At 66.3% G+C, this 57,511-nt stretch carries 49 protein-coding genes and 1 tRNA gene (2 of these 50 only partly in view); 30 read left to right on the top strand and 20 right to left on the bottom strand.

Translation table 11 applies throughout. The features are described from left to right. A protein-coding gene (locus E5A73_RS19005) for a DUF6445 family protein (RefSeq protein ID WP_135965430.1) crosses the window boundary here: on the bottom strand, window positions 1–238 show its start. Its footprint begins 437 nt before the window's first position; 238 of the gene's 675 nt are visible here — the first part of the coding sequence; its start codon is at window positions 236–238; its stop codon lies beyond the left edge, outside the window. Beyond that, the gene (locus tag E5A73_RS19010; protein ID WP_135965521.1) at window positions 235–1,764 is read right to left on the bottom strand and encodes a tryptophan halogenase family protein; all 1,530 of its coding nucleotides are present in this window, start codon (window positions 1,762–1,764) and stop codon (window positions 235–237) included. Before E5A73_RS19010 ends, E5A73_RS19005 begins: the two co-directional genes overlap by 4 nt. Before the next feature lie 1,325 nt (window positions 1,765–3,089). Here E5A73_RS19010 and E5A73_RS19020 point away from each other — a divergent pair. Continuing rightward, complete coding sequence (locus E5A73_RS19020) at window positions 3,090–4,379, top strand: S41 family peptidase (protein ID WP_135965431.1); 1,290 nt, start codon at window positions 3,090–3,092, stop codon at window positions 4,377–4,379. A gap of 225 nt (window positions 4,380–4,604) precedes the next feature. Further along, entirely contained in the window at window positions 4,605–5,150 is a 546-nt protein-coding gene (locus E5A73_RS19025) for a hypothetical protein (protein WP_135965432.1), read from the top strand. Between the two features lie 204 nt (window positions 5,151–5,354). Here the strand turns inward: E5A73_RS19025 and E5A73_RS19030 are convergent, their stop codons facing one another. Next, a complete protein-coding gene (locus E5A73_RS19030; protein WP_168356003.1) occupies window positions 5,355–8,465 on the bottom strand; it encodes a caspase family protein in 3,111 nt (1,036 codons plus the stop codon). 427 nt (window positions 8,466–8,892) lie between these two features. On the opposite strand from E5A73_RS19030, the gene E5A73_RS19035 reads away from it, so the two are divergent. Next, on the top strand, window positions 8,893–10,545 hold the full coding sequence (locus E5A73_RS19035) for an HTTM domain-containing protein (RefSeq protein ID WP_135965434.1): 1,653 nt from the start codon (window positions 8,893–8,895) through the stop codon (window positions 10,543–10,545). A 232-nt stretch (window positions 10,546–10,777) separates the two neighbouring features. Further along, window positions 10,778–11,281, top strand: a complete 504-nt coding sequence (locus E5A73_RS19040; RefSeq protein ID WP_135965435.1) for a Ros/MucR family transcriptional regulator — start codon at window positions 10,778–10,780, stop codon at window positions 11,279–11,281. A 376-nt stretch (window positions 11,282–11,657) separates the two neighbouring features. On the opposite strand, the gene tpiA is transcribed toward E5A73_RS19040, so the two are convergent. After that, window positions 11,658–12,404, bottom strand: a complete 747-nt coding sequence (gene tpiA, locus E5A73_RS19050; protein WP_135965436.1) for a triose-phosphate isomerase — start codon at window positions 12,402–12,404, stop codon at window positions 11,658–11,660. Window positions 12,405–12,519: 115 nt separating this feature from the next. On the opposite strand from tpiA, the gene E5A73_RS19055 reads away from it, so the two are divergent. Then, a complete protein-coding gene (locus tag E5A73_RS19055; protein WP_135965437.1) occupies window positions 12,520–14,466 on the top strand; it encodes a peptidylprolyl isomerase in 1,947 nt (648 codons plus the stop codon). A 1-nt stretch (window position 14,467) separates the two neighbouring features. After that, window positions 14,468–15,973, top strand: coding sequence for an anthranilate synthase component I (gene trpE / locus E5A73_RS19060; protein WP_135965438.1), 1,506 nt, complete (start codon window positions 14,468–14,470; stop codon window positions 15,971–15,973). Between the two features lie 142 nt (window positions 15,974–16,115). Here trpE and E5A73_RS19065 read toward each other — a convergent pair whose 3' ends face one another. After that, window positions 16,116–16,529 (bottom strand): hypothetical protein, encoded by a 414-nt coding sequence (locus E5A73_RS19065; protein ID WP_135965439.1) that lies wholly within the window; start codon window positions 16,527–16,529, stop codon window positions 16,116–16,118. A gap of 124 nt (window positions 16,530–16,653) precedes the next feature. On the opposite strand from E5A73_RS19065, the gene E5A73_RS19070 reads away from it, so the two are divergent. Next, window positions 16,654–17,238: an anthranilate synthase component II gene (locus E5A73_RS19070; protein ID WP_135965440.1), complete on the top strand. Its 585-nt coding sequence runs from the start codon at window positions 16,654–16,656 to the stop codon at window positions 17,236–17,238. Window positions 17,239–17,641: 403 nt separating this feature from the next. On the opposite strand, the gene E5A73_RS19075 is transcribed toward E5A73_RS19070, so the two are convergent. Further along, window positions 17,642–18,106: a hypothetical protein gene (locus E5A73_RS19075; RefSeq protein ID WP_206366545.1), complete on the bottom strand. Its 465-nt coding sequence runs from the start codon at window positions 18,104–18,106 to the stop codon at window positions 17,642–17,644. A gap of 350 nt (window positions 18,107–18,456) precedes the next feature. Here E5A73_RS19075 and trpD point away from each other — a divergent pair, with 350 nt between their 5' ends. The 6 genes from trpD (at window position 18,457) to lexA (ending at window position 23,741) form a co-directional block, all read left to right on the top strand. Beyond that, window positions 18,457–19,452: an anthranilate phosphoribosyltransferase gene (gene trpD, locus E5A73_RS19080; protein WP_135965442.1), complete on the top strand. Its 996-nt coding sequence runs from the start codon at window positions 18,457–18,459 to the stop codon at window positions 19,450–19,452. Further along, window positions 19,449–20,228: an indole-3-glycerol phosphate synthase TrpC gene (gene trpC / locus E5A73_RS19085; protein WP_135965443.1), complete on the top strand. Its 780-nt coding sequence runs from the start codon at window positions 19,449–19,451 to the stop codon at window positions 20,226–20,228. Before trpD ends, trpC begins: the two co-directional genes overlap by 4 nt. After that, window positions 20,225–20,692 carry a cyclic pyranopterin monophosphate synthase MoaC gene (moaC, locus tag E5A73_RS19090; protein ID WP_135965444.1) on the top strand — a complete coding sequence of 156 codons (468 nt, stop codon included), beginning with the start codon at window positions 20,225–20,227 and terminating at the stop codon, window positions 20,690–20,692. The genes trpC and moaC overlap by 4 nt, the downstream gene beginning before the upstream one ends. Before the next feature lie 119 nt (window positions 20,693–20,811). Further along, window positions 20,812–21,780 carry a PilZ domain-containing protein gene (locus E5A73_RS19095; protein WP_135965445.1) on the top strand — a complete coding sequence of 323 codons (969 nt, stop codon included), beginning with the start codon at window positions 20,812–20,814 and terminating at the stop codon, window positions 21,778–21,780. Between the two features lie 41 nt (window positions 21,781–21,821). Then, complete coding sequence (locus tag E5A73_RS19100) at window positions 21,822–23,006, top strand: molybdopterin molybdotransferase MoeA (RefSeq protein WP_135965446.1); 1,185 nt, start codon at window positions 21,822–21,824, stop codon at window positions 23,004–23,006. A gap of 57 nt (window positions 23,007–23,063) precedes the next feature. After that, the gene (gene lexA, locus E5A73_RS19105) at window positions 23,064–23,741 is read left to right on the top strand and encodes a transcriptional repressor LexA (RefSeq protein ID WP_135965447.1); all 678 of its coding nucleotides are present in this window, start codon (window positions 23,064–23,066) and stop codon (window positions 23,739–23,741) included. On the opposite strand, the gene E5A73_RS19110 is transcribed toward lexA, so the two are convergent. Next, complete coding sequence (locus E5A73_RS19110; protein ID WP_135965522.1) at window positions 23,735–25,870, bottom strand: ComEC/Rec2 family competence protein; 2,136 nt, start codon at window positions 25,868–25,870, stop codon at window positions 23,735–23,737. The genes lexA and E5A73_RS19110 overlap by 7 nt on opposite strands. Before the next feature lie 79 nt (window positions 25,871–25,949). On the opposite strand from E5A73_RS19110, the gene gltX reads away from it, so the two are divergent. From gltX to E5A73_RS19125, 3 genes are all read left to right on the top strand, one after another. After that, window positions 25,950–27,380 (top strand): glutamate--tRNA ligase, encoded by a 1,431-nt coding sequence (gltX, locus tag E5A73_RS19115; protein WP_135965448.1) that lies wholly within the window; start codon window positions 25,950–25,952, stop codon window positions 27,378–27,380. Window positions 27,381–27,405: 25 nt separating this feature from the next. Next, entirely contained in the window at window positions 27,406–28,689 is a 1,284-nt protein-coding gene (locus E5A73_RS19120) for a citrate synthase (protein ID WP_135965449.1), read from the top strand. Window positions 28,690–28,761: 72 nt separating this feature from the next. Beyond that, window positions 28,762–29,805, top strand: coding sequence for an AI-2E family transporter (locus E5A73_RS19125; RefSeq protein ID WP_135965450.1), 1,044 nt, complete (start codon window positions 28,762–28,764; stop codon window positions 29,803–29,805). A gap of 3 nt (window positions 29,806–29,808) precedes the next feature. Here the strand turns inward: E5A73_RS19125 and E5A73_RS19130 are convergent, their stop codons facing one another. After that, window positions 29,809–30,669 carry a LysR family transcriptional regulator gene (locus E5A73_RS19130; protein WP_135965451.1) on the bottom strand — a complete coding sequence of 287 codons (861 nt, stop codon included), beginning with the start codon at window positions 30,667–30,669 and terminating at the stop codon, window positions 29,809–29,811. 145 nt (window positions 30,670–30,814) lie between these two features. On the opposite strand from E5A73_RS19130, the gene E5A73_RS19135 reads away from it, so the two are divergent. After that, window positions 30,815–31,126 carry a hypothetical protein gene (locus tag E5A73_RS19135; RefSeq protein ID WP_135965452.1) on the top strand — a complete coding sequence of 104 codons (312 nt, stop codon included), beginning with the start codon at window positions 30,815–30,817 and terminating at the stop codon, window positions 31,124–31,126. A gap of 39 nt (window positions 31,127–31,165) precedes the next feature. On the opposite strand, the gene E5A73_RS19140 is transcribed toward E5A73_RS19135, so the two are convergent. The 4 genes from E5A73_RS19140 to E5A73_RS19155 are packed head-to-tail and all read right to left on the bottom strand — an operon-like array spanning window position 31,166 to window position 36,122. After that, a complete protein-coding gene (locus E5A73_RS19140; RefSeq protein ID WP_135965453.1) occupies window positions 31,166–32,563 on the bottom strand; it encodes a sensor histidine kinase in 1,398 nt (465 codons plus the stop codon). After that, window positions 32,560–33,678, bottom strand: a complete 1,119-nt coding sequence (locus tag E5A73_RS19145) for a DUF2336 domain-containing protein (RefSeq protein ID WP_135965454.1) — start codon at window positions 33,676–33,678, stop codon at window positions 32,560–32,562. The genes E5A73_RS19140 and E5A73_RS19145 overlap by 4 nt, the downstream gene beginning before the upstream one ends. A 35-nt stretch (window positions 33,679–33,713) precedes the next feature. Further along, entirely contained in the window at window positions 33,714–34,889 is a 1,176-nt protein-coding gene (locus tag E5A73_RS19150; protein ID WP_135965455.1) for a hypothetical protein, read from the bottom strand. Window positions 34,890–34,925: 36 nt separating this feature from the next. After that, window positions 34,926–36,122: an exo-beta-N-acetylmuramidase NamZ family protein gene (locus tag E5A73_RS19155; protein WP_135965456.1), complete on the bottom strand. Its 1,197-nt coding sequence runs from the start codon at window positions 36,120–36,122 to the stop codon at window positions 34,926–34,928. A 98-nt stretch (window positions 36,123–36,220) separates the two neighbouring features. Here E5A73_RS19155 and E5A73_RS19160 point away from each other — a divergent pair, with 98 nt between their 5' ends. Next, window positions 36,221–36,673: a DUF4126 family protein gene (locus E5A73_RS19160; RefSeq protein WP_135965457.1), complete on the top strand. Its 453-nt coding sequence runs from the start codon at window positions 36,221–36,223 to the stop codon at window positions 36,671–36,673. A gap of 4 nt (window positions 36,674–36,677) precedes the next feature. Here E5A73_RS19160 and E5A73_RS19165 read toward each other — a convergent pair whose 3' ends face one another. Continuing rightward, entirely contained in the window at window positions 36,678–37,217 is a 540-nt protein-coding gene (locus tag E5A73_RS19165) for a DOMON-like domain-containing protein (RefSeq protein ID WP_168356005.1), read from the bottom strand. A gap of 32 nt (window positions 37,218–37,249) precedes the next feature. Between E5A73_RS19165 and tyrS the strand changes: the two genes are divergently transcribed. Both tyrS and E5A73_RS19175 read left to right on the top strand, forming a co-directional pair. Next, complete coding sequence (gene tyrS / locus E5A73_RS19170) at window positions 37,250–38,476, top strand: tyrosine--tRNA ligase (protein ID WP_135965459.1); 1,227 nt, start codon at window positions 37,250–37,252, stop codon at window positions 38,474–38,476. Window positions 38,477–38,575: 99 nt separating this feature from the next. Then, on the top strand, window positions 38,576–38,899 hold the full coding sequence (locus tag E5A73_RS19175) for a PilZ domain-containing protein (protein ID WP_240700278.1): 324 nt from the start codon (window positions 38,576–38,578) through the stop codon (window positions 38,897–38,899). A gap of 6 nt (window positions 38,900–38,905) precedes the next feature. Here the strand turns inward: E5A73_RS19175 and recG are convergent, their stop codons facing one another. Beyond that, complete coding sequence (gene recG / locus E5A73_RS19180) at window positions 38,906–40,966, bottom strand: ATP-dependent DNA helicase RecG (RefSeq protein WP_135965460.1); 2,061 nt, start codon at window positions 40,964–40,966, stop codon at window positions 38,906–38,908. 70 nt (window positions 40,967–41,036) lie between these two features. Here recG and E5A73_RS19185 point away from each other — a divergent pair, with 70 nt between their 5' ends. Next, complete coding sequence (locus E5A73_RS19185) at window positions 41,037–41,303, top strand: FAD assembly factor SdhE (RefSeq protein WP_135965461.1); 267 nt, start codon at window positions 41,037–41,039, stop codon at window positions 41,301–41,303. Between the two features lie 91 nt (window positions 41,304–41,394). Continuing rightward, a complete protein-coding gene (gene mfd / locus E5A73_RS19190) occupies window positions 41,395–44,853 on the top strand; it encodes a transcription-repair coupling factor (RefSeq protein WP_135965462.1) in 3,459 nt (1,152 codons plus the stop codon). 109 nt (window positions 44,854–44,962) lie between these two features. Here the strand turns inward: mfd and E5A73_RS19195 are convergent, their stop codons facing one another. Together E5A73_RS19195 and E5A73_RS19200 are read right to left on the bottom strand one after the other, a co-directional pair. Continuing rightward, window positions 44,963–45,364, bottom strand: coding sequence for a hypothetical protein (locus E5A73_RS19195; protein WP_135965463.1), 402 nt, complete (start codon window positions 45,362–45,364; stop codon window positions 44,963–44,965). Then, on the bottom strand, window positions 45,361–47,343 hold the full coding sequence (locus E5A73_RS19200) for a putative bifunctional diguanylate cyclase/phosphodiesterase (protein WP_135965464.1): 1,983 nt from the start codon (window positions 47,341–47,343) through the stop codon (window positions 45,361–45,363). The genes E5A73_RS19195 and E5A73_RS19200 overlap by 4 nt, the downstream gene beginning before the upstream one ends. 80 nt (window positions 47,344–47,423) lie before the next feature. Between E5A73_RS19200 and moaA the strand changes: the two genes are divergently transcribed. The 4 genes from moaA to E5A73_RS19220 all read left to right on the top strand — a co-directional run bounded on the left by moaA (window position 47,424) and on the right by E5A73_RS19220 (window position 49,807). Next, entirely contained in the window at window positions 47,424–48,437 is a 1,014-nt protein-coding gene (gene moaA, locus E5A73_RS19205) for a GTP 3',8-cyclase MoaA (RefSeq protein ID WP_135965465.1), read from the top strand. Beyond that, a complete protein-coding gene (locus E5A73_RS19210; RefSeq protein WP_135965466.1) occupies window positions 48,434–49,201 on the top strand; it encodes an NAD kinase in 768 nt (255 codons plus the stop codon). Before moaA ends, E5A73_RS19210 begins: the two co-directional genes overlap by 4 nt. Window positions 49,202–49,305: 104 nt before the next feature. Further along, window positions 49,306–49,380: transfer RNA gene (locus E5A73_RS19215), tRNA-Asn, on the top strand. Window positions 49,381–49,390: 10 nt separating this feature from the next. Then, the gene (locus tag E5A73_RS19220; RefSeq protein ID WP_135965467.1) at window positions 49,391–49,807 is read left to right on the top strand and encodes a secondary thiamine-phosphate synthase enzyme YjbQ; all 417 of its coding nucleotides are present in this window, start codon (window positions 49,391–49,393) and stop codon (window positions 49,805–49,807) included. A 344-nt stretch (window positions 49,808–50,151) separates the two neighbouring features. Here the strand turns inward: E5A73_RS19220 and E5A73_RS19225 are convergent, their stop codons facing one another. Then, complete coding sequence (locus E5A73_RS19225; RefSeq protein ID WP_240700279.1) at window positions 50,152–50,379, bottom strand: KTSC domain-containing protein; 228 nt, start codon at window positions 50,377–50,379, stop codon at window positions 50,152–50,154. A gap of 56 nt (window positions 50,380–50,435) precedes the next feature. Here E5A73_RS19225 and E5A73_RS19230 point away from each other — a divergent pair, with 56 nt between their 5' ends. From E5A73_RS19230 to E5A73_RS19240, 3 genes are all read left to right on the top strand, one after another. Next, window positions 50,436–51,452 (top strand): adenosine deaminase, encoded by a 1,017-nt coding sequence (locus tag E5A73_RS19230; protein WP_135965468.1) that lies wholly within the window; start codon window positions 50,436–50,438, stop codon window positions 51,450–51,452. Continuing rightward, window positions 51,449–51,970 (top strand): phosphoribosyltransferase, encoded by a 522-nt coding sequence (locus E5A73_RS19235; protein ID WP_206366547.1) that lies wholly within the window; start codon window positions 51,449–51,451, stop codon window positions 51,968–51,970. Before E5A73_RS19230 ends, E5A73_RS19235 begins: the two co-directional genes overlap by 4 nt. Window positions 51,971–52,101: 131 nt before the next feature. After that, window positions 52,102–52,704, top strand: a complete 603-nt coding sequence (locus E5A73_RS19240) for a CC0125/CC1285 family lipoprotein (protein ID WP_135965469.1) — start codon at window positions 52,102–52,104, stop codon at window positions 52,702–52,704. Window positions 52,705–52,748: 44 nt separating this feature from the next. Here the strand turns inward: E5A73_RS19240 and secA are convergent, their stop codons facing one another. The 3 genes from secA to E5A73_RS19255 all read right to left on the bottom strand — a co-directional run bounded on the left by secA (window position 52,749) and on the right by E5A73_RS19255 (window position 56,371). Next, the gene (secA, locus tag E5A73_RS19245) at window positions 52,749–55,493 is read right to left on the bottom strand and encodes a preprotein translocase subunit SecA (protein WP_135965470.1); all 2,745 of its coding nucleotides are present in this window, start codon (window positions 55,491–55,493) and stop codon (window positions 52,749–52,751) included. A 109-nt stretch (window positions 55,494–55,602) separates the two neighbouring features. After that, entirely contained in the window at window positions 55,603–55,863 is a 261-nt protein-coding gene (locus E5A73_RS19250) for a hypothetical protein (RefSeq protein WP_135965471.1), read from the bottom strand. A gap of 82 nt (window positions 55,864–55,945) precedes the next feature. After that, window positions 55,946–56,371, bottom strand: coding sequence for an energy transducer TonB (locus tag E5A73_RS19255; RefSeq protein ID WP_135965472.1), 426 nt, complete (start codon window positions 56,369–56,371; stop codon window positions 55,946–55,948). 54 nt (window positions 56,372–56,425) lie between these two features. Here E5A73_RS19255 and argJ point away from each other — a divergent pair, with 54 nt between their 5' ends. After that, window positions 56,426–57,511, top strand: the 5' portion of a protein-coding gene (gene argJ / locus E5A73_RS19260) for a bifunctional glutamate N-acetyltransferase/amino-acid acetyltransferase ArgJ (protein ID WP_135965473.1). It continues 141 nt past the right edge of the window; only the first 1,086 of its 1,227 coding nucleotides appear in the window; it begins with the start codon at window positions 56,426–56,428; the stop codon falls past the right edge of the window.

Genomic DNA, 57,511 nt, shown 5'->3' on the forward strand with positions numbered 1-57,511 from the left:
TCCCCGCGCCATGCCCGAACACGTCGCGCAGCACCCGCGCGAGCGCGGGCCGCACCCGCGCAAAATAGTCCGGGGGCAACGGCGCGCGGACGCCGGGATAATGATGCCGTCCCGTATCGTATTTCGCCGCTTTCGCCGCGGCCCGGAGCGTATCGGGATCTGGATGGAAACCATCGACGATCGCGATCGGCTGGCGCTCGGCGCCGATCCGCCGCGCGGCGATGTCGAGGCCGCTCATCCCTGCGCCATCGCCGCCGCCAGCGCGGCGTCGTGCAGCGGCAAGGTCGGCGAGGCGCGCGCGATGACTTCGGCGATCTGCCGAAGCTGCGCGATGTTGGACGCGCCGTCGAGCGTGTCGGCGAGGGGGTTGTAATCCTCCGCCACGATCCCCTGTCCGTTGAGCACCGCCAGCCAGCTCGCCTCGCGGAACAGCTCGTCGCCACCCAGCATGAGTCTGCCCGACCGGCGGTAGTGCGCCTCGCGGGCCTGCAGGCTCTCGGGCAGCGGCATCTCGCGCCGCTCCACCCAGAACGGCTCGGCCCGGCCAGGATTGGCGTGATAATGGAGGATCAGGAAGTCCCTGATGGTGTCCATGTCGGCATTCAGCAGCATATTGTACCGATCGGCCAGCATCGGATCCATGTCGCGGTCGGGAAACAGGGTCAGCAGCTTGGCGATGCCGCTCTGGATCAGGTGGATCGACGTCGATTCGAGCGGCTCGAGGAAGCCCGAGGAAAGCCCCAGCGCCACTACATTGCCGACCCACGCCTTGCGCCGCGTGCCCGCAGTGAAGCGCAGCGTCCGCGGCTCGGCGAGTACCGCGCCGTCCAGATTGGCGAGCAAGGTCGCGGTCGCCTCGTCCTCGCTCAGGAAACGGCTGGAGAAGACATGGCCGTTGCCGATCCGGTGCTGAAGCGGAATGCGCCATTGCCAGCCCGCTTGCCGGGCGGTCGAGCGCGTGAACGGCGTCGTCTCCGCGACCCGCTCGCAAGGCACCGCGACGGCGCGGTCGCAGGGCAGCCAGTGCGACCAGTCCTCGAATGCGCTTTGCATCACCCCGCCGATCAGCAGCGCGCGGAAACCCGAGCAGTCGATGAACAATTCGCCTGCCAGCCGCTCGTTCCGCTGGGTGGTGAGCGCGATGATCAGCCCGCTCTCGGGATCGCGCTCGACATCCTGCAGTCGCCCTTCGACCCGCGTCACCCCATTCGCCTGGGCGATGCCGCGAAGATGCCTGCCATAGAGGCTCGCGTCGAAATGATAGGCATAGCCAAGCGTGGAGAGGATCGAACGGGCATCCCCTTCCGGTTTGGCAAAGCGCCCCTGCGCCGCGAGCGTCTCGGCAAGCGAGAAGGCCGCAAGCGGCAGATCGAGCCCCTCGGCCCGTGCCTTGATCCAGCGGTGATGGAAGGCGACGCCGCCGAGGCGCGCCCCGAACGCGCCGAACGGATGGAAATAGCGATAGCCCGGCCGCGTCCAGTCGACGAACTCGATGCCCAGCTTGAAGGTTGCTTTGGTCTCGCGGAGGAAAGCGCTCTCATCGAGACCGATCAGCGCGTTGAACCAATGAATGGTGGGTATGGTGGCCTCGCCGACGCCGACCGCACCGATCTCCTCGGACTCGAGCAATTTGATGTCGAGCGCGGCGCCGAACTGGCGCGCCAATGCCGCGGCGGTCATCCATCCTGCGGTTCCCCCGCCGAGAATGACGACCGAGCGCACCCGCTTCGTATCGCTGGTCACCTGGTCGCGGAATACAGACATGCGTTCGGCCCTTGCTCTGGCTAGGCATGCCTTAACCAAGCCCCGCACTCCTGGCGATCTCAAAGGCATGCGCCCAAAGCCGGCCGCGCCTGTGTGCGGCTGCCCCGGCTCTGCGGGCCGCCGCCAGGACGGCGAAGGCCGATCCTGAAATGAGTCCAGGCAATCGAAGTGATCGATTGGCAGGTCAGCGACAGCGTCGAACGCTGTGACACGGATGTTCACGGCCATTCGCCGTCGACCGTCCGCTTCCACCCGCAGGCCGCGCCATGCCAACATGCCGGCACAGATCGAGCAGAAGAGGACCTCAAGTGCTGGATCGTCTTTGCCGGTACGGCGAAAGCTCGATATCGTGCCCACAACGGCAATCCGGTCGTCTTCAAAATCCTAGGCCCAGAGTGTCCCGTAGCGATGGCATAGCGTGCAGTTGCAGGCCGTGATTGAGCCTGGGTCGCCAGTCAGGGCCTAAGAGGCGCCGCCGCAGTGGCACGATCCATTTAACATGCAGGTCGCTCCGTTTGTCTCCGCGTATCCTGCCACAACGCGAGCGTGAGCTGCCGTTGCTCAGCACCTGAACCAACGGCAGCTACCGGGCTTCCGTAGGGACGAGCTGAACGCCCGGGATTGGGCGCATTTCGGACCAGCAGCTTCCTGCAAAGCCGCGCTTCGGCTTCTGGCCCGTTAGCTGACGGACATTCGGAAAGCCAAACCCGGAATGGCAACTGCCGGCCCAATGTCGTTTCTTCGCTCGCGATCTGCGCTCTCTCGAAAGCAGCCGCTCCAAGGCTATCCATAAACTTGAAGCCGATATCGCGCCGATGTGCTCGGCGTGTCGCCATAGAGATGAGAACTACCTCTTGATCGTATTGCATACGTATATCACTAATACAGATGACAGGCGAGCGGGCGCCGTCGACCACGCGACATTTCCTCCTGAGGCTCCACGCGATTACCGATCTTTGCTCTTTCGGTCAGCACACTCCTCGGAACGGCGGCAGCTGCGCAAACTCAGGCCGTCCCGTCCGCCTCTTCGCGCCCGCAAGAGGCGGCGATCACCGCGGCTCCGCTTCCCGATCGCGAGGAAGCCGTGACGTTCGACGCTGCGCCCGGCGTTCGCCTCTCCCCTCCCGTTTCCGGCCCGTCATTCCGCAACAGCCTGGCCCGGCGCGACGCGTCGTCCCCGTTCGCCTGAGCGCGTGGCGTGATCCATCGCCGCGTGCGACGAGGTTCGTCCGTGTAAACAAGGAACCAAGGGATTTCCGAGCATGACACGATCATATGTCCCTACGCGACGCGAGTTCTCCCTCCTTCTGTCAGGAACCTTGGCAATGCCGGCGACGGCAGCCATTTCCAAGCCCCGCCGCTCGGAAGCCGCGCGACTGCGCAGATACGCTGAGGCGACCCACCCGCGCGGCTGGATAGCCGCCGCTGACCCGGCTTGGCGATCCGGCTGGGAGCGCCTCGCCGCTGAGGCGGACGCCATGACCCCCGATGCCTATCTCATGGGCCTTATGGAACAGTTGGCCTGGTTCCATGACGGCCACACGACGATGTACGTGGATGGGCGTGTGGGACCAAGCGGCATGATCAGGGCGCCCGGCTTCGACCTCACCCTTCCGATTGCTGCCAGCCCCTTCTTCGACGGCCTCTACGTCACCGCGGCCAAGGAAGAAGGCGCGCCTCTGCTTGGTGCACGGATCACGCGTGTGGATGGGGTCGCCGTTGAGAAGGCCCTGAGGTCCTTCGCGGAAATGTGGCCTGGCAACAATCCCACCCGGGCCCACCATGACGCAGATTTGATCCTGCGACCCGCGGTCCTGCGCGGAGCACGATTGGCCGCGCCCGCCGGCGTCTCGGCGCCGGTCACCGTCGAGGCCGAAATAGGCGGCTCGCTCGTCAAGGCAGTGCTGATCCCGCGCCCGGACGCACGCGAGGCTCTAATCCCGCTTTCCCGAAAGCCCTTCCCGGTTGAAACTTGGCGGCCGGGGCCTGCGCCCAACTTCGTCCACGCAAACGACCACGCCCTGGTCATCGCGTTCGACCGCTTGTTCGCCAGCAAGGACTCGATCCTGGCCTTCGTGCGTGAAGCCTTTGCGGCCATGGAGGCCCCCGCGATCGAACGGGTCGTACTCGACCTGCGCCGCAACGACGGCGGCGACAACCGCATGGGCGAAGGCCTGAGGAAACATCTCGAACGGTCCCGCTTCAACCGCCCTGGCGGGCTCTATGTGCTGATCGGCCCCCACACCTTCTCGGCCGCCCAGAACCTGACCTCGAGGATCGAGCGGGAGACCTGGGCCGTGTTCGTGGGCGAACCCTCAGGGGGCGCTCCCAATCACGAGGGCGACGCCACGCCGTTCCAGGGCGACGGCTTCAAAGCCTATGTGTCGACCCTGCCCTGGTTCGACTCCCACCCCTACGACAAGCGAATCTGGACCATGCCCGACATAGCGGCCCCACTCCGGTTCGCCGATTGGACGGCGGGAAGGGATCAGGCGATGGAAGCCGCTTTCGCCCACGTCAACGATCAACCGCTCGACGACCTTAGCGAACAGCACACGAACTATTCCGAGCGGCCGAGCCAGAAGATGGAGTGGAAGCCGTTCTGGAGGTTATAGGGGCGCAATCAGCCGGCCCCAACCACCCAATAGCGTATAGCGCCACCTTTGGCTGAACGAAGGTCCGATTTCGGGAACTCGCGCGCCGCTCGGGAATGGCCGACTTTGGGCTCGAAGTCTACGATACGCGATGTCTCAGCGTGCAATCATCGTCCCGTTGCGCGATTCGATTTCCCCGCGGTCGTGTGATAGCGTTGATCGAAGAGTGACTTCTTGGAGTAGCGCATGTTTAAAAAGGCAGCGGCGCGCGCTTCTAATGAGGCGGAACTGGAAAGAGCCTTCCGATCAGCGGACAAGATAATTGTGGAGGGTGATTCCGCCCTCCGCGAACAGGCAGAACGTTGGGCGAAACACGGTCCACCAGTGTCACACGCCGATACGGCGGACGGCGTGTTAACGGGACCCGACGGAGTCGAACCCGCAGCGGCGCCTGTTGGCGGTCTGCGCAGGTCAGTTTTCTCGGTATATGTGTGGCTGCTGTTTGGCGTGCTAGTCTTCGTCTCCGGTGCTGGAGTCTTATACCTCAATCACAGCACGAATATTCGCGGGTCGCCTGCTGCGGCGGCGGAATCGCAGCGAGAATCGCTAGTGTCGATGATCACTTTGCTCGTCTGGCCCACGGTCGCCTTAATCGCTTTGTGCATGATGTTCTTCTTGGCCAGGCAGGCCCTTACGATCGGCTCAAATGTGCGCTTTGAATGGAGAGTGACCGAAAAGGTCTCGGGAAAGCTAGTGATTACGAAGGTGCGATCCGCAGGCGACGGGCAATAGATCGGAACGCTAGCCCCTGTTATCGCTTTAGTCAGCAGCCCACCGCTATGCCGCCAGCGGGCCGAGAAGCGGCCTGCGCGAAACTCGATCGCTGCGCCGCTAGTTGATGTGCGCAGATGGCGTGCGGCTAGATCCAGGTGCTTTGAGCGGCGTGGTAACCGCGAATAGGTGGCACGCCGTTCGCAAATAGACAGGATGGAGGCCTCATCGGCGCACCGTGAAAAGGTTTGACTGGGGATTTGCACCTTGGGGCCCCCATCCGAAATATTGCGGGACTTGCTGTTTGGAAGTCATCTGCGTGACCAACTCGCGCAGGTTTGGCCCGAGTTCGGAGAATGTCACGATACCGTCATTGTCGGCGATAGGCTCGCCGTGAAGCACCTGCAAAAGTGCGTATGTAAAAGCGCCGTGACCCCATGCGCGTCTCTCGAGCGACGCCTGGCCGTCGCGCGAACTCGAAAAGGTGAATATGTTCCTCTGGAGATTGTAGACCTCACTCAAAAATGAACGTTCCAACGCTCCCTGCGAGTTACAGGTATCCATGAACAGCATCGCCGGCACTCGGGCTTCTTGCAATGCGCGTGTAATACGCGCGCCAGTGAGCGCGACATGTTCAAGCCGACCCGAATCCGGATCGACGCCATATGGGATATAGTGATAACGACCACGGCTGTCGGAAACGCCGTGCCCGGCGAGGAAGATCAGGATGACGCTATTGCCGTTCACGCGCGATAGTTGCGAAAGATTGGCCTGCAGCGCGTTTAGCGTTGCTTCCTCATCCTTCAGTTCGATGACCTTAACGTCACTATAAAGCGCCCGTTCGTCATGCGTGTTCTGGCGTCGTAGGAACTGTGCGAAGGCCCTCGCATCCTCACTCGCACAGCACAGTTGGGCCAGCCGGCCCCGGTTGCGATAGGCATAGTTGGAGCCGATCACGAGCGCGTGAAGCACCGGTCGATCCGCGACCGGTGGCAATGGTTTTGTCGATTCGGGAATTGCGCTTGGGACAAGCGGCGGGGGGTTGAGAGACGCGTTCCGATAAGCGTCCAGCACGCGGACCGTGCTTACTTCACCGATGCCGTTGCGATTGATCGCACGAATGCCGACATATTCGTCGGAGGCTATGTCGATCGGGAGAGTCCATTGAATCCGCTCTCCTGCCCGCGCCTGTGGCGGTTCCACTGCGGCAGGGCGTCCATTGATATCGATATGTACTCCGGTCACCGGATCGCCGCTCGGCGAATTGACGATGTATGTGAGGAGCATCTGAGTCCCGTCCGACCGCATGCGAGCGTCAGCGATCTGAACGATCGGCGGCGCGTTGCGGCGAATCATCTCGTTGGCGAGCGCCGTAGAATTCGCTGCTGCGAGGCCGGGAGTCGCCAAGCCATCGCGAATATATTTGATTACATGGTTGATGACATCGGGCCGGCGGAAGGCATTCGCGTATCGGGTTACGGGCAACCAGCTCGGCGCTACGTCCCCGCCATTATTCAAGTGCCAGCCGAGGATCGCGTCTCCGCCGGTCGAGGAGTCATAATAGCCGGCCTGGGTCCACATCACCCAGTTTTCACCGCTGGCGTCGATGAATAGGCTAAGCAGCACGCTGCCGTCTTCGATATTGTGCCAGCGCAAGACACCGTCGCGGTACAGCACGGTCGCCGTACGCGCATTGGGCGCGATATTGACCCGGCGCGGAACGTCCGGCGTCCGATATTGCCACAGCCGACGGCCGCTACGGTCATAACGGGCAAGAAAAGTGGAAGTGCCAAGCACCGCAAAATCGCCGTTGGGTGCAACGTCGGTACTCCACGTCACGCCTCCTGAAGTTCCTCCCAAGGCTATCGGCACGCGATTGATCGCGGGAGCCGTGCCGCTGCAGCACCATTTGGACATCGTCGTGCCCCCGCTGGTCTCGCGATAGCCGTCCGTCACCCCCTTGCGCGATGGGTCCGCCGCTGCCGGGTTCACGGTTAGCCTCCGCTCCATCAGATCGAACGCCACGCCTCGTCCGGCCACTTCGTGCGCCAAATAGAAGCGGTCGCCACTCTCGGAAACCAGAAGCAGCCCCGGATCGGTCGGCCCAAGATTGTGGTTGTCGATCGGATACACCGATCGCGGCACATCGAAACGCGCGCCTGCATCGTCGATCGCCGAAACGCAGGGATCCGAGCTGGCAAAGATCGCGCCATGGCCCTGGTAAGGGAGCACCTGAATGATCGTTTGCGATGTGCACAGACCGAAATCCTTGGGTCGCGCATTTGCATCCGCTGCCGACCAACGGCGCAGGACCTTGTCGGCATCGTGCGATTGATGTTGTGCGATGCTTGCATACACATAGGCGCCGTCGCGTGAGAAGGAGACGCCATTGACGACGGTGGCCTGTACCGGTCCGCCATGATCCGCCGGAAGCCCGCCAATGTCGTAGTCCCGCACCGGCTCGAGATCGCTGGCGCTGTACTGGGTCAGCGCGGCGGGATCGTCCCGGTCTTGCTCGTTGAGATAGCCGACAAGGATGGTTTGTCCGTCTGGAGCGACCGCGAGATCGTAAGGGCGAATGTCCCGGTCGTAGTCACGCGCGAATGGCCTCGCCGGCGCGGGCGTCGGTGCGAAATCGGAATGCTTCCGCTGTTCGGCGCCATAGCGACGCAGCCTGCGGTCAAAGCTGGTAGTGAAAAGATCGCCGGCCCGGTTGAACGCGATCCCGTTGATCCGGCCCTGATACGCCTTGTCCCGATAGGGCGCCGCGTTCCATTTTGCCGTGTTCCAGACCCAGAGGCCGTTGTTGGCGTCGGGGCAGGTTTCCACGGGAGCCGAATCGCAGGCGTAAAGGCCGACGGCGAGCGATTGGCCGTCGGGTGAAAAGGCGAGGTCGGTTATAATGCCGCGCGCACTGAGCAAATCGTGCAGAATCTCGCCGGTAGCCGCGGCGAGCACGAGGAGGCGGAAGGTACCGTCAGCGCGCGTCTGGCCGGCGGCCGCAATCAGCATTCCATCCGGTGAAATGTCGACCGCGCGAAGCCCGGCCGCGGACGGATCCACCGCCGCCTCTTTGGAGATCGGCACGCGCAAAGTATTGACGACGCGTATCTGCTTGGGGTCGTCAACGCGCCATATTTTAACGACGTCGTCGCTGCCTGCCGTCACCATCAGACGGCCTTTGGCGTCGATGCCGGCGCGAAATATCGTGCCACTGTGCTGCTGCGGGTCGAGCCGCAGGATTGGTGTATCGCCGTAAGCCGGTTCGCTCTCCGGAGAACAGCGTGGAAGCAAAAGCAGGGCCATCGCCAAGGCTGCGATGGCTGCGGCCGCCATCAGGACCATGGGAAATCGAAAGGCCAACTCCACTCTCCCCCTTGAGCAGATGCAGCCCTGGCTTGCGCTGCCATGGATATCATGCGGTCCGCGCCTACGTTGCGCAAGGCCGCTCAAGTCAAGCACGACTATAGGTGTGGCATATTATTTGGAAGTCTGGGGATATTGCCAATACCAATATGCGTGGTTATTCAATTACAATGGTGAGTGGAACGACCTCACCGGGAGGTGAACAATGAACAGGAAGTTACTGATTTCATTAGCTCTCGCAGTTGCGGGAATAGTTACCGTAGGGACGACTTTCTATTTCTCGCCTCAGTCTACGGCCCAGTCACGTGGTGTTATCGTACAGAATAACGATGGCGGCGGGGGTGGCGGTTGCGGCGGGAGTCATGCCACCTGCAAGGACCGTTGATACCAGGCGAAAATGATCTCGATGGCGAGGGCCGCAGCGAGGACCAGGGTTTTCGCGGGGCGGACCTTTCGCTCATTTGCTCAAGTCTTCGCCATAGACCTGCGGTCGCTGGCGGCGTTTCGGGTGATCCTCGGCGCCGCGCTTCTGTTGCGCGTCTTAGAAATCCTTCCCAATGCCGCGGCTTTCCTGAGCGACGAAGGCGTTCTGCCGCGCGGCAGGTTCGGACAGTTCGATTATGCTGATCGAGCGTCGCTTTACCTTCTGAATGGAACGCCTTGTTTCGCCATCGCGCTGCTCTGGCTGGAGGGGGCTGGGGCGATCTGTCTGATCGCCGGCGTCCGTCCGCGAATCTCGGCAGCCTTGTGCTGGGTGCTGCATCAATCCTTGGTCCTGCGAAATCCGTTCATCGGCAGCGGAGGGGACGTGCTCGCCCCGTTGCTGCTGTTTTGGGCGATGTTCCTGCCGATCGGCGCGCGGTTTTCGACCGAGGCAGTGCTGGCAGAACCAAGCGCACCCACACGCGTGCTGAACGTCGCTACGGCCGGCCTTCTGTTGCAGGCATCCTATGTCTACTTCTTCGGCGCGATGATGAAAACCTCACCGGAATGGGCGGTCGATGGTTCTGCCGTCTATCTCGCCCTGCACAATGACGCCATCGCGACTCCGCTTGCCTACGTCCTTAGAGGCTATGTCTCAGTCACCCAGCCGCTCAGTTTTTTCGTGCTTTGGCTCGAGATACTTACGCCGATCCTGTTGTTCGCTCCGGTCCAAACCGACCGCCTGCGCCTCATGGTGCTTCCGTTGCTGATTGCCATGCACCTCGGCTTCAGGCTCTTCCTCGACATAGGACTCTTCTGGGTGGTCAGCATAGCTTCGCTGGTGGTGTTCGTCCCGGCGCGATTCTGGGATGCTCTTCACCGGCCGGGCCGCCGCGCGACGGTCGCGATCTATTATGAAGGCTCGTGCGGGTTCTACCGCAAGGTCGTGCTCCTCCTTGGCAATATACTCGCCGGACCGACCGTTTCGGTCTTGGCGGCGCACGATCATGGCAGGATGGGCGCTTTGCTCACGCGCGCCAGGAGTTGGAATCGGCGATTCTTCGCCCTGCTCACTGCCGCATGGACGCCGGCCCGGGCCTACCGCCTGACCCCGGTCGCGCAAGTCTGCCTCGCATGGGTGTTGGCCTTCTGTCTGATCTGGAATTTCACCGGCCTGCGCGGCGTCCGACGCCCGCAAAGCCTTATCGCTGTGGCCGATGTCGCCGGTGTCTTCGGGCTCACCCAAAGCTGGGGCATGTTCGCGCCACGCCCGCACGTCGACTATGTGCTGCCAGTCATCGAGGGCCGCCTGGCGGATGGCAGTGTCGTGGATGTCTATCACCATCATATGGCGCCGCCTTCCTACCAATGGCCAGCCTACCCGGCTGGTGCACTCGGCTCTTCAGACTGGACAGGATATTTCGACGCCTTGGCGTTGCGATTGACGCGTAACCGCGAGGCCGCGTTGTTGGATTATGCGCGCTACGCCTGTCGCGACTGGACTGCGCAGCACCCGAATTTTCCGCTTCGCGAGGTTCGCGTGACGTTCCTGATCGGGGAGACGCTTTCCGCCTACGCATCTGATCGCAACGCGCGGGAGGCCCATCGCTTTGCCTGTTTCGTTTGAACGGCGCTGGGTCAAATCAGCGTGGCGTGGGCGACAGGTCCTGCATCTCGCTCATGCGACTCGTTTGGGCGACTGGGGCGGACTGCGCGGAGGCCGGAGAGCTAGGCCACGTAAATCCAAGCTTAACCCGGCAACGATCTCCGACGATTCGACAAAATAGATTTCTTCATTATGCAGGAATAGCGGCGTCTCGAAGAGGGCGTTGCCAATCTCCAAACATCAAAGGGTCGTCATGTCGGAAGATAATAGCTTGAACGCGGTCGAATTCGCGACGGAACTTACGATCGCGTGGCTCGGCAATCAGAATAACCGTGTCTCGGCTGATGACGTGCCGGCGTTCTTGCGCGCGATGCACGCCACCGTGACCGAACTGGCCTCCGGATCTTCGCCGACGGATGTCTCATCGGGCGATGCAAGTTCCGGGCAGGAATTCACGCCCGCGGTTTCAGTGCGGAAGTCGCTGGCCTCGAAGGATCACATCATCTCGTTGGTCGACGGCAAGCCGTACCGAACGCTGCGCCGGCATCTCTCGACACATGGCATGACGCCGGAAGACTATCGCAGCCGTTACAACCTCAAAGCCGACTATCCGATGGTGGCGCAAAGCTATTCCGAGCAGCGCCGGGAAATGGCGAAGAAGATCGGCCTCGGCGCCAAGGGCCGGGCGGCGCGCTCGACTGCCGCTCCCGTGCCCGCCCCGAAACCTGCCCATCGCGGCCGCGCGAAATCTGAATGATTCCAGGAAGGGCGCGCCACCGAAACGGCGCGCCCAACTGCTTCACTTGGCGGGGTTCCGGATGCTCGCTTCGGAGACCTGACCGAGCTTCGCATACAGCCGGTGCGGTCGGAACCCGGGCGCCGCTAGCGAAGCGACGCACGGAGGTCAGCGGGCACAACGTCGAGTGTGGTGCCGACCGGACGTTGATGGCAAGTCGCGCCAGCGCGCGGCTCGCAGCCGGCTGACTCAGCCCCATGATCCCGGCCCGGGTGACACTCCGTTCCTCGATCAGTGCATGGAGCAGCTTGAGCAAGTTGAGGTCGGTGCGAGGCCGCGCCAGAACTTTGAACGCGCAGACGAGCGCGCCCACTCCCCAGCCCTCCTTTGGGAAAGCTCAGGAAAGCGAAGCCGCGGCCCGAATGATCGGTACGAATTTCTCGGCGGTCAGGCTGGCACCCCCGACCAGCGCGCCGTCGACATTGTCGACCGCGAGGATATCCGCCGCGTTCGCCCCCGTCACCGAACCGCCATAGAGGATGCGGATCCCCACCGCCGCGTCGCCTACCATCATCCGCAGCTTGGCGCGGGCGATCGCGTGGATCGCGGCGATGTCGTCGAGCGTCGGGGTCTTGCCGGTGCCGATCGCCCAGCGCGGCTCATAGGCGAGCGTCAACCATTCGGGCGAGGCGCCGTCGGGCAGCGACTTCTCGATCTGCGACTGGACGATCCGCTCGGCGCGACCTGCGTCGCGCTCGGCCTCGGTCTCGCCGCAGCACAGGATCACGTGGAGCCCGTGCCGCCGCGCCGCCGCCGCCTTGGCCCAGGCGTCGTGGCTGGTCTCGTGCTGGTCGGCGCGCCGCTCCGAATGCCCGACGATGGTCAGCGTCGCGCCGCATTCGCGCAGCATCGCACCCGAGATGCAGCCGGTGTGCGCGCCCTTGTCGGCCTCGTGCAAATCCTGCGCGCCGATCGGCAGGGCGCTGGACGCCGCGACGGCCGGCGCGATCAGCGTGAACGGCACGCACAAGGCGACATCGACTTGCGGGTTCGCCGCAGCGGCGGCGGCGATCGCCTCGACTTCGCCAAGCTGCGCCTTCAGCCCGTGCATCTTCCAGTTTCCGGCGACCAGCTTGCGGCGCATGTCCTACTCCCTCTGTCTGGCCGCAGGCGATACCAAGCCTCGCGCGCTGCACAAGCTTGAAGGCGCGGCGCGCCCGCCCTAAAGCACGCGGGATTCCTCTTTCGAACGGCCCTTCATGCTCAATTTCTTCCGCCGCTTCACCAAGTCGCGCTTCGGCCTGATCGTGGTGTTCGTGTTCCTCGCGGTGATCGCGCTCGCTTTCGCCGCGGGCGACATCACCGGGATTCAGGCGAATGGCGGCGGCGGGGGCGGTGGCGGCATCGTCGCGAAGGTGGGCAAGCACGAGATCACCGATCGCGAGGTTCGTGAGCGGATCGACCTGTTCCTGCGCAACCTGCAGCGCGACGGACAGAATGTGACGATGGAGCAGTTTCTCGCCCAGGGCGGGCTCGAGCTGGCGGTGGACGAGATGATCAACGGCGCGGCGATGGTCGAGTTCGCGCAGCAATCGGGGATGCAGGTCAGCAAGAAGCTGATCGACGGCGAGATCGCCAGCAACCCGGCATTCCTCGGGCTCGACGGCAAGTTCAGCCAGAAGCAGTTCGAGGAGCTGCTCTCGCAGAATCGCATCTCGCCGATAACCTTCCGCGAGCAGATGACCAACGAACGCTACGCCAATTGGCTGGTCAACCGCGCCACGCTCGGCAGCCAGATCCCCGAAGGCGTCGTCCTGCCTTACGCCTCGCTGCTGCTCGAGCGCCGCACCGGCATCGTCGGCCTCGTCTCGACGATCGCGATGGATCCGGGCCCGGATCCCGACGACAAGGTCCTGACCGCCTGGTACAACAGCAAGCGCGCGCGCTACATGGTCCCCGAGCGCCGAATCCTCCGCTACGCGATGGTCAAGCCGGATACACTCAAGACACGCACCGCCGCCACCGAGGCCGAGATCGCCGAGGCGTACAAAAAGGCCGGCAATCGCTTCGCCGCCACCCAGAAGCGGACGATCGAGCTGGTCACCGCGCTCGACCAGAATATTGCTGGACAAGTCGCCGCCAAGGCGAAGGCCGGCGGGCTGACCGCCGCTGCGACCGCTGCAGGTCTGGAAGCGCGCACGCTGACCGCGCTCGAAAAGCCGGCGGTGGTGACACAAGTCTCGCAGGCCTTCGCCGACGCAGCCTTCGCCGCGGCGCCGGATGCGCTGGTCGGCCCGGTCAAGGTCGGGCCGAGCTGGCTCGTCTACCGCGTCACCAAGGTCGAGGAGGTCGCGGCCAGGACGCTCGATCAGGCCCGCCCCGAACTCGCCACCGAGATCGCCGCGCGCAAGCTGGCCGAGGCGATCGCCGCTCTGCGCCAGTCGATCGACGACGGCGTCGGCGACGGCAAGACCTTCGACGAGGCGGTGGCCGACGCCAAGCTCGCCGCCGAGCGCAGCCCCGCGCTCACTGCCGCCGGCGCCAACCCCGACGATCCCGCCTTCAAGCCCGATCCGGCGATCACCGCAGTGATGCGCGCCGGCTTCGCGGTCGAACAGGCCGGCGACGAACCGCAGGTGGTTCCCGTCGCCGAGGATGGCAGCTTCGCATTGGTCGCGCTCGAGCGGATCGTCCCCGCCGCGCCGCGCCCGCTCGCGCAGGTCCGCGATCGCGTCGTGAAGGACTATCTCGTCGATCAGGCGCTGATCAAGGCCCGCGCCGTCGCCACCGCGATGATCGCCAAGCTCGAAAAGGGCGTGCCGATGCAGCAGGCGCTGGCCGAGGCCGGAGTGACCAAGGGCCCGCCGCCCAAGCCGTTCGACTTCAAGCGCCAGGATGTGCTCGGCCCGAACATGGCGCCCTATCTCCAGATGGCGTTCAGCATGGCGCCGAAAAAGGCCAAGCTGGTCGAAGGGCCCAATCGCGAAGGCTATTATGTGGTCTATGTCGATACGATCGAAGAGCACAGCGCCGCGAGCGATCCGGCCGCGATCCAGCGGGTGCGCGGCGGCATCGCCCCGCAGATCGGCCCCGAATTCGCGCGCCAGTTCATTGGGTCGATCCGCAACCACCTCAAGGTGACGCGCAACGAAAAGGCGATCGCCCAGTTGCGTGCCGAACTGACTCGCTCGGGCTCGGCCCGCTGAAGTGACCGAAGGCGTCGCAGCCGCACGGGCGGCGCTCGCCGCCGGCCGGCCCGCTCTGCTCTGGCGCCGCCAGGTCGCGGACACCGAGACTCCGGTGGCCGCGGCGCTCAAGCTGATCGAGCCCGGCCGCGGCGACTTCCTGCTCGAATCGGTCGAGGGCGGCTCGGTCCGCGGCCGCCACAGCCTGATCGGCCTCGCCCCCGACCTCGTCTTTAGCGCAACCGGCGCCGAGGCAGCGATCAACCCGCGCTGGCTGAGCGACCGGGAGGCTTTCACCCCCTGCCCCGAACCGGCGCTCGAAGCGCTGCGCGGTCTCGTCCAGAGCTGCCGGATGGATGTGCCGAGCGAACTTCCGCGCGCGCTCGCCTGCCTCGTCGGCTATTTCAGCTACGAGACCGTGGGCCTCGTCGAGAAGCTGCCGCGACCGCCGGCAAACCCGATCGGCGTGCCCGACATGATGTTCGTGCGGCCGACGGTGATCCTGATCTTCGACCGGCTCGCCGACACCCTGTTCCTCGTCGCCCCGGTCTGGCCCGATGCTGGCCGTGACCCCGCCGCGCTGATCCAGGCCGCCGCGGAACGCATCGACGCGACTGCCGCGCGTCTCGCGACCGCGCCGCTTCCGGCGCCGGTCCGCGCCGATCCGGCGGAAGTCGCGCTGACGCCGGTGCTCGAGCCGGGCCGCTATGGCGCGATGGTCGGGCGCGCCAAGGACTATATCGCGGCGGGCGACATCTTCCAGGTCGTGCTCGCCCAGCGCTTCACCACGCCCTTCGCGCTGCCGCCATTCGAACTCTATCGCGCGCTCCGCCGCGTGAACCCGTCGCCGTTCCTCTACCATCTCGACTTGCCGGGCTTCGCGCTCACTGGATCGAGTCCCGAAATCCTCGTCCGCGCCCGCGACGGCGAAATCACCATCCGCCCGATCGCCGGCACCCGCCCGCGCGGCAACACCGCCGCCGAGGACGAAGCCAACCGCGCCAGCCTGCTCGCCGATCCCAAGGAACGCGCCGAGCATCTGATGCTGCTCGATCTCGGCCGCAACGATGTCGGCCGCGCCGCCGCCGCAGGCAGCGTCCGCGTCACCGACAGCTATACCGTCGAATTCTACAGCCACGTGATGCACATCGTCTCGAACGTGGTCGGCACGCTGCGCCCCGGCAGCGACGCGCTCGACGCCTTGTTCGCCGGCTTCCCTGCCGGAACCGTCAGCGGCGCGCCGAAGGTCCGTGCCTGCCAGATCATCGCCGAGCTCGAACAGGAAACGCGCGGCCCCTATGCCGGCGGCGTCGGCTATTTCTCGCCCGACGGGTCGATGGACAGCTGCATCGTGCTGCGCACCGCGTTGGTCAAGGACGGCGTGATGCACGTCCAGGCCGGCGCCGGCATCGTCGCCGATTCGGATCCGGCCTCCGAGCAGCGCGAATGCGAAGCCAAGGCCGGCGCGCTCTTCGCCGCCGCGCGCGAAGCCGTGGCGCGGGCCCGCGAAGCAGGCTTCGGGCAATAGGTCGAAAATCCTCCCTCGCGCAGCGGGGGAGGTGGCGCCGCAGGCGACGGAGGGGGGGCCTCACCGCAAGCGCCTCGCTCGCGGAGACGCCCCCTCCACCACTTCGTGGTCCCCCTCCCCCGCTTCGCGAGGGAGGATTCGCTCAATCCTGCGGCGCGGTGGTCCGCGCGGCCTTGGCCTTCTGGTCCAGCCGCTCCTGATACCATTGCCGGATTGCCGCGCGGCTGCACCCGGTCTGGCCGCCGGAGCCCACCGGCGAGCAGCTGTTGGGCAGCCCGGCGCGGTTGAATTCCTCGACGCTCTCGACTCGGTTGGTCCATGCCTGGGCCGCGGCACCTTCGTCGGGCTGGTTCCGGAAGCGCTTGGGGATGCGATACGGCGAATCGCCGGCATCGGCGCACACCACCACTTCCTCGGGACTCTGCGCCGGCGGGCATTTCTCGTCGCCATAGAGCAGGATCGAGCGCACCCGCTTGGGCGGTCCGTCCTTCGTGCCGGCGTCCTGCGCGGCGGCGGGGCCAGCCACCAGCACGGCTAAGAGCAAGATGGAACGCATGGAAACTCCTTGAACAATACGACGCCTCTGCGCGCCCGTCGTTGCCGGCCCAGTGTGGCCGCGCCAAGGCAAAACTGGGCCAAGGCAATTGTGAGAAAGCGCGAAACGCCTTAACCGGACCTGCATGATCCTCGTTCTCGACAATTATGACAGCTTCACCTGGAACCTCGTCCATTATCTGATGGAGCTGGGTGCCGAAGTGCAGGTCGTCCGCAACGATGCGCTCACCGCGCGCGACGCGATCGCCAGCAACGCCCAGGCCTTCCTGATCTCGCCGGGTCCGTGCACGCCGAACGAAGCCGGGATCAGCCTCGACTTGGTTGCCGCCTGCGCAGAGCTGCACAAACCGTTGCTCGGCGTCTGCTTGGGCCATCAGGCGATCGGCCAGCATTTCGGCGGACAGGTGGTGCGCGGCGGGCTGATGCACGGCAAGACCTGCCCGGTCACGCATGACGGCACCGGCCTGTTCGAGGGCCTCCCCTCGCCCTTCACCGCGACTCGCTATCACTCGCTGATCGTCAGCGACATTCCGGCCGACCTGGTCGTCAACGCCACCGCCGACGACGGCTCGGTAATGGGCTTCCGCCACCGCGAGCTGCCGATCCACGGGGTGCAGTTCCACCCCGAAAGCATCGCCACCGAACACGGCCATGCGATGCTGGCCAACTTCCTGCGGCTGGCGGGGATCGAGGCAAAGGCGCTCGCCTGAGGCGGCTATTGGGTGGGAAGCGGACGCTACCCTCCCGCCAATACCCTCTTGATCGTTTGGGCGAGCAGAAAGACCAAACTTGCCACTACGGTCAGCAGCGCGATTAGCGCCAGCAACCTTGCAGCCGTGCTTACATCCGAGACCCCCATCGACATGGCGAGGACGAAGAGTGCGAAGCTCGCGGGTATCCAGAGGACGGCTACCGCGACCACCACGCCCACCAGCCAAGCTACCGGCGGACTCCACCTACTCTGCTTCATCGTCTAGCGGCCTCTTCCACAGCCTCGAATATCGAGCACCCCGGATGTCTGCAACTGGCGCGCTTCCTGCCAGTCCGCTTCTCGCATCCGCTCTGCCGCGCGCGAATGTCCGAGATTTGGGTGGAAGCGGACGTTTCCACAAATCAGACCAGTGGCTCGGATCGCTCATAGTGAATTGTCCAGATCGCTCCCAAAGCGGTAACACCAACCCACATGATTGCGCTCATCGTCACATCTCCGCCCCAACTTGCGACTTGAACGACGAGGAACAGGAACAAGAGTGCCGAGCCAAGGGCCAGCCTGATAAATGATCGAGCGGGCCGCTGCGCTCGCGTTTCGTTCAGCCAAAGCCCAACGCCGAAGGCACAAAGCACGACCGCATCGGTCACTGACCGGAACGATAGGCCCACGGTTGCGAAGAACATGACAGCAAGCCAAACCGGGAAATACCACGTCCGCCCTTTGGCCCCGCTCCGCTGTTTGCGCTCCATCCGACGACCATGCCACGACTTCGTGACGTCCGCTATTGGGGCGAAAGCAGACTTCGCAAATCCGCTGGCAAAATAGGATTTGTTCTGCTTACGTTTCAAGCATGCGTGCGCCGCCAACCCTCCTTCCTTCACCCGCGGGCGTCGGTGCCGCGTGGTCGCCGCGCTGGTGCCGCGTTGCTGGCGCGTCGGCGGCGCGCGGCTGGCGCGGGCGTGGCGCGCGTGCGACGCGCGCATGGCGCGTGGCTGCCGCCTTCCTGCCGCTTCCCAGGCGCGTTGGTGGCGCGAACCCGCCGCTTCCGGCGAAAAACCCGCTATCGAGTCAAGCGAGTCAACCGCGCCGGACTCGCGTCCGCATTCGCCTTCCTCAAAGGATCCGGGAGCGGGTCCATAACCCCGCGCAGCCTGGCTCGCCCGTCCGCCGGCAGGATTTGCTCGACTCATGGCCGCCCGGCCGGAATAGAGGCCGCGTGACTGTCTCGACGCTCCTCCCCGACCCGTCCTCGCCGCTCGCCCGCGAGACCGCCGCGCAAGCCTTTGCCGATATCCTCGACGGCAGCGTCCCCGAGCAAGCGATCGAGGCCTTCCTGATCGCGCTCAGCCTCCGCGGCGAGACCAGCATCGAGATCGCCGAGGCCGCGCGGGCGATGCGCAACCGGTTGATCCCGATCGCCGCGCCGCAGGGCGCGATCGACGTCTGCGGCACCGGCGGCGACGGCCATCACACGCTCAACGTCTCGACCGCGGTGAGCCTCGTCGTCGCGGCGTGCGGCGTGCCCGTCGCCAAGCACGGCAATCGCGCCGCCTCGTCCCAGGCCGGCGCCGCCGACACGCTCGAGGCCTTGGGCCTCGACCTCGATCGCGCCGCCGCGCGCGCCGAGGAGAGCCTGCACGAGCTGGGCATCGCCTTCCTGTTCGCCCAGCATCACCATCCGGCGCTGGCGCGGATCGGGCCGCTGCGCCGCCGCATCGGCCGGCGGACGATCTTCAACCTGATGGGCCCGCTCGCCAATCCGGCGCACGTCACGCGCCAGCTGATCGGCATCGCCCGCCCCGATTACGCACCGATCTATGCCGAGGCCTTGCTCCAGCTCGGCTCGGAGGCAGCCGCGGTCGTCTCGGGCGAAGAGAGCCTCGACGAGCTGTCCACCGCAGGCGCCAGCATCCTGGTCAATGTCGGCAGCGCGCGCCTGCCGACGCGCATCACCCCCGAGGATGCCGGCCTGCCGCGCCATCCGCTCGCCGCGATCCGCGGCGGTGACCCCGAATATAACGCGCTCGCACTTCGCCGCCTGCTGCTCGGCGAGACCGGCGCCTATCGCGACGCGGTGCTGCTCAACGCCGCTGCCGCCCTGATGGTCGCCGGCCGCGCCGACAATCTGGTCGACGGAGTCGAGGAAGCCGCCGAGGCGATCGACGCCGGGCTCGCCAATGCGCTGCTCGATTGCTGGATCGCCTTCGCATGAGCACGATCCTCGACAAGATCCTCGCCACGAAGCGCAGCGAAGTCGCGGCGCGCCGCGCCGCGCCGGCCGCGCCGGTCGCGCGCGGCGAGCCCTCGCCACCGCGCGGCTTCAAGGCCGCGCTCGATGCGAAGGTCGCGGCAGGCGGCTATGGACTGATCGCCGAGATCAAGAAGGCCAGCCCCTCCAAAGGCCTGATCCGCGCCGATTTCGATCCGCCCGCGCATGCCAGCGCCTATCAGGCGGGCGGCGCCGCGTGCCTGTCGGTACTCACCGATCAGGAATATTTCCAGGGGCATGAAGCGTATCTGATCGCGGCGCGCGCAGCGTGCGACCTGCCGGTGATCCGCAAGGACTTCATGGTCGACCCCTGGCAAGTTGCGGAATCGCGCGCGATCGGAGCCGATGCGATTCTGATCATCGTCGCCGCGCTCGACGACGGCCCGATGGCGGAGATCGAAGCCGCCGCCATCGCGCTCGACATGGACGTGCTCGTCGAGGTCCACGATGCGCACGAACTCGAGCGCGCACTCCGCCTCAGGTCGCGGCTGATCGGGGTGAACAATCGCAACCTGAAGACGTTCGAAGTCGATCTTCAGAAAACCTACGAACTCGTCCGCCGCGCACCGAAGGATTGCACCTTCGTCGCCGAGTCCGGCCTGACCAGCCGCGCCGATCTCGACGCGATGGCCGAGCACGATATCCGCTGCTTCCTGATCGGCGAGTCGCTGATGCGTCAGGCCGATGTCGAAGCCGCGACCCGGGCGCTGGTCGGATGACCGAACTCACCCATCTCGACGAATCCGGCGCCGCGCGCATGGTCGATATCGCCGGCAAGCCCGTCACTGCCCGCGAGGCGGTCGCCACTGGCCGCATCACCATGTCCCCCGAAGCCGCCGCGGCGATCCGCGCGGGTGCCATCCAGAAAGGCGACGCCCTCGCCACCGCGCGGATCGCCGGGATCATGGCCGCCAAGAGAACCGCCGACCTGATCCCGCTCTGCCACCCGTTGCCGCTCACGCGCGTCGCAATCGATCTCGCGCCCGATGCGGCCGGCGTGACGGTCACCGCCACTGCGGCGACCGAGGGAAAGACCGGGGTCGAGATGGAGGCGCTCACTGCAGCGAGCGTCGCGTTGCTGACTCTCTATGACATGGCCAAGGCGATCGATAAGTCTATGGTAATAAACGATATTCGCTTGCTCTCCAAGACGGGCGGCAAATCCGGCGACTGGTCGGCCTAATTAATTGTCGCACCCGGATTGTCGGCGCGTGATTAGGGATTTCACAACCGCTTAAATTAACCCGCCTTTCAGCCCCTTTAAGCAATGTCGCCGCCACGACCGAGTGGGAAAAATTGGTGATGATTCAGGCACTCAGGTCCGCAACGGTGTTTTCGCTGGCGTCGGAGGCGCCGCGTGCGGCGCGGCATCAGCCCGATGCGCAGGCAGCGTTCGACGCCGCTTTTCTCGTCAGCGACTGCGAGCGCTTTGCCTGCTCGCTCGAGCGGCTGTCGTCGGCGGGAGCGACGCTCCAGATCCACGCGCAGCTCGCCGAGGCTGAGCCGCTGCACCTCGAAATGGCCAGCGGACAGACGATCGCCGGCAAGGTCGACTGGTGCGCCGAGGGCGAGATCGGCTTCCTGTTCGACGAACCCATCGACATCATCGGCACGCTCGCACGCACGCTGGCGAACCTCCCCTGCGAACGCCGCAACATGCCGCGAGTCGAGATCCAGCAGCTCGTCGCGATCCGGCGCGGCGGCAAGGTCGAGCACGCCCGCGCGCGCAACATCTCGCAAGGCGGCGCCGGTATCGACACCGGTATCGAGCTCGCGGTCGGCGATGCGGTAACGCTCACCTTCGACTCGCTGCGCCCGCTCGAAGGAACGGTGCGCTGGGTACAGGACGGCCATGCCGGTATCGCCTTTGGCCAAGAATTGGGATGGCAGACGCTGATGCCGTGGCTGCGCCAGGCCCAGCGCGTGCAGGCGGCCCCTGCCCCTGCAGCGGCCGCACCGACGCCGGCCAACCCCGGGGGCGGGACCATGATCCCCGACAAACACGCGATCCGCCTCGACGCGCCGGCCAGCGTCCGCGAAGGCGTGCGCTGGTGGAATGCGCGCGTTCGCGGACTGACCGCGCACCTTGTCGAGCTCGAGACTCAGGCAGTGTTCGCGCCCGGCGCGCAGCTGTGGGTGTCGCTCCCTGAGATAGGCGGCGGACCGGCCAATGTGATCGAGGCCTTGGGCAACCGCATCCTCTGCGAGTTCCGCCTCCCGCTCCGCCCACGCCAGCTGAGCCTGGTCTCGGCGAGCCAGGCGCCCCGCTGAGCCCTTGCGCCCGCGGCGCTTCCCGGCACAAGGCTGACGCGATGGCACCCCTCCTCCCCCTCTCCGAAGCCTGGTCGCGCCTGCTCGCGCTCACGGCGCCGCTGCCGGTCGAACGGGCACCCCTCGCCGCGGCTTTTGGCCGCTGGGCGACAGAGGATATCCACGCCCGACGCACCCAGCCGAGCGCCGACCTCTCAGCGATGGACGGCTACGCAATCCGCTTCGCCGATTTGCCGGGTCCGTGGCGGGTGGTCGGCGAAAGCGCCGCGGGCCGCGGCTTCGCTGGCGAAACGGATTCCGGCGACGCCGTCCGTATCTTCACCGGAGCCCCGATGCCCCGCGGGACCGACACCGTGCTGGTACAGGAGGAGGCGGCACGCGAAGGCCTGGCTTTGCACCTCGCTGGAGAGGGACCTGCCACGCTCGGCCGCAACGTTCGCCGCCGCGGTCTCGACTTCCACGAAGGCGATCTGCTCATCCGCGCCGGCGAGCGCTTCACCCCCGCTCGCCTCGCTCTGGCCGGTGCCGCGGGACACGGTGAAGTCGCGGCACATCGCCGGGTGCGCGTTGCGATCGCCGCAACCGGTGACGAACTGGTCGCACCGGACGCTTCGATCGGCCCGGACCAGCTCCCCGAGACCAATCGGCTGATGCTCGCGGCGCAGCTCGCCGGCCTGCCGGTCGACCTGATCGATCTCGGCATCCTCCCGGATTGCAAGCAAACGTTGGAAAACGCTTTCCGCGCGGTCGATGCGGATCTCCTCGTAACCAGCGGCGGCGCGTCGGTGGGGGACCACGACCTCGTCCGGCCCGCGCTGGAGGCAGCGGGCGCCACGATCGATTTCTGGCGGATCGCCCTTCGCCCGGGCAAGCCGATGATGGCGGGCCGGCTCGGCTACACGATCATACTCGGCCTGCCGGGCAACCCGGTCTCAGCGTTCGTCACGGCCCTGCTCTTCGTACGTCCGCTCGTCGCGCATCTCGCGGGGGCCGCCGATCCCCTGCCCCGCACCCGCATCGCGACGCTGGGCGAGCTACTCCCCGCCAATGGCGAACGCACCGATTATCTTCGCGCCGAAATCCGCGACGGCCGCGTCCTTGCGTCGACGCTCCAGGATAGCGCGATGCTCCGGGCGCTCGCCCGCGCGACTTGCCTGATCGTCCGCGAACCCCATGCTCCTGCGGCGAAAGCGGGCGACTCGGTAGAAATCCTCGACCTCGCTTGACAAGCGGCCGGAACATTGCATAAACGTTCCTTGTCTGTTCTGGACAGGAGAATCTGGATGCTCACTCGCAAGCAGCACGAGCTCATCTGCTTCATTGCCGATCGACTGGCCGAGACCGGCGTTTCGCCTTCGTTCGAGGAAATGAAGGAAGCGCTCGATCTCAAATCCAAGTCGGGCGTGCATCGGCTGATCAGCGCGCTGGAAGAACGTGAGTTCATCCGTCGCTTGCCCAATCGAGCGCGCGCGCTCGAAGTGCTGCGCGTGCCCGAGCGAGCCATCGACACCAGGAAGTCCGCCGCGGCTAAAGGTGATAAATCGAGCCCGGCGTCCGCAACGCTGCCGAGGCCGGCCAACGACGTCGTCGAGATCCCGCTTCACGGCCGCATCGCGGCGGGTACGCCGATCGAAGCGCTCGAAGGCTCGACCATGCTTCCCGTGCCCGCTGCATTGCTGGGCGCAGGCGAGCATTATGCGCTCGAAGTTGCGGGTGACTCGATGGTCGAGGCAGGCATTCTCGACGGCGACTATGCGCTGATCCGCCGCACCGAGACCGCACGCGACGGCGAGATCATCGTCGCGCTGATCGACGATGCCGAAGCCACGCTCAAATATTTCCGCAAGGAAGGTGCAATGGTAAGGCTCGACCCGGCCAATCGCGACTATAGTGCGCAGCGCTATCGCCCGGATCAGGTGCGCGTTCAGGGTAAGCTAGCGGGGCTATTGCGGCGCTATTGATCGACCGGCGGCCGCCGCTCGCTGTCGGGGGCAGTGAAGGGTGGCTGTACGGTCAATGGATCCAGCCACGGGTGCGATCCACCGCGCCGGACGGTTCGCACCCGTGCATCGGCGAAGGTGATCGCCAACCCGCCGGTTTTCGCCAGCGTGTCGCGATCGAGCTTCAGCCAGCGCGGCGTACAACCGGGCGGCAGGCGGCGCTCGCTCACCACCACATCGGCGGACCCGCAGGCCGCGATCATCTCGCGCCACGGCACCAGATAGCCGCTCCGCGTGGCGAGGATCCGCCAGCGGCGTGCGCCAGCCATGACTTCGACGAGGCAGAGATCGGGGCTGCAGCGTGCGCCGGGCAATTCGGACAGCAAGGCGAGTTGCGCCTCCTCTGCCCCGCTATTCTCGCCGAGCATCGAGCGGGTATAGTCGCCAGCGCGGTCGCGCAGCAGCGCCATTTCCCCGCTCGTCATGCGGATCGCCAGATGCCGGCCGTCGCCGGTGACGAGAAGGTCGGGCGGCGGCGTCAGCAGCGCCCATGCCAGCCCGATCGCGAACGGTGCCGCCCCCGCCCAGCGCACGCGAGTGCGCCACAAGGCGGCCCACAGCCCTCCCACTGCGATCAGCGCATAGGCGCCGCCGGGCATCGCCGGCAACGCGGCCACTGCGCCCGGCGCCGACGCAGTCGTGTGTGCCAGCCACAGCAGCAGATCGAGCGCCTGCGCCGTGAGCCACCAGACCGGCGCGCCGATCCCCGCCAGGTCCAGCGCCAGCGCCAGCGCCTCGAGCGGCATGATCACGAAGGTCGTCAGCGGGATCGCGACGATGTTGGCAAGCGCGCCATAGACGCCCGCTTTGTGGAAGTGGAACAGCCCGATCGGCATCAGCGCAAGCTCGACGGCGACTCCCGTCAGCAGCAGCGAACACAGCCCGCGAAGCAATCGCCGCCCGCGTCCCTCCTCGCGCGGTTTGAACCAACCGCGCACCCGCGGGCTCTCGTGCAGTGCGACGATCGCAGTCACTGCGGCGAAGCTGAGCTGAAAGCTGGGTCCGGCCAGCGCCTCCGGCCAGAGCAGCAGCACGACGAACGCACCTGCAGCCACCAGTCGCAGGGTAATCGCCTCGCGCCCGAGACTGAGCGCCAGCAGAACCAGCAATGCCGCCGCGCACGAACGAATCGTCGGCACTTCGGCACCGGTCAGCAACGTGTACCCCACTGCCGCCAATGCCCCCGCTCCTGCCGCGACCAGCGGCAATCGCCAGCGCAAGGCGAGCGTCGGGCTCAGCGCCAGCAGCCGCAGCACCAGCAGCATCGCCGCGGCGGTCACGGCAGTGACGTGCAATCCGCTCACCGAGAGCAGATGCGCGAGGCCGGAGCGTCGCATCGCCTCCGAATCTTCCTCGGCGATCGCGCCCTGGTCGCCGGTGGCGAGCGCGCTCGCGATCCCGCCGCCGCTGCCGGCAATTCTCGACTGGATATGGTTCGAGAGACGCGTCCGCAGATCTGCGCTCGGCGCGGCGGCGGCGGTGACGATCTCGACCGGCCCGAAGCCCTTCCCCGTTGCGCCCAACCGGGCAAACCAGGCAACGCGAGCGAAATCATAGGCGCCGGGAACCGCCGCGGTCGGCGGGGGCATCAGCCGCGTGCGCAGCCGGATCACGGCCCCGCGCGCAATTCCCGCCACTGCGTCGGCGGTGGTGAGGTTGATGCGCAGCCGCGGCGGAAGATCGGCATGCCCGACCGGCGCCAGCGTGACGCGCACCATGTCGCGCGCCGGAAGCTCTTCGACTCGTTCGACCCGCCCGGTGACGAGCACCACCGCCGGCCGCGCGAGAACCGGCGCAGCAACGCGTTCGCTGCGCCACCAGATCAGCGCGCACCCCGCGGCCAGCGCAAATCCCGCAATCGCCACTACCCGCGGCGCCCTGCTCCCGCCCGGCAGAGCGACCGCCACCATCGTCAACGCAACGCCGCCCAGGATGAACCCGATCCAGCGCGGCGCATCGGGCAGCAGGAACCATGCCGCGATCCCGGCACCGAGCATCACCGGCAGCCACAGCACCAGCTGCTCGCGTTCCGCCTCCAGCCAATCCTCGGTGCGGGCAATGCCGTGGTGAAGCGCCGCCCTCGCCCCCATTTGAAGGGCGGGCAACCCCGTGCTAGGGGCCTCGGCGGCTGAGCTGGCCATCGATTTTACAGTCTGGGAGCACGCGCGGTTGAGCGCAACGTCTGAAACAGCCGCCGGCAAGCCCGTCGTCACGCGCTTCGCGCCCTCGCCTACCGGGTACCTCCACATCGGCGGCGCCCGCACGGCGCTGTTCAACCTGCTGTTCGCCCGCCATCACGGCGGCAAGTTCCTGTTGCGTATCGAGGATACCGATCGCGCCCGCTCGACCGAGCCGGCAATTGCGGCGATCCTAGACGGGATGCGCTGGCTGGGGCTCGATTGGGACGGCGAGGAAGTCTATCAGGCCACCCGTGCCGCGCGCCACGCCGAGGTCGCCCACGCGATGCTCGCCAACGGCCACGCCTATAAATGCTTCGCCACCTCCGAAGAGCTCGAGACGATGCGCGCGGAGCAGCGCGCCAACAAACAACCTTTGCGCTATGATGGCCGCTGGCGTGACCGCGACGCCAGCGAAGCCCCCGAAGGCGCCCCCTTCGTCCTCCGCCTCAAAGCGCCGCGCGAGGGCAGCGTGACGATCCAGGATCAGGTCCAGGGCGCGGTCACCGTCAACAATAGCGAGCTCGACGACATGGTCCTGCTCCGTTCGGACGGCACGCCGACCTATATGCTCGCGGTAGTGGTCGACGATCACGATATGGGCGTCACCCACGTCATCCGCGGCGACGACCATCTCAACAACGCCTTCCGCCAGCTCCCGATCTACCGCGCGATGGGCTGGGACGAGCCGATTTACGCGCACATTCCGCTGATCTTCAATCCCGACGGCACCAAGATGTCGAAGCGCAAGAACGCAGTGGCGGTCGATGATTATCGCGACCAGCTCGGCCTGCTCCCCGAAGCCGTCTCCAATTATCTCCTCCGCCTCGGCTGGGGCCATGGCGACGACGAGATCATCGGCCGCGAGCAGGCAATCGAATGGTTCGATCTCGCCGGCGTCGGCAAGAGCCCGTCGCGCTTCGATCTCAAGAAGCTCGAAAATCTCAACGGCCACTATATCCGCGCCAGCGATGATGTGCGGCTCGCCGAATTGGTCGCCGCGCGGCTGCCTTTCGAAATCTCGGAATCGCAATCGACCTTGCTCGTCGCGGCGATGCCCTCGCTCAAGCCGCGCGCGGCGAATCTCAACGAGATCGCCGACGGCGCGATGTTCCTTTTCAGGACACGCCCGCTGGAACTCGACGAGGGTGCCAGGGCGTTGCTCGAAGGCGATGCGCCCGCGCTATTGTTTCGGATCCATGTCGCGCTTGACGCGGCGCGAAGCTGGGATACGGAGGCGCTCGAAGCGGCGGTACGCACCGTCGCCGACGATGCGGGGGTCAAGCTCGGCGCCGTCGCGCAGCCTTTGCGCGCGGCACTCGTTGGGCGACGAACCTCTCCGGGGATATTCGACGTGCTGGCGTTGCTGGGGCGGGAGGAAAGCCTGGCCCGAATCGCCGATCAAATGACCAAGCCCGCCTGATCCGGGCCAGACAAGGACGACGTGTATGAGCGATACCGCGAAGCTTCAGGTTCCGGGTAAGGAAGTCGAATACCCGATCCTCACGGGCAGCGTCGGCCCCGACGTCATCGACATCCGCAAGCTCTATGCCCAGACCGGCACGTTCACCTACGACCCCGGCTTCACTTCGACTGCATCGTGCGAATCGGGCCTGACCTATATCGATGGCGACGAGGGCGTGCTGCTCCACCGCGGCTATCCGATCGGGCAGCTTGCCGAGCAGTCGAGCTTCATGGAAGTCGCCTATCTCATGCTCAACGGCGAGCTGCCGGGGCAGGACGAGCTCGCCAAGTTCAACACCACGATCACCCGCCACACGATGCTGCACGAGCAGCTCGCGACCTTCTATCGCGGCTTCCGTCGCGACGCGCATCCGATGGCGGTGATGTGCGGCGTCGCCGGCGCGCTCTCGGCCTTCTACCATGATTCGACCGACATCACCGATCCCAAGCAGCGCATGATCGCGTCGCACCGGCTGATCGCCAAGATGCCGACGATCGCGGCGATGGCGTACAAGTACAGCGTCGGCCAGCCGTTTCTCTATCCGGACAACCGCCTGTCCTACACCGGCAACTTCCTGCGGATGACCTTCGGCGTCCCCGCGGAGGAATATGTCGTCAATCCGGTGGTGGAAAAGGCGCTCGACCGCATCTTCATCCTCCACGCCGATCACGAGCAGAACGCGTCGACCTCGACCGTGCGGCTCGCCGGCTCGTCGGGCGCCAACCCGTTCGCATGCATTGCGGCGGGCATCGCCTGCCTGTGGGGCCCGGCGCACGGCGGCGCCAACGAGGCCGCGCTCAACATGCTCCATGAGATCGGCCGCCCCGAGCGCATTCCCGAGTTCATCGCGCGCGCCAAGGACAAGAACGATCCGTTCCGCCTGATGGGCTTCGGCCACCGCGTCTACAAGAATTACGATCCACGCGCGACGGTGATGCAGAAGACCGTCCGCGAAGTGTTCAAGGAACTCAACGTCTCCGATCCGGTGTTCGACGTCGCGCTCCAGCTCGAGGAAATGGCACTCAAGGACGATTATTTCGTCGAGAAGAAGCTGTTCCCCAACGTCGATTTCTATTCGGGGGTGATCCTCTCGGCGATCGGCTTCCCGACGACGATGTTCACTGCGTTGTTCGCGCTCGCCCGCACCGTCGGCTGGGTCGCGCAGTGGAACGAGATGATCTCGGATCCCGAGCAGAAGATCGGTCGCCCGCGCCAGCTCTACACCGGCCCGACGCAGCGCGATTACGTCCCCGTCGACAAGCGCTGAGAAATGGCGTCGGGAAGCTGAGGCAGCTTTCCGACGCTGGCATCGTTACGCCTCCACAAGGAGAGCCAAGCTATGCCCGATCCTGGCGTGACGCGAGCGGACGAGCGGCGCCGTAAATGGATCGCGCTGGCAGCGCTGGCGCTTGCCCTCTGGATCGCGCACGACTTCCTGACCTCGTTGCTGTGGGCGCTCGTCCTCGCAGTGGCGCTTTGGCCGCTGCTCCGCGGCATGCGTGCCGATTCGCACGGCAACACGCCGGTCTGGGCGGCGCTGGGTATCACCGCAGCTACCGGCCTGGTCCTGATGCTCCCTCTCGCCGCCGCCGCCTTCGAAGCCGCGCAGGAGAGTGGCCTGGCAATGGCCTGGCTGCAACAGGCGCAGGCGTCCGGGATCCCGCAGCCCCAGTGGCTGGCCGGCATACCGCTGATCGGCGGACGGCTGACAGGCCTGTGGCAGCAATATCTCGCCACATCCTCGGGCACCGGGCGCCTCATCGCCCAACTCGACGCCAATACCGTGCTCGCCTGGACCAAGAATGTGGCGCTCCAGCTCGCCCAGGGCTCGCTGCTGCTCTTCGTTACGCTGGTCGCGTTGTTCACGCTGTTGCATCGGGGCGCGGCGATTGGCGCGCGCGGCATGGAGCTTGTCGCCCGCAGCGTCGGTCGCGACGGTGATGCGTTTGCCGAACGCATGGTCGATGCCATCCGCGTGACGGTGGTCGGCACGGTCTTCGTCGCGCTCGCCGAGGGTGCGCTGATCGGCGTGGGGTATGCCGTCGCCGGGGTTCCCAAGCCGGTGTTGTTTGCACTGATGACCGCCGCATTCGCGATGCTGCCTTTCGGCGCCTGGTTCGTCTTCAGCATCGCCGCCGCGGTGCTCCTCGTTGAAGGCTCCACCGTCGCCGCGGCTCTGGTCTTCATTTACGGTGCCGCAGTGATGCTGATCGGCGACAATATCGTTCAGCCTGCGCTGATCGGTCGCCGCGCGCAGCTCCCCTTCCTTCTCGCGCTGATCGGCATCTTCGGCGGAATCGGGAGCATGGGGCTCGTTGGGCTTTTCGTCGGGCCGGTGATCATGACCGCTTTGCTCATCGCCATACGCGAATGGCTCGACTGAACCTCAGGTGCCCATGATCCAACCGTGAAACGCCGTCATCGCGGGACTTGGCGCGCGCGACGTGAGCCAGGTCAGCCAATAGCGGCCGGTCACCACTTCGAGCGCGAACGGCCGAACCAACGATCCGTCGTCGATCGCCCGCCCCAGCATCACCGCCGGCGCCAGCGCCACGCCCGCCCCCTGCATCGCCGCCTCGGCCATCGCGAGCGACGAATCGAATACCGGCCCTCTGAGCGGAGGCACCGCCACTCCCGCAGCCTCGAACCAGCGCGTCCATTCGTCCGCCCGATACGAGCGCAGCAGCGACACCCCCAGCAAATCACGCGGTTCGCCCAGCCCGCGCGCCATCGCCGGCGTGCACAGCGGAGTCAGCGGCGCCGCCATCAGCGGCACAGCCTGTGTCGCGTGCCACGCCCCGTCACCGAAGCGAATTGCGTAATCGAGCCCCTCGCCGGCCAGGTCGACTCGGTTGTTGTTGGTGAACAGCCGCAGATCGACACGCGGATGCGCCGCGCGAAACGTCGGGAGCCGCGGCAGCAGCCAGCCGGTCGCGAAGGTCCCTACTGCCGCGACCGACAGCAATTGCGTCGCCTCGCCGCCAGCGATCCCCTCGAACAGTTCGGCGATCCGGTCGAAGCTCTCCGCCAGCGCCGGCTGCAGCGTCACGCCCTCGTCGGTCAAAGCGAGCCCGCGCGGCAATCGGCGAAACAATTGCACGCCCAGCCGCGTCTCGAGCGCCTTGACCTGATGGCTCACCGCCGCCTGCGTCACGCACAGCTCGATCGCGGCGCGGGTGAAGGAAAGATGCCGTGCCGACGCCTCGAATGCGCGCAGCGCGTTGAGCGGCAGATGCGGGCGGACCATCGCTCGCCCATAAGCTGATCTAATGGCTGAAGCCAGTTCGCGGAGCTCCACTCGAATCTGTACGGGAGACTACAATCCGATTCAGCAACGCGAAGTCTAACCCGGCTTAATTTCTCCTTTCTGCGGGATAAGAGGAGAACCCAAGATGAGGATTGCCAAGATCATCGCCGCCGCCGCGCTCGCGCTCACCGGCGTCACCGGCACCACCACCGCCGCAAGTGCGGCCCCGGTCACCATGGTCGCCGCCAGCGCCGCGGTGCAGGACTATGGCTATCGCGATCGCGACGACCGCCGCTTTCGGAACGACCGGCGCTACCGCGGCGATCGCCGCGACCGCAACTGGGATCGCGGGCGCGGCTATGACCGTGGCCGTCACTATCGCGGCCACCGTTCGCGCCGCGCCTGCTGGAACGAGTGGCGCCGTGGCCACCGCGTGACGGTCTGCCGCCGCCGCTAACTCCGAACGGGGCGCCTGCCGATCTCGGCGGCGCCTCGCTCACCCCCGCCAGGGCAGGCTGAAAAGGAACCGTGCGCCCATTCCCGGCGCGCTGTCGACGGTCAGGTCGCCGCCCATCGCCCGGGCGAGTCGCCGTGCGATATAGAGCCCAAGGCCCGAACCGCCCGGCTCGGTATCGTCGACTCGACCGAACTTCTCGAAGATCCGCGCATGGTCCTCGGGTGCGATTCCCTTCCCCTGATCGGCCACGATGACGCAGCCCCGGTCACCGTCACGCTCGAGCCGGATCCACACCATCGCGCCCGGCGGCGAATAGCGCACTGCATTGCCGATCAGATTGACCAGCACCTGCAGCGCCCGGCGAAATTCACCCGTTACCGGCAACACCTCGTCAAGCGGCGGCTTGTCGATCCGCACCTCGGTTTGCGCAGCGCGCACGCCGAGCAGCCCCGACGCCCGCCGGGCCACGTCGGCAAGGTCGAGCGGCTCTGGCGCTATCGCGAAATCGTCACGCTCGATCGCCTGAAGGTCGACCAGATCCTCGACGAGCCCGAGCAGATGGCGGCCGGCATTGGCGATGTCGCTGGCATATTCGGCGTAATCGGCCTTGAGCGGACCATCCAGCTGCGCGCTGATGCTGTCGGCATTTGCGATGATCTTGCCGAGCGGCCCGCGCAGCGCACGATCCAGCCGCTGGCTGAACGAATCGGGGAAGCCGCCGAACGCCGCGGCCGGCGCGGGCAGCGGTGCATCGGGCCCGAGCTCGGGCGGCAGCGGTGCGTCGAGCATGTGCGTCGCGCCGACAAAGCCCGCGAAGCGTCCGCCCGGATCGCTGCGCGGCGTGGCGGCCAGCCTTGCCATACGCCCGCTGCCGCGGATCTCGGCCTTCTGTCCGTCGAACTGCGCATGCGCCGCCACTGCGTCGAGAATCGGCAGATTGCCGCTTTCGTCCTGCTCGAGCCGGAACAGCCGGGTCAGCGGCTGGCCGAGCATCGTGCTCGAATCGAAACCATAACGGTCTCCCGCCTCGATCGAGAGGAAGGTGATTCGCAGCGACGCGTCGGTTTCCCACAGCCAGTCGGCGGCCGAGCGGAAGAAATCGCCTTCGCGCTCGAAATCGCTCGCCGTCGCCCGCCACGCCGGGCGCTGGCGCCAGCCGCTCACTTCGAGTCGAACGCCGCCGTCCTCCGGCTCGGCGCGGACCCACAGATCGAGATCGTCCTCGCCATCGGCGGCGACGACGTTGCGCGAGATCGCGATACCCAGCCGCTGGGCGAGCCGCGCCAGCGTGGCGATCTGCGGCACCGCCAGCGGCGCCCCCGGCTCGCCGCCGGCGCGCTGATTGAGCTCGGCCAGCCGGGGCTCGGCGTCGATCAGCCGCCCCTCGCGGTCGAGACGTCCGCAGGCGACGGGAAGCGCGCGATCGAGTGCGTTCATGCCGCGGCCCTCGTGCGCGCGAGCGCCAGCATCGCGGCGCGATAATCGGGATCGAGCCGCAGCGGCGCGATTGCCTCGCGCGCATCGTCGACCGGGATGGCGATGATCGAATCGAGTCGGTCGGCGAAGCGCTCGACATTGCGGCGCGGATCGGCCTCACACAGCGCGAAGCCGATCTGGGCCACGGTCTCGCGGCCAAGGTCGAGCGCGCGCAGCGCCAACCACAGCCGCTCGGCGGTCGAATCGAGGACGATCTCGCGCGCCAGCGGATAGCCGACGCCCAGCGCATGCGCGAGCAGGGCGATGAACAATACGATGCGGCGGTCGCCGAGCGCCTCGACGAGCAATTGCGGCAATGAGTCGGCCGGGGCGTCGATCGCCGCGGCGAAGCGCATCGCCGCCGCCTCGAGCCGACCGCCTTCGTCATATGCGGCGAGGCTGCGCTGCGCTGCGTCCGAAAGCGCGCGGTCGAGCGCCGGCAATGCGCCGTCGGCGACATCGCCGATGCGTTCGCGCAGTGCCGCCGTCACCCACCAGACCAGCCGGTGATGCAGCTCGGCAGGCAAGTCGGTATAGGTGAGCTGTGCCACATCGGGACCGCCGCGGCGCCGACTTTCGGCTACCAGAACCGCCATTGCGCCGCCGGCGAGCGCGCGATCGGGATCTTGGACGAATCGATTGACCAGGCTCGGGCGCCGGGGATCGTCGGGAGCACTCATCGGCAGCGCCGCCGCAATCGCGTCCTGGCGCACGCGCGCGATCAGCTCGGCCATCAGCCCGGCGTCGCGGAGCAGCCCCGAATGGAACAGCCTCTCGAACACCCCCGCCTCGGTCCGCAGTACCGATGCCGCGAGCCGGCTTTCGCCGCGCGAACTCAGCGATTGGGCGCCATGTTCGCGGATGTCGGCCTCGATCGTGTCGATCAGCGCACGGAGCAGCAACGCCAGCGCAATGCGCGTCCGCTCGTCCAGCCGCCCCTCGTCGGGAAGGAAGAAATCGTCGATCGCCACGGCCAGTGCGAGCGGGACGCGCGTCTCCGCAGCCGTCGCGGACGCGAGCAGCGGGGTGGCGCCGGCCTTGGCGCCGGGGTTCGTGTCGACGGGGTTATCCGACATCGGCCCCTGATAAGCGGATTGTGATTAAAGCGAAGCTAAGCTTTTTCGCGCGTGCCCTCAATCGCTGCAGCGAGCGTGGCAAACGCGTACAATGCGGCCGCGGCGAGCCCGAGCTGGACAAGCCCCGCCAGCGCAAAGGGCGTCAGCAGAAGCAAATGCGCCGAGGGACTCGCCCACCAGCGGCGGTGGCGCGAAGGCGTGCGCTCGACCAGCAATTGCGCGGCGAGCGCCACAAGCGCGAGCACCAGCGGCGTAGAAGTGTCGAGCCGGACGCGCTCCATCCAGCCGCAGCCTAGCGCGACGCCGCCGAACAGTGCCAGCAGCGCCGATTCGACGCGGCGCGCGCGTCGTTCCTCTCCGCGAAGCGCGGCCATCGCGCCACCAGTCGCCAGCACCGCCGCCGAAAGCAGCGCGGCAATCAGCCCGACTCCTTCCCAATCGTAGCCGATCGCCGCCAGCGAGAGCAGCGCGAGCACCCCGCCGGCCGCCTGCAGCCCCCAGGCGGGGAAGTTGCGCGCGACCAATTCGGGCAGTGCCATCCGTGCGATGCGCGTGAACAGCCAGCGATCGGCCCAGTCGATGCGGCGCTCGGTCAGCGCGGCGAGCACCCCGGTATTGCGCGCGGCAAGGCCCTCGGCGCTGTGCTCGACGGCATGGCCGCTGCGCAGCCAGCCCGCGGTGAGTGGAATATGCTCGGCGCCCGATTGCGCCGCGACGCGGAGCAGCGCAGACTGGAAATCGTAATCTTCGGGCATCTGCGCGATCTGCCCGAGCTGGCCGACCGAGATGCGAGCAACCCCCGCCCAGCAATCGCGCATGTCGAGCCGCTCGATCGCGGCAGGCGAGCCGGCATCGTCGGTGACGAGCAAAGCCTCGGGGCCTTCGTGCCCCATCCGGTCCATCACCGGATCGGTGGTGACCAGGCCGTCGGCCATGACCAGCACGCGTGCACCTTCGCCGATCTTCTCGGCGGCTTCCTCGGCCGAGCGCACGATCTCGACGCTGACGTCGCGCCGGCCCGCGCGGTTGACCGCGGCGAGCAGCGCCGGCGTCATCCGCCCGACCGCGACCAGCACCTGCTCCGCACCCGCGCCAATGAGCAGCCGGACCTGATATTCGAGCAAAGTCATGCCGCCGAACGGCAGCGTTGCGACGAGCGTCCCCGGACGGTCGTTCGCCTCCTCGATCGCAAAAATCAGCCCCGCCAGCATGTAGGGGTGGTTAGGGCCTCGAGCCGTCCTGCGCAATCAGTACAGCAGGAAAGGCTGCCGCACCTCGGCCCAGGCCCCCTCGTCAGGACGTGTTATCGCGTCGAGATCGCCTGCCCCGGCACCCGAATCCTCGACCCATTCGCGCAGGCCCGGGCCGCCGTTGATCACGTCGATCGCCAATTTGTCGAAGACATATTCGTAAGGGAAGTCGCGCCACAGCGAGTAATCGGGCGCGAGCCGCAGGATCGCCTTGAAGCCCAATGCCTGCAGCCGCCATGGCTGGAATGCCGCATGATCATAAGCAGGCCCCTCGGCGTGAAGGAACACGCCCGAGCAGAGCTGCCCGACATGCTTGTGAAAGGTCGGCTGGAACCAGAAGTCGCGCAGCGTGCAGCCGGTCAGCCAATCGGGCGCAAGACGCCGCATCTCGACAATCACTGCCTTGGCGTCCAGGTCCGGCGCCCCGAACAGCTCGAGCGGCCGAGTCGTCCCGCGCCCCTCGGACAGGGTCGTGCCCTCGAGCATCACCGTGCCGGCATAGGCCCGGGCCATGTTCACATTGGCGGCATTCGGGCTAGGGTTGATCCACGGCCGCTCGGCGGGCCAGCCGAAGCCGGGCCCCGTCTCGGGCGCCCAGCCCTCCATCGCGATAACGCGGTATGCGACATCGAGTTTGAAATGGTCGATGAACCAAGCGCCCATTTCGCCCAGCGTCATGCCGTGCCGCATCGGCATCGGCCCCGCCCCGACGAAGCTCTCCCAGCCGGACAGCAAGGTCAGTCCTTCGATCGGCCGCCCCGCCGGGTTGGGCCGGTCGAGCACCCACACTTCCTTGCCATGCATCGCTGCGGCTTCGAGTATGTAGAGCAAGGTGGTCACGAAGGTGTAGATTCGGCAGCCGACATCCTGCAGGTCGACAAGAATCACGTCAAACGTCCCCATCGACTGCCCCGTCGGCCGGCGTACTTCGCCGTACAGGCTGAATACCGGCATGCCGTAGGTCGGGTCGGTATAGTCGGGCGACTCCATCATGTTGTCCTGCAGGTCGCCGCGCACCCCGTGCTGCGGCCCGAACACCGCCGAGACATTGAGCCCGGTCGCGACCAGCGCGTCGAGCGAATGCGTGAGGTCCGCGGTGACCGAGGCGGGGTGCGCAAGCAGGGCCACCCGCTTTCCTTCGAGAGGCTTGCGCAGTTCAGGGTCGGCGAGCAGCCGATCGATACCGAATTTCATGGGAAAGCGAGGTGCCGCGAGTTGCAGTGCGACGCAAGCCGGATCATCGCGCCGTCTCATCGGTTGAGCCCGCTCCACCTTTGCCGGGAGCCAAGTCCATGATCCGTTCGATCCTCATCGGAATAGTCGCGGGATCGCGATCGATGATGCCGCTCGCCATGGTCGCCAATGCGGCGCGCGCCGGCCAGCTGCCGGCGGACAATGGCGCCCCCCGCTTCCTCGCCCATCCTCTGGTGTCGCTCGGCACCACCGCGCTCGCGACCTATGAACTGGTCGGCGACAAGCAAAAGGCCGCGCCTGACCGGATCATCCCGCCCGCGGTGGTGATCCGCAGCCTCAACGCTGCGTTCGCCGGGATGGCGCTCGCCCCGCGAAACCAGCGCTTCGCCGCCGCGGTGGTTACCGGCGCCACCGCGGTGATCGCCTCTTATGTCAGCTTCGCCCTGCGGATGCGGGCGATGCGCGACCATGGCCAGACCTCGACGGGGTTCGCGGAGGATGCAATCGTCGCGTCGGCCGCTCTCGCCGCGGTGCACGCGCCGCTATCCTGACGGCTCAAGCGCGCGCGTCCGCCGGCACTTCCCAAGCGAACCCGGCCTCATGATGGAAATCGGGTTTGCCTGCCGGATGCGCGAGCGACCAGAAGGAGCGCTTGCCGCCCGCCTCCTCGATCACCGCCGTCACACCGACGCACCAGTCGCCGTCGGGAAGCCCTGACAGGTCTACCGCCGCGCGCATCTCGCCGCCCCAATATTCGATCGCCGGCACGCTCAGCGGCAGTTCGGCCATGCCCGCGCGATAGCCGGTGAAACGGTAGGCCGCCCATTCGCCCGACGGGGCGAAGTTGAATTCGTAATAGCCTTCGCCGTCCTCCGGCCGGACGAACAGTTCGAAGCAGGTATGTTTCCACAATTCGTCGGCGCGCCGCGCCTGCCCGGTCGCCGGGATCACCAGATCCTCCCCGCCATCGACGCGATATTCGACCAGCCACCGGCCGTCGCCGCCGCATGCCAGCATCACATCGATGCCGCGCACCGATACGGGCACGAAATCGGGATGCGGCACCAGCGTCCCATTGCCCAATCCTCTCCCCAATTCACTTCCTCCATGCTAGGCGGCGCGGCATCATGACCGAATACCAGTCCGATCTGCTCCGCCTGCTCTCTTCGCGCGGCTATATCCACCAGGTTACCGACCCCCAGGGGCTGGATGCCCTTGCCGCGCGCCAGGTCGTTCCCGGCTATATCGGCTTCGATCCGACCGCGCCGTCGCTCCATGTCGGCAGCCTCGTCCAGATCATGCTGCTCCGCCGGCTCCAGCAGGCAGGCCACAAGCCGATCGTGCTGATGGGCGGCGGCACCGGCAAGGTCGGCGATCCCAGCTTCAAGGACGAAGCCCGCAAGCTGCTGACCGAAGAGACGATTTCGGGCAACATAGCCTCTATCAAGACCGTGTTCGAGAACTTCCTCACCTTCGGCGACGGCCCCGCCGACGCGGTGATGCTCGACAATGCCGAATGGCTCGACGCGCTCGAATACCTGCCGTTCCTGCGCGATTACGGCCAGCATTTCTCGGTTAACCGGATGCTCAGTTTCGACTCGGTCAAGCTGCGGCTCGATCGCGAACAGTCGCTGTCATTCCTCGAATTCAACTACATGATCCTCCAGGCCTACGACTTCCTCGAGCTGTCGCGGCGCCAGGCCTGCCGGCTGCAGCTGGGCGGCTCGGACCAATGGGGCAACATCGTCAACGGCATCGAGCTGTCCCGCCGCGTCGACGGCACCGAAGTGTACGGCGTCACCACCCCGCTGATCACCACGGCGGACGGCGGCAAGATGGGCAAGACCATGTCGGGCGCGGTGTGGCTCAACCCCGAGCAGCTATCGCATTACAATTACTGGCAGTTCTGGCGGAACACCGACGATCGCGACGTCGGCCGCTTCCTCCGCCTGTTCACCGACCTCCCGCTCGACGAGATCGCTCGGCTCGAAGCGCTCGAAGGCGCCGAGATCAACGAAGCCAAGAAGATCCTCGCCAACGAAGCGACTGCGATGTGCCGCGGCCCCGCCGCTGCCGCCGAAGCCGCCGAAACCGCGCGCCGGACCTTCGAGGAAGGCGCCGCCGGCGAGGCGCTGCCGAGCTTCGCCGTGCCCGGCGGCAGCATCCTCATCGTCGATGCGCTGGTCGGGCTCGGGCTGTGCGCCTCCAAGGGCGAAGCACGTCGCAAGATCGCCGAGGGCGCGATCAAGCTCGACGACCAGCCGGTAAGCGATCCGATGGCGAGCGTGGCTGTCACGGGCCAGGTCAAGATCAGTTTCGGCAAGAAGAAGCACGGGCTGCTCGTCCTCTCCTGAGCGTGCGCCCGTAAATCCCTGTTAAGCAGCTTTGTTTCAAGGGAATTCACACGGGGCGGATATCAAGTCACGCGTACCTCTAGAGTAAGCGAGGCGCGTGTGGGTTTGACCATCGGCAATCTGGCCATCGCCGACGACCGGCAGGAGATGCGCGACGACGTGCATTACCGCGCGCGCGCCTTCGGCCCCGATGCCCGCCAGCTCAGCTTCCTGGTCGTCAACATTTCGGCGCACGGGCTGATGGCGCGGTGCGAGACTCCGTTCGAGACCGGCGATCGCCTGCGCATCGTGTTGCCGGTGGCAGGCGCGGTGGTGGCGGAAGTCCGCTGGTGGCTCGGCGGCCGGCTCGGCTGCCAGTTCGATCCGGCGATTGACCTGGCGACCTATTACGAACTCATCGCGGGGCTGCTGAAGGGCAAATAACTCCGTTCATCCCGCTCGCAGCAACGCCACCGCCGCATCGCGCTCGAACAGATACAACGCCGTCCGCGCCGCCTCCCCGCGTGCGGTCTTCAACCCGCGATCCTGGTCCACCAGCAATCGCGCATCGGCATTGGCCGCGACGATCAGCGCCTGCATCATCTCGGGGGTAGCCAGCCGGAAGGTCTGCTCGCCCGATTGCCGCGTTCCCAGCAATTCGCCGCCGCCGCGCAGCTCGAGGTCGCGCTCCGCGATCAGAAACCCGTCATTGGTATCGCGCATCAGTGCCAGTCGCGCCCGGGACGTCTCGCTCAGCCCCGCCCCGCGCAGCAATACGCAATGCGACTTGCCCCCGCCCCGCCCGACCCGTCCGCGCAGCTGGTGAAGCTGGGCCAGCCCGAAGCGGTCGGCATGCTCGATCACGATCAGGGTCGCATTGGGCACGTCGACACCGACCTCGATCACCGTCGTCGCCACCAGCACGCCGATGCCGCCACCGGCGAAGCGGGCCATCACCGCGTCCTTCTCGGGCCCCTTCATCCGCCCGTGCACCAGTCCGACCTTGTCGCCGAACCGCAATTGCAGCTCCGCCGCGCGCTGCTCGGCGGCGGCGAGGTCGACCTTCTCGCTCTCCTCGACCAAAGGGCACACCCAATAAGCCTGCTTGCCCGATTCGAGGTGCCGCCCCAGCGCCGCGACGATCTCGCTCAGCCGATCTTCAGAGATCACGCTGGTATCGATCGGCTCGCGCCCCGGCGGCATCTCGTCGAGCCGGCTGACGTCCATTTCGCCATGCGTCGCGAGCTGGAGCGTGCGCGGGATCGGCGTCGCGGTCATCACCAGCAGATGCGGCGGCACTTGCGCCTTGGACTGGAGCATCAGCCGCTCGGCGACGCCGAAGCGATGCTGCTCGTCGACCACCACCAGCCCGAGATCCTTGTAGCGCACGCCCTCCTGGAAGATGGCGTGGGTGCCGACCAATATGTCGATCGAACCGTCGGCAAGCCCCATCAAGGTCGCCTCGCGAACCTTGCCCTTGTCGCGCCCGGTGAGGATCGCCACTCTTACATCCAGCCCAGAGAGCATCCGCGTAAGTGTCTCGAAATGCTGGCGCGCCAGGATCTCGGTCGGCGCCAGCATCGCCCCCTGCGCACCCGCTTCCGCCGCCACCAGCAGCGCCATCGTCGCCACTAGGGTCTTGCCCGAGCCGACATCGCCCTGGAGCAGCCGCAGCATCGGCTGGCTCTGCGCCATATCGCCTTCGATCTCGCGGATCGTCCGCGATTGCGCGCCGGTCGGTGTATAAGGCAGCTTCAGTCCATCGCGCAGCCGCCCGTCGCCGGCAAGCGGCCGCCCGCGCTTCGAGCGCGCCTCGCCGCGCACCAGCAGCAGCGCCAATTGGTTGGCGAAGATCTCGTCATAAGCCAGCCGCTCGCGTGCCTTGGCGTCGGCCGGATCGGCGTGAATCGCCGTCAGCGCCTCGCGCCAGCCAGCCCAGCCATGCTTCGCCCTCAGGCTCGGCTCGATCCACTCGGGCAATTCCGGCGCGCGCTCGAGGGCCTGCGTCGCCAGCGCGCCGATCCGTTTCGACGTGATCCCTTCGGAACACGGATACACCGCCTCGCGGCCCACCGACTGCGCTTCCTCGAGCGGCAGGACAAGATCGGGATGGACGATCTGCAACTCCTGGCCATAGGTTTCGAGCTTTCCCGAAACGAAGCGCGGCTCGTTCAGCGGCAGCAATTTCTTCGCCCAGCCCGAATTGCCCCCGAAAAACACCAGGCTGACGTAATTGCCTTTCGCATCCACCGCCTGCACCCGTGCCGGTGCCCGCGCGCTCCCGCCGAAACGATAATTCACTGCGGTCAGCGTGATCGCGATGATCCGCCCTGCATCGGCGGCGTCGAGTTCCTCGCGCGGCATGCGATCGATGAATCCGGTCGGCAGATGGAAGGCGACATCCACCGCCCGCGCCAGCCCGAGCCGCTCCAGCGGCTTGGCGAGCCCTGGGCCGATGCCCTTCAACGCGGTCACTTCCGCGAACAGTGGATTGAGAATGTCCGGCCGCATGTCTATCTGGCCCTACACCGAAGCTGGCGGTCGCTCAAAGCGCCGCCGGCCGATTTGCGTTGGAGATTCTGTGGACCGCGAACATCGCCTCAAGCGCCTGCGCTTCCGCGCCTGGCACCGCGGCGTCAAGGAAGCCGATCTGCTGGTCGGCGGCTTCTTCGACGCGCATGCCGAGGGCTGGGACAATGCTGAGATCGACTTGTTCGAAACGCTGATCGAGGAGCAGGATGTCGACATCATGGCCTGGGCGATGGGCACTGCCGACGTGCCCGAACGCTACGAAGGCACGATAATGCACGCGCTTAAGACGTTGAATTACGTACCGATTTCCAACTAACCGTCACCCCGGCGAAGGCCGGGGTCTCGGGCCACAGCCGTTCGCCCGCGGCACGAGATCCCGGCTTTCGCCAGGATGACGAGAGAACAGAATGCCCGACCTCAAAAAGATCCTCTCCGCCACCCGCCCGCTCACCCTTTCGGGCGCGCCGACCGGCTTCCTCCCCTGGATGCTCGCCGACCTCGCCCGCGCCGGAAACATGGCGGTGTTCGTTGCCTCCGACGAAGCGGCGATGCGCACGATCGCCTCGACCGCACATTATTTCGCGCCCGAGCTCGATATTCTCAGCTATCCAGCCTGGGATTGCCTGCCCTATGACCGCGCCAGCCCGACGCTGCGCGTCATGTCCGAGCGGCTCGCCACGCTCCACGCGCTTCAGATCAAATCCGAGAAGCCGCGTCTGCTCGTCACCACCGTAAACGCCGCGAGCCAGCGCACGCTCACGCCGTTCCGCATCCGCCAGCTCGTCGCCCGCCTCGCCCCCGGCGAGCGGATCGGCGTCGACAAGCTCGCGACCCTGCTCCAGGCCAACGGCTATATCCGCGTCGATACCGTCCACGATTCCGGCGAATTCGCGGTGCGCGGCGGCCTGGTCGATCTCTTCCCCAGCGGCGCCGCCCAGGCGCTCCGGCTCGATTTCTTCGGCGACGAGATCGAGAGCCTGCGCACCTTCGCTCCCGAGGACCAGCGCACCACCGGCCGTGTCGACGGCTTCGTCCTGCTCCCCGCCTCGGAGGCCCTGCTCGACGAAGATTCGATCAAGCGCTTCCGCGGCCGTTATCGCGAGACGTTCGGCGCCAACGCCACCGGCGATCCGCTCTATCAGGCGATCAGCGACGGTCGCCGCCTCGCCGGCATGGAGCATTGGCTGCCGATGTTCGAGGAGCGCCTCGACACCTTGTTCGAGCATCTCCCCGACGATGCAGTGATCGTCCGCGACTCGGCAACCGCCGGCGCCGCCGAACAGCGCTTCGAAGCGATCGCCGATTACCAACAGAACCGAGTCCGCGCCGAATCGACCGCCCCCGGCAGCTATCGCCCGCTTGCCGCCGACACGCTCTATCTATCGCCCGCCGAATGGGCTCGGGCACTCGACCACGGCCCGGTTCACATCGCCACGCCGTTCCACGAGCCCGAAAGCGCCACGGTGCTCGACTTCCAGGTCGACGGCCCGCGCGATTTCGCCCCCGAGCGCGCCGCCGGCACCAATGTCTATGAGGCGGTGGTAACGCACCTCGCCAAGACACGGAAAGACGGGCGAAAACCAATCCTCGCCAGCTATTCTATCGGCGCCCGCGAGCGCCTCTCGGGCCTGCTCGCCGACCATGGCCTCAAGGGCGCTCGCAACGCCAATGGCTGGCAGGAAGCGCTCGGCGCGGCGGACAAGGGCATCGCGCTCATCGTGCTGCCGCTCGATCATGGCTTTACTGCGCCCGATGTCGCGGTGCTCACCGAGCAGGACATGCTCGGCGACCGCCTCGTGCGCCGCAGCAAGCGCCGCAAGAACACCGACGCCTTCCTCCAGGAACTCGCCACGCTCTCGCCGGGCGACCTCGTCGTCCATATTGAGCACGGCATTGGCCGCTACGAGGGCCTGACTCAGATCCCGGTGCAGAAGGCACCGCACGATTGCGTCGCGCTTTCCTATGCCGGCGGCGACAAGCTCTACGTTCCGGTCGAGAATCTCGAAGTGCTCAGCCGCTACGGCTCGGGCGAGGAAGGCGCAACTCTCGACCGGCTCGGCGGCGAGGCGTGGCAGCGCCGCAAGTCGAAGATGAAGGAGCGCATCCGCGAGATCGCGGGCGACCTCATCGCCACCGCCGCCAAGCGCGCCACCCGCCCCGCCGAGATCGCCGAACCCGATCACGGCGGCTATCCCGCCTTCGTCGATCGCTTCCCCTATGAGGAGACCGAAGACCAGGAGCGCGCGATCAGCGACGTCCTGAGCGATCTCGCCGCCGGCCGGCCGATGGACCGGCTCATCGTCGGCGACGTCGGCTTCGGCAAGACCGAGGTCGCGCTCCGTGCCGCCTTCGTCGCGGCAATGGCCGGGATGCAGGTCGCCGTGGTCTGCCCCACCACCCTCCTGGCCCGCCAGCACTACCGCAATTTCGTCGAGCGCTTCCAGGGCTTCCCGATCGAGATCGGCCGCCTCTCGCGGCTCGTCCCCGCCGCCGAGGCGAAGGCAGTCAAGGAAGGCCTGACCGAGGGCAAGATCGACATCGTCATCGGCACCCATGCGATCCTGTCCAAGTCGATCGACATCAAGCGCCTCGGCCTCGTGATCGTCGACGAGGAGCAGCGCTTCGGCGTAACCCACAAGGAACGCCTCAAGGCGATGAAGGCGGACGTCCACGTCCTGACCCTCACCGCCACCCCGATCCCCCGTACCCTCCAGATGGCGATGTCCGGCCTGCGCGAGCTTTCGGTGATCCAGACCCCGCCGGTCGATCGCCTCGCGGTGCGTACCTATGTCATCCCGTGGGACCCGGTCGTGCTGCGCGAAGCGCTGCTGCGCGAGCATTATCGCGGCGGCCAGGCCTATTTCGTCACCCCGCGCATCTCCGATCTCCCCGATATCGAGGCGTTCCTGCGCAACGACGTCCCCGAGATCAGCTATGTGGTCGCCCACGGGCAGATGGCGCCGACCGAAGTCGAGGAGCGGATGTCGGCCTTTTACGATCGCCGCTATGATTTGCTGATCTCGACCACGATCATCGAGTCGGGCCTCGACATTCCCTCGGCCAACACGCTGATCGTCAACCGCGCCGACAAGTTCGGCCTCGCCCAGCTCTACCAGATCCGCGGTCGCGTCGGCCGCGCCAAGACGCGGGCTTATGCCTATCTGACCACGCCGCCCGAGCGCCAGATGACCGAGGCCGCCGACAAGCGCCTAAAGGTGCTCTCCGATCTCGAATCGCTGGGCGCCGGCTTCCAGCTCGCGGCGCACGATCTCGACATTCGCGGCGCGGGCAATCTGCTCGGCGACGAACAATCGGGGCACATCAAGGAAGTCGGCTACGAGCTCTACCAGTCGATGCTCGAAGAGGCGATCATGGACGCCAAGGCCGGCGGGCTGCGCGACGATATCCGTCCCAAGGACCTGTCGCCGCAGATCACCGTCGATGCGCCGATCATGATCCCCGAGGACTATGTGCCGGATCTCGATCTGCGGATGGGGCTCTATCGCCGCCTCAACGATGTCGAGGACACGCGCGGGATCGAGGAATTCGCTGCCGAGATGATCGACCGCTTCGGCAAGCTCCCCGAGCCGACCGACAATCTGCTCCGCCTGATCGAAGCCAAGCTCAACGCCAAGAAAGCCTGCATCGCCAAGATCGATGTTGGCCCCAAGGGCGCGCTCGTGACGTTCTTCGACAACAAATTCCCCAATGTGGAAGGGCTGATGGCCTATGTCGACAAGCTCGGCGGCACCGCCCGCCTGCGCCCGGACATGAAGCTGGTCATCAACCGAAGCTGGGCAGACCCCAAGGCCCGGCTCCACGGCGCGCTCCAGCTCTCGCGCGGGCTGGCCAAGGCGGCGGGATAAGCCGCTGACCACCGTTCGTGCTGAGCCTGTCGAAGCACTGCGCTCGGCGAGCGATTTGCTTGCGGCTTGCGCCCCTTCGACAAGCTCTGGGCGAACGGTAGGGTAGCCTTTAGATCGATCGCCCGATCACGACTTCGACCGCCTCTTCTTCCTCCAGCGCCTCGGCGTCGAACTTCTCGCGCGTCATATCGAAGGCCCCGGTCAGCCCCTCGACCACCCAGCTTCCCATCACCAGCGTGCCGTCGGCATCCACCGCGCCCGAATAGCGCACCGCGTGCGTCCAGCCGCCGCTGCCATCATATTGCTTGGTAAAGCGCAGGTTGGCGCCGTCGCGCTGGCCGGTCACGGTCGCCCGCCGGATCGTGCCGCCGGCTTCGTCAGGCTCGGTGATCGTGCCCGTCACCGAGCCCGTGATTTCCTCCAACAGCGCGATGAAGCCATTATCCTCATGCCCGGCATAGGCCGCATAATGGCCATACCAGACTCCGCTCACATCCTGTGGATCGCTCACCCCTGCACCAGATTGGCCAATGCGGGCACGTCGAGCGGCTCGGCACACAGATAGCCCTGGAAATACTGGCAGCCCTCCTTGGCGAGCAAGTCGAGCTGCGCGTCGGTCTCGACGCCCTCGGCGACCACCGCGAGCCCGAGCGACCGCGCCATGTCGATCACCCCGCGCACCACCACGCGGTCGCGATGCGCGCCGGTGATGTCGTGGCTCAGCCTCTTGTCGATCTTGAGATAGTCGAGCGGCAGTGCCTTGAGATAAGCCAGGCTCGAATAGCCCGTGCCGAAATCGTCGATCGCCACCCGGCAACCCGCTGCGCGCAGCTGCGAGAGCAATCGCGCCGCCTCGGTAAGGTCGGCCATGATCCCGCTCTCGGTGATCTCGACGGTCAGCCGCGCGCGCGGGAAGCCGCTGGCGTCGACTCGCCCGAGCAGGCTGTCGGCAAAGCCGGCGCGCCCCACATCGCTGGCGGTGACGTTGATCGACAGCCGCAGCCGCGCCAGCTTCGACGGCCATTGCGCCGCCGCGGTGAGCGCGCGCCGCTGGACATGATCGCTGAGCTGCGCCTCCAGCCCGGCGCGCTGCGCCGCGAGGAACAGCGTTTCGGCGCCGATCTCGCCCAATTGCGGATGCTGCCAGCGCGCGAGCGCCTCGACTCCGATGATCTGCCCCGAAGCGATCGCAACCTGCGGCTGGAAGCGCACCCCGATCTCGCTGCGCTCGAGTGCGCGGTGCAAGTCGTTGGCGAGTTCTTCGAGCGGCGGCGCGTTTGGCTCGACGGGGACGGCATCGCCGAGCAGCGCTTCGCTCGCCCGCCGCAACAGGCTCGCCGCCGAATCGCCGGCGACGCTGGCGCTGCTCGCCATCTTGGCGCCGAGATGCGCGATCTCGCCCCCAGCGACGAACGGCCGGCTGATCGCTTCCTCGAGCCGTGCCTCGGCCTCGGCGAGCTGCACCCCGGTTGCGCCAGGGCTTGCCACGAGAAACTCGGACCCGCCGATCCGCGCGACGACCGCCGCCTGCCCGAGCTGCGCCCGCGCCACTTCGGCCACCCGCCGCGACACGCCGCGCAACAGCGCATCGCCCGCTTCGCGTCCATAGGCCGTGTTGACCGTTTCGAAGCGGTTGAGTCCGATCAGGATCACGCCGATCGTCTGTCCCTCGCCAAGCTGACGGTCGATCCAGCGCCGCGCGCTGGTCGCATCGCGCGCGCCGGTCAGCGCATCGCGCACCGCCACGCTCGCATCGGGCGCGACACCGAGCGCCTCGACCAATGCGTGCAGCGACCCCGCCTCATGGTCGTATTGCAGATGCTGCACCACGCGGCCGACCCCGGGAAGGTCGTGCGCGAAGGCAGTCGAACCGTGGTCGCGGCCGAGCCGGCTGAGCGCGGTCCGGACCAGCGTCCGATCCTCTGGATCCAGCCGGCGCATCACCGAAAGCAGCCCCGGCGCCTCGCTCAGCCCGAGCAGATTGGCCAGCCCGGGTGTCAGCTGGAGCGACCGCATCTCGGCATCGAATCGCCAGCCCAAGGGCTCCGCCGCACCGCTGGTCTGCCCGCGCGAGCGGGCGAGCCGATCGACGTGCCGGTGCGCAAATCGAATCGCATGCGCCATCGCCGCCGACGACATCGGGCTGCCGAGGAAATGCGTTGCTCCGGCATCGTAGAAGTGTCGCATGTGCACCGTGTCGCTCTGCGAGACGAGGATCAGGATCGCGCCGCCATGCGCCTCGACCGCCGCGCCGAGCGCCTTGGTCGCGTCCAGCCCCTCGCTCATCGCGCCGCGTGCGTCGATCACCGCGACGCTGGCGCCGCTTGCCAGGAACCGCTGCTCGAGGCCATCGGGGCGGCGAGCCGCGACCACGCGCCAGCCTCCCCCGGCGGCCGCGGCCGCCACTTCGTCGCGCTGGCGGAAAGACAGCACGAACACCGGGATTTCGGCGGCGGCGGGGGCGTCGGCGATCTTGAAATTATCATCCATTCCCCCCTCGATAGCGAGAAGCGGCGTCCGCCGCCATCCGGAGGGTTGTTTGGCCGCGCACAAGGCCTTACCGCCATGACATGGCCAGCGTCCCCGTCTCGAGCGCCGACAAACTGGTGGACCGCCATGGCCGCGCGATCAGCTACCTGCGCATCTCGGTCACCGATCGCTGCGACCTGCGCTGCCGCTATTGCATGGCCGAGGCGATGACCTTCCTGCCCCGCGCGGAATTGCTCAGCCTCGAGGAGATCGCACTGATCGCCGAGCGCTTCGTCGCCCGCGGGGTGCGGAAGATCCGCCTGACCGGCGGCGAGCCTTTGGTCCGCCGCGACATGATCGACCTTGCCCGGCGGCTCGGCCGGCAGGTGGGCACCGGCCTCGACGAGCTCACCCTCACCACCAACGCCACCCGCCTCGCCGCGCACGCCAAGGATCTGTTCGCCGCCGGCATGCGCCGGATCAACGTCAGCCTCGACAGCCGAGACTCCGCGCTGTTCCGCCATATCACCCGCCACGGCGACGTCGCCAAGGTACTGGAGGGGATTGCCGCCGCCAAGGCCGCCGGGCTGCGGATCAAGATCAACATGGTCGCGCTCAAGGGGCTCAACGAACACGAGATCGCCCCGATGCTCGCCTGGGCCGGCGACGAGGGGCACGATCTCACTCTGATCGAGACGATGCCGCTCGGCCAGATCGACGAAGACCGCATGGATCGCTTCCTGCCGCTCCCCCGCGTCCTCGCCGAGCTGCGCGACCGGTTCGACCTCGTCCCCGACGATCACCAGTCCGGCGGCCCCGCGCGCTATTGGCGGCTGGCCGGCACCGGAACGCGGCTCGGCCTGATCTCGCCGCTCACCGGCAATTTCTGCGCGAGCTGCAACCGCGTCCGGCTGTCGACCGACGGCAAGCTCCACATGTGCCTCGGCCATGAGGATTCGGTCGATCTGCGCGCCGCCATCCGTACCGGCGGTCTCGCTGAAGTCGATACCCAGATCAGCCGCGCGCTCGACCTAAAGCCCGCCGCGCACGATTTCCGCATCGAAGCCGGCGCGGCCCCCGCGGTCGCGCGCCACATGAGCGTCACCGGCGGATGACTCTCCGCGCGCTCGTCGCCTCGCCGACGCCCCCGGCGCTCGCCGCGGCCGAGGAATTGCGCCGAGCCTATGACTGGGTTCCGCTCGAAGAAGCCGAGCAGATCATCGCGCTGGGGGGCGACGGGTTCATGCTCCAGACGCTCCACGCGATGCTCGAGCGCCGCCGGATCGTGCCGGTATTCGGGATGAACCTCGGCACGATCGGCTTCCTGATGAACGACTGGCGGCTCGAGCGGCTCGACGAGCGCCTGGCCCGCGCCAAGCCGTTCCGCGTCTCCCCGCTCAGCATGACCGCGACCACGATCAGCGGCGAGCAATGCATATTGCCCGCTATCAACGAAGTCTCCCTGCTCCGCGAGACGCGCCAGACCGCCAAGCTCGAAGTGACGATCAACGACCGCGTCGTGCTCGAGGAGCTCGTTGCCGACGGCATGCTGGTCGCCACCCCTGCCGGCTCGACTGCGTACAACCTCTCCGCCAACGGCCCGATCCTCCCACTCGGCTCCGCGCTGCTCGCGCTGACTCCGATCAGCCCGTTCCGCCCGCGGCGCTGGCGCGGGGCGATCCTCCCCGAAAAGACTCGCATCGGCATCCGTGTGCTCGAAGCCGACAAGCGCCCGGTCAGCGCGGTCGCCGATCAGCGCGAAGTCCGCGAAGTCGCGCAGGTCGAGGTCGCGATCGACCATATGCGCGACCTCACGCTGCTGTTCGATCCCGAGCACGCGCTCGACGACCGCATAACGATGGAACAATTCATCGCCTGAGGCCCCCCGCGTCGAAAAGACGCGCAGACCGCTATTGCCATCTCCGAAAACCCGCTGCTATAGGCGCGCCTCCGCAGCGGCTCCGGCCGCTCAGAAGACGGTTTTCCCCGGTAGCTCAGCGGTAGAGCGTTCGACTGTTAATCGAATGGTCGCCTGTTCGAATCAGGCCCGGGGAGCCACTTCTTTCCAATGCGCCAAGCAACCTACATCCTCAGCTTCGACACGCACGGCCAAGGCCTGGTCGAGATCACCCGCGACGTGGTGCGCTGGGTCGCCGAGCAGGCTTTCGACCAGGGCCTGCTCACCCTCTTCTGCCAGCACACCTCCGCCTCGCTGCTGATCCAGGAGAATGCCGCGCCGGAAGTCCGCACGGACCTGCAGGACTGGATCGCGCGCCTCGCGCCCGAAAGCGCCGATTATGCCCATGACGACGAAGGGTCCGACGACATGCCCGCACACCTCCGCGCCGCGCTCACCGGCATCCATCTCTCGATCCCGCTGATCGGCGGCACTCTCGCGCTGGGCACATGGCAGGGCATCTACCTGTTCGAACACCGACGCCGGCCACACCGGCGCGCGGTCGCATTGCACCTGATCGGCAAGTAGATCCCAGCCCCTCAACCCGGCGAAAGCCGGAATCTCCTGCGAAGGCGGGTTAGGGTCCGCACAATCGGATACAAAGTCTGCGCCGGGCGGCGGTCGCTTCTCTTCGTTTGCACGGTCTTCAGTCGAGGTCCGCTACCCCCTTGCAATGTAGGATTTCGTCTGGTGAGATCGATGCGATGCCGCGGGCGGCCGCTCTTTGACAATGCCGATCCCGACCGAACACGAGGCACGCCCGGCCCGGACCTTTGTGAATTTCGGCCTGGCCTGTCTCCGCTGGAACATGCGCGACAGTGTGACCCTGGTGTGACCTTTGCATTCGCATGATGCGCGCGACGAGGTGCGATTCAGGGCGAAACACGCCGACGATGCTCGGTGAAGGCGAAATGATCGCGAATGTGCCGGTTGAAATAGCTTCCCTTCGAAAAGGCTTCGAGCATCGCTTGCGCGACGGCGGCAGGCACTTCGTGATAACTATATACGCGCCCGCTGACGAAGGTGACGTCGAGACGCTGCTCGGCCTCGTCATAGTCCCACCGGCGGATCACGGTCGAAGGCATAGGACGATAACGCACCACGCGGCGCCGCGCTCCCGCTTGCGCCGCCTCCCCGCCCCTGCAATGCTCGCTCGATGCTCGATCTCGACGCCTTCATCACCGGCCTGCCCAAGGCGGAACTGCACCTCCACATCGAAGGCAGCCTCGAGCCGGAGCAGATGTTCGAATTCGCCCGCCGCAACCAGGTCGCGATCCCCTATGCCTCGGTCGAGGAAGTGCGCGCCGCCTATGATTTCTCGAACCTGCAGGATTTCCTCGACATCTATTATGCCGGTGCCGACGTCCTGCGCACCGAGGAGGATTTCCGCGACCTCGCGCTGGCCTATTTCGATCGCGCCGCCGCCGACGGCGTGCTCCATGCCGAAATCTTCTTCGATCCCCAGACCCACACGCACCGCGGAATTCCCTTCGGCGTCGTCGCCAACGGCCTGCTCGCCGGCATGGCAGCGGCCGAGGCGAAGCACGGGCTGACCTCGAAGCTGATCCTGTGCTTCCTGCGCCACCTCGACGAGGAGGACGCGTTCAAGACGCTGTCTCAGGCGCAACCGTGGATCGACCGCATCGACGCAGTCGGGCTCGATTCGTCGGAACTCGGCCATCCCCCCTCGAAGTTCGAGCGGGTATTCGCCGCCGCTGCCGCAATGGGCCTCAAGCGCGTCGCGCATGCCGGCGAGGAAGGTCCGCCGGAATATGTCTACGAGGCGCTCGAACTGCTCCACGTCGACCGGCTCGATCATGGCAATCGCAGCCTCGAGGACCCCGCGCTGATCGCCCGGCTCGCCCGCTCGGGGATGACGCTCACCGTCTGCCCGCTGTCGAACGTCAAATTGTGCAACGTCGCCTCGATCGACGTGCACCCGATCGATCGGATGCTGCGCCTCGGATTGCGCGCGACGGTCAACTCGGACGATCCGGCCTATTTCGGCGGCTATGTCGGCGACAATTTCCGGGCGATCGCGCAGGGGCGGACGCTCGACCGCGACGACCTGGTCACGCTGGCGCGCAACAGCTTTCTTGGCTCGTTCCTCCCCGACAACGCAGTGGCGACGCACCTCGCCAGGCTCGACGCCTATGTCGAGGCGCATACGTGAGCGAGATCGTCTTCACGCCCTATCCGCACGAAGAGATGGTCGCCGGCATCCAGGCGCTTGCCGCAGCGATGGAATCCGAGGGCTGGCGCCCTGCGCTGCTCGTCGGCGTCGGCCGCGGCGGGCTCGCCCCCGGCGTGTACCTGTCGCATCGGATGAACCTGCCGCTCGTCTCGATCGACCATTCGACTCGCATCGCCCCGTTCGGCACCGAACTGATCGCCGTGCTCGCCGAACGGACACGCGCGGGCGAGCAATTGCTGTTCGTCGAGGATATCAACGACAGCGGCAAGACGATCGGCGAAATCCGCGCCGCACTCGCGGCCCAAGGCGCAATCGACTCGAACATCCGCTTCGCCGTGCTGATCGACAACAGCCTCTCGGCGCAGCGCGTGGACTATCAGGCGCGCACGATCGACCGCAGCCTGGACAAGGACTGGTTCATCTTCCCCTGGGAAGCGATGGCACCCCGCGAGAGGATCGCCGAGGAAGCGATGGAAGTGCCGGAACGGATCGCCTGATGCGTTCAGCCTCCGTCAATCGTCCAAGGCGCACGATTCATCGCGCAATCGTGCGGGAGCCTTTAACACCCCGCGCGCGTTCGAACTGACGATCGGCACCCCCGCCCCTCGCCATAACTACCGGAGGAACCATGCTAAAAAGCATAACCAAGCGCCCACGCGCTCTGGCGTTGGCCGCAGCCCTGGTGGGCAGCACCGCGCTCGCGGGCTGCATGACCGCAACCCCCTATCAGCCCGCCACATCTTCATCGCGCGCGGGCTATTGGGACGAGCAGATCGAGAGCAACCGCTATCGCGTCAGCTTCTCGGGCAACAGCCTCACTGCGCGCGACACCGTCGAGCGCTATCTGCTCTATCGCGCGGCGGAGCTCACCGTGCAGCACGGCGACGACCATTTCATCCTGGTCGACCGCAACACCGAGACGCGCACCGATACCTATCGCACGCCGGGTTACGGCGGCGGCTATTACGGGGGCGGCCCGTGGGGCTATTGGAGCCCGTCATGGCGCTTCTATCGCGGCCCGCGCTGGGGCTGGCGCAGCTGGAGCCCGTTCATGGACGATCCGTTCTGGAACGACCGCGACTGGGATTATCGCACCGTTCGCCAATATGAGGCGACCGCCGAGATCGTCACCGGCCGCGGCCCCAAGCCGACCACCAACGTCCGCGCGTTCGATGCCCGCGAAGTGCTCAGCCGGCTCGGGCCCTCGATCAAGATGCCCGAACAGCGTTGATCTGAAATCCTCCCCGAGCGCGTCTCGGGGAGGATTCTACCTGCTCAGGCCGTCAGCGCGCCGTGGCAGTGCTTGTACTTGCGCCCAGATCCGCACGGGCACGGCGCATTGCGGCTGACCAGCCCTTCCCACTCGGCGGGATCGGTACCGAGATTTTCGCCCGAAGGCTGCGGGATCCCCATCTGCGGCAGCTGGTTGAACACCATCCCCACCGCGCCGCCGTCATAGTCGCCGCTATCGTCGATGCCGGTCAGCGGATCGATGTGCGTCGTCAGGAAATCGGGCAGCTCGGGCAGTTCCGGCGCCTGGGCCATGCGGAACTGCGCAAAGGCCAGCGTCCGCGTCACGTCCTCGCGGATGGTCGATAGCATCCGCTCGAACATCGCGAACGCCTCGTGCTTATACTCGTTGATCGGCGTCTTCTGGGCGTAGGCGCGCAGGTGGACGACCTGGCGCAGCGCGTCGAGCATCGCGAGATGCTCCTTCCAGTGATGGTCGAGATTCTGGAGCAGGATCGACTTTTCGATCTGCGTCCAGGTCTCCGGGTCGAGCTCGTCCGACTTGGCGGTGACATGCGCATCGGCCAGCTCGCGGACGCGCTCCTCGACTTGCTCGGGCTCGATTCCGTCAGCGGTGGCGATCCATTCGTCGATCGGCGCATCGACGCCCAAGGTCGCGGCGATCTTCTCCTTGAGCCCCGCCACATCCCATTGCTCGGGATAGCTATTGGGCGGGCAAGCTTCGCCGACGATCGAATTGACCGTCTCGAGCCGCATGTCGACGACGACCTCGCCCACCGTATCGGCGTCCATGATGTCGGCGCGCTGCTCGTAGATGACCTTGCGCTGATCGTTCATCACGTCGTCATATTCGACGACCTGCTTGCGGATGTCGTAATTGCGCGCCTCGACCTTGCGCTGCGCGGTCTCGATCGCCTTCGACAGCCATTTGCTGCCGATCGCCTCGCCGTCCTCGATATTGTTGCGCATCATTTTGGCGAACAAAGTGTTCGAGCCGAAGATGCGGAGCAGATCGTCGTCGAGGCTGAGGTAGAAGCGGCTGAGGCCCGGATCGCCCTGGCGGCCCGAACGCCCGCGCAGCTGATTGTCGATGCGACGGCTCTCGTGGCGCTCGGTGCCGAGCACGAACAGCCCGCCGGCTTCGCGCACCCGGTCCTTCTCGGCCTGGATCTCGGCCTTGATCTGCTCGATCGCCGCGTCGCGCGCCGGGCCTTCCTCCAGGCCTTCCAGCTCGTCATGGATGCGGAATTCGAGATTGCCGCCCAGCTGGATGTCGGTGCCGCGGCCCGCCATGTTGGTCGCGATCGTCACCGCGCCGATCCGGCCCGCCTGCGCGACGATGCCCGCTTCGAGCTCGTGATGGCGCGCGTTGAGCACCGAATGCTCGACGCCTTCCTTCTTGAGAAACTCGGAAAGCAATTCGCTCTTCTCGATCGAAACGGTGCCGACCAGCACCGGCTGCCCCTTGGCCGAATGCTCGCGGATCTTTTTGGCGATCGCGCCGAACTTCTCTTCGGTGGTCTTGTAGAATTCGTCTTCCTCATCAACGCGGGCGACCGGAAGATTGGTCGGGATCGTGACGACGTTCATCTTGTAGATGTCGAAGAATTCCGGGGCCTCGGTCGCTGCGGTGCCGGTCATGCCCGAGAGCTTGGGATACATGCGGAAATAGTTCTGGAAGGTGATGCTCGCGAGCGTCTGGTTCTCCGGCTCGATCTGCACGCCCTCCTTGGCCTCGACTGCCTGGTGCAGCCCATCCGACCAGCGCCGCCCGTCCATCATCCGACCGGTGAACTCGTCGATGATGATGACCTTGTCTTCCTTGACGATGTAATCGATGTCGCGCTTGAACATCACGTTGGCGCGCAGCGCCTGGTTGAGGTGGTGGACTACCTGGGTGTTTTCGAAATCGTAGAGATTGGCGCCGATCAGCAGCCCGGCATCTTCGAGCATCCGCTCGACCTTCTCGGTGCCCTCCTCAGTGAGCACCACGGTGCGCTGCTTCTCGTCCTTCTCGTAATCGAACGGGACGAGCTGCTTCACGATCGCGTCGACGCTCATATAGAGCTCGCTGCGGTCGTCGGTCGGGCCCGAAATGATCAGCGGCGTGCGCGCCTCGTCGATCAGCACCGAATCGACTTCGTCGACGATCGCCATCGCGAACGGCCGCTGGACCATCGACGCGCGATCGTACTTCATGTTGTCGCGCAGATAATCGAAGCCGAACTCGTTGTTCGTGCCGTAGGTGATGTCCGAATTATACGCGTCGCGGCGTTCCTGGTCGGTCAGATTGGGGACGATCACGCCGGTGGTCAGGCCCAGGAAGCCATAGACCTGCGCCATCCATTCAGCGTCGCGCTTGGCGAGATAGTCGTTGACGGTGATGACATGGACGCCCTCGCCCGGCAGCGCGTTGAGATAGGTCGCCAGCGTCGCGACCAGCGTCTTGCCCTCGCCGGTGCGCATCTCGGCGATCTCGCCGCGATGGAGCACGATGCCGCCGATCATCTGGACGTCGTAATGCCGCTGGCCCAGCGTCCGCTTGGCCGCCTCGCGCACCGTGGCAAACGCCTCGGGCAGGATGTTGTCGAGCTTCTCGCCGTTCGCCAGCCGCTCGCGGAACAGGATCGTCTGATGGGCCAGCGCCGCGTCGTCCATCGCCGAGATGGCCGGTTCGAACGCATTGATCTTCTGGACGATCGCTCCGAGCGACTTGACGTAGCGTTCGTTCGAGGAGCCGAAAAAGGTCTTGGCAAGGCCGCCGAGCATGGTGATTTCCAGTGTCTGTAAGGTGGTCGGGCGGACGCCGCGCGCATGGCCGCACCCGCATCAAACGAAAAGGAGCGAAGAGCGGTCCGTCAGCGGACCGCGCGCAGGCTTATTCGAGCCGACGCTCGAAGCGCTGTTCGGCGCTCGGAAGCAAAACGGATTCCGCAACCGCCCAGCGCTGGCCGGGCGTGGCGATCTCATTCGCGACGGGGTGCGACGGCCGCGCCGAGCCTGCGCGCTGGCTCACTGCCTGAACCACTTCGGTCGCGCGGACCACTGCCACGTCCTGAACCCCGCGTACGCCGCGATCGCCCGAACCGATACCGGTCAGGCTCGCGAGCAACGCAGTCAGGAGAAGCAGCAGGTTCAATTCGGCTCTCTCGGGGCAGAAGGCTGCGACATAGTGCGCCGACTGCCGTTCGTCTAATCAAAAGCGGGTAAACGCGCGAAGATCAGTGTTCGATCGCCCAACGGACCGGCAGAATGACATCGCTTTCGACTGGCTTGCGGTTGGAGATCTGCGGACGGAACCGTACATCCGCCACCCATTCGAGCGATGCTGCGTCGAGGGCCGGAACGCCCGAACTTAACGCGACCGTACATGCGTCGAGACTGCCGGTGACGCGGAGCCTGCAGCGCAGGACGGCTTCCCCCTCCTGGCCGGCAAGCAGTGAGGCTGCTGGAAAAAAGCGTGATACTGGCGGCTTGTGCAGCAGCTTCGGCCATAGGGTGCCCCGCTTCGGTGCGGCTGCGATCTGCTCGGCAATCTCCGCCGCCACCATGGATGGCGCTGGCGTGCCCGATTCAGTGGCGGGCGACGGTTCGCGGGTAGCCGGACTGGTCACTTGCTGACTGAATAGCAGCATCGCCAAAATCATTGATCTTTCCCCCCGCTTACCCGAAGCAGCCGCACCCTATCAGCAGGCTGATCCATGTCCACCGACCGCTCCCCGCTCGCCCTCCCTTTCCCCGACCTCCCCGCGATCCCCGGCGTCGCCCTGCGCGTCGCCCGCGCGCGCTACAAGAACTGGGACCGCTGCGACCTGACCTTCGTCACGCTCGATGCGGACACCGCCGTCGCCGGCGTGCTGACCAACAGCAAATGCCCGTCGCCCGAAGTCGAATGGTGCCGCAAGGCGCTGGTGCTCGGCAAAGCGCGCGCATTGGTGGTCAATGCCGGCAATTCCAACGCCTTCACCGGCAATCGCGGCCGCGCCGCAGTCGAGGCGATCGCGGCACGCACCGCCGCGCATCTCGGCTGCGACCCTTCGGACGTCTTCGTCGCTTCGACCGGCGTGATCGGCGTGCCGCTGCCGATCGACAAGGCCGAAGCCGGGCTCGACGCCGCCTTCACCGCCGCGCCGTGCGGCTGGGAAGACGCCGCCGCGACGATCATGACCACCGACACCTTCGCCAAGGCCGCGGTGACGAGCGCAGTGGTCGACGGGCGCACTGTCAACCTCGTCGGGATCATCAAGGGCTCGGGGATGATCGCGCCCGACATGGCGACGATGCTCGGCTTCGTCTTTACCGACGCCGCGGTCGCGCCCGAATTCCTCCAGGCCGCGCTGAACGATGCCAACCGCAAGACCTTCTCGTGCATCACCGTCGACGGCGACACGTCGACCAGCGACACGATCCTCGCTTTCGCCACCGGCCAGGCGGGCAACGCCCCGCTGGCGAGCGAGGACGACCCAGGCGCCGACGCCTTCCGCGCCGCGCTCGCCGATCTCTGCCACCAGCTCGCGTTGCTCGTCGTCCGCGACGGCGAAGGCGCGCAGAAGCTGATCGAAATCACCGTCGAGGGCGCCGAGAGCGATCGCAGCGCCCACCGCATCGCGATGTCGATCGCCAATTCGCCGCTGGTCAAGACCGCCATCGCTGGCGAGGACGCCAATTGGGGCCGAATCGTCATGGCGGTCGGCAAGGCCGGCGAACCCGCCGAGCGCGACAAGCTCGCGATCCGCTTCGGCACAACTCAGGTGGCGCGCGACGGCCTCGCGGTCGAAGGCTATGAC

The organism is Sphingomonas gei, from assembly GCF_004792685.1.
GTDB lineage: Bacteria > Pseudomonadota > Alphaproteobacteria > Sphingomonadales > Sphingomonadaceae > Sphingomonas > Sphingomonas gei.

Excerpts from the sequence above, each read along its gene's own strand:
- E5A73_RS19140 (WP_135965453.1), bottom strand. The coding sequence starts at position 32,563 with ATGAACGCACTCGATCGCGCGCTTCCCGTCGCCTGCGGACGTCTCGAC.
- E5A73_RS19210 (WP_135965466.1), top strand. The coding sequence starts at position 48,434 with ATGACTCTCCGCGCGCTCGTCGCCTCGCCGACGCCCCCGGCGCTCGCC.
- E5A73_RS19030 (WP_168356003.1), bottom strand. The coding sequence starts at position 8,465 with ATGGCGGCCGCAGCCATCGCAGCCTTGGCGATGGCCCTGCTTTTGCTT.
- E5A73_RS19010 (WP_135965521.1), bottom strand. The coding sequence starts at position 1,764 with ATGTCTGTATTCCGCGACCAGGTGACCAGCGATACGAAGCGGGTGCGC.
- mfd (WP_135965462.1), top strand. The coding sequence starts at position 41,395 with ATGCCCGACCTCAAAAAGATCCTCTCCGCCACCCGCCCGCTCACCCTT.
- E5A73_RS19160 (WP_135965457.1), top strand. The coding sequence starts at position 36,221 with ATGATCCGTTCGATCCTCATCGGAATAGTCGCGGGATCGCGATCGATG.
- E5A73_RS19200 (WP_135965464.1), bottom strand. The coding sequence starts at position 47,343 with ATGGATGATAATTTCAAGATCGCCGACGCCCCCGCCGCCGCCGAAATC.
- E5A73_RS19255 (WP_135965472.1), bottom strand. The coding sequence starts at position 56,371 with ATGATTTTGGCGATGCTGCTATTCAGTCAGCAAGTGACCAGTCCGGCT.
- E5A73_RS19070 (WP_135965440.1), top strand. The coding sequence starts at position 16,654 with ATGATCCTCGTTCTCGACAATTATGACAGCTTCACCTGGAACCTCGTC.
- E5A73_RS19020 (WP_135965431.1), top strand. The coding sequence starts at position 3,090 with ATGCCGGCGACGGCAGCCATTTCCAAGCCCCGCCGCTCGGAAGCCGCG.
- E5A73_RS19025 (WP_135965432.1), top strand. The coding sequence starts at position 4,605 with ATGTTTAAAAAGGCAGCGGCGCGCGCTTCTAATGAGGCGGAACTGGAA.
- lexA (WP_135965447.1), top strand. The coding sequence starts at position 23,064 with ATGCTCACTCGCAAGCAGCACGAGCTCATCTGCTTCATTGCCGATCGA.
- E5A73_RS19145 (WP_135965454.1), bottom strand. The coding sequence starts at position 33,678 with ATGTCGGATAACCCCGTCGACACGAACCCCGGCGCCAAGGCCGGCGCC.
- E5A73_RS19040 (WP_135965435.1), top strand. The coding sequence starts at position 10,778 with ATGTCGGAAGATAATAGCTTGAACGCGGTCGAATTCGCGACGGAACTT.
- trpC (WP_135965443.1), top strand. The coding sequence starts at position 19,449 with ATGAGCACGATCCTCGACAAGATCCTCGCCACGAAGCGCAGCGAAGTC.
- E5A73_RS19240 (WP_135965469.1), top strand. The coding sequence starts at position 52,102 with ATGCTAAAAAGCATAACCAAGCGCCCACGCGCTCTGGCGTTGGCCGCA.
- E5A73_RS19120 (WP_135965449.1), top strand. The coding sequence starts at position 27,406 with ATGAGCGATACCGCGAAGCTTCAGGTTCCGGGTAAGGAAGTCGAATAC.
- moaA (WP_135965465.1), top strand. The coding sequence starts at position 47,424 with ATGGCCAGCGTCCCCGTCTCGAGCGCCGACAAACTGGTGGACCGCCAT.
- tpiA (WP_135965436.1), bottom strand. The coding sequence starts at position 12,404 with ATGCGCCGCAAGCTGGTCGCCGGAAACTGGAAGATGCACGGGCTGAAG.
- E5A73_RS19095 (WP_135965445.1), top strand. The coding sequence starts at position 20,812 with ATGATTCAGGCACTCAGGTCCGCAACGGTGTTTTCGCTGGCGTCGGAG.
- E5A73_RS19065 (WP_135965439.1), bottom strand. The coding sequence starts at position 16,529 with ATGCGTTCCATCTTGCTCTTAGCCGTGCTGGTGGCTGGCCCCGCCGCC.
- E5A73_RS19220 (WP_135965467.1), top strand. The coding sequence starts at position 49,391 with ATGCGCCAAGCAACCTACATCCTCAGCTTCGACACGCACGGCCAAGGC.
- moaC (WP_135965444.1), top strand. The coding sequence starts at position 20,225 with ATGACCGAACTCACCCATCTCGACGAATCCGGCGCCGCGCGCATGGTC.
- E5A73_RS19150 (WP_135965455.1), bottom strand. The coding sequence starts at position 34,889 with ATGCTGGCGGGGCTGATTTTTGCGATCGAGGAGGCGAACGACCGTCCG.
- E5A73_RS19100 (WP_135965446.1), top strand. The coding sequence starts at position 21,822 with ATGGCACCCCTCCTCCCCCTCTCCGAAGCCTGGTCGCGCCTGCTCGCG.
- E5A73_RS19055 (WP_135965437.1), top strand. The coding sequence starts at position 12,520 with ATGCTCAATTTCTTCCGCCGCTTCACCAAGTCGCGCTTCGGCCTGATC.
- secA (WP_135965470.1), bottom strand. The coding sequence starts at position 55,493 with ATGCTCGGCGGCCTTGCCAAGACCTTTTTCGGCTCCTCGAACGAACGC.
- E5A73_RS19230 (WP_135965468.1), top strand. The coding sequence starts at position 50,436 with ATGCTCGATCTCGACGCCTTCATCACCGGCCTGCCCAAGGCGGAACTG.
- E5A73_RS19135 (WP_135965452.1), top strand. The coding sequence starts at position 30,815 with ATGAGGATTGCCAAGATCATCGCCGCCGCCGCGCTCGCGCTCACCGGC.
- E5A73_RS19155 (WP_135965456.1), bottom strand. The coding sequence starts at position 36,122 with ATGAAATTCGGTATCGATCGGCTGCTCGCCGACCCTGAACTGCGCAAG.
- E5A73_RS19130 (WP_135965451.1), bottom strand. The coding sequence starts at position 30,669 with ATGGTCCGCCCGCATCTGCCGCTCAACGCGCTGCGCGCATTCGAGGCG.
- E5A73_RS19110 (WP_135965522.1), bottom strand. The coding sequence starts at position 25,870 with ATGGGGGCGAGGGCGGCGCTTCACCACGGCATTGCCCGCACCGAGGAT.
- tyrS (WP_135965459.1), top strand. The coding sequence starts at position 37,250 with ATGACCGAATACCAGTCCGATCTGCTCCGCCTGCTCTCTTCGCGCGGC.
- recG (WP_135965460.1), bottom strand. The coding sequence starts at position 40,966 with ATGCGGCCGGACATTCTCAATCCACTGTTCGCGGAAGTGACCGCGTTG.
- E5A73_RS19035 (WP_135965434.1), top strand. The coding sequence starts at position 8,893 with ATGATCTCGATGGCGAGGGCCGCAGCGAGGACCAGGGTTTTCGCGGGG.
- E5A73_RS19125 (WP_135965450.1), top strand. The coding sequence starts at position 28,762 with ATGCCCGATCCTGGCGTGACGCGAGCGGACGAGCGGCGCCGTAAATGG.